This window comes from Streptomyces curacoi (genome assembly GCF_001513975.1).
Taxonomy (GTDB): Bacteria; Actinomycetota; Actinomycetes; order Streptomycetales; family Streptomycetaceae; genus Streptomyces; species Streptomyces curacoi.
Genome location: NZ_KQ947987.1, coordinates 358,543 through 416,213 on the forward strand (window position 1 = coordinate 358,543; position 57,671 = coordinate 416,213).

Below are 57,671 nucleotides of genomic sequence, written 5' to 3' on the forward strand. Positions count from 1 at the left end.
CGGTCTCGAAGGCGCCGCCCTCGGCGACCAGGATCAGGCCGGCCAGGGCGGGGGCCAGCCGGATCGCGACAGGGGCGGGGTGGCGGGCCGTCTCCTCCTCCAGGCCGGAGAGGACCCGCCGCTGTTCGTCGGGCCGGCACAGGGACAGGTGGAACAGCATCTGGCGCCAGGCGTACGCCGCGTCCTTGATGGTGGCCAGGGGACGCGGGTTGCCGTGGACACGGGCCGTCAGACGGCACACCGTGACGAAGCAGCGGTGGGCCAGGTCGGCCCAGCCGGGCCGCGGGGCGATGCCGGCCCGGTGGACCAGGGTGGCGAGGTTGTGCGTGGTCAGGATCTGCGCCTGCTCGATCACCTTGCCGTTGGCCGCCACCGACCAGGACCGGGACGCCGGTGCCGTCCCCGCCCGCTCGGCGCACAGCTTCGCGAAGCCGGGTGAGGTGCGGGCGCCGTACGAGCGGCTCAGGGCCGCGCCCGTCTCGGTGATCGCGAGGTTGCGGATCGCGGCGTAGTCGATGCCGTAGTAGCGCTCGTACAGCGTGCCGCCGAGCAGTTCGCCCGCGATCCGCGCCGCCGTGAGGAACTTCGGGCTGAACGTGCCCATGAAGATGTCGGCGGCCAGCTCCTCGACAAGGGGTGCCCCGAGGTCGGCCTGGCGGGCCAGCACGCCGAGTTCACGGACGAGCGGGTTGGGCAATATCGTGCCCGGGAAGGCCTGCACGGCCAGCTCGCCCAGCTGCCGCAGCACGGCGAGCGTGCCCTCGCCGTCCGCCTTGCCGACCACCGCGGCGCGCTGCCCTGCCACCGCCCGCACCCAGGGCAGTTCCTCGACGCGCACCTGCCGCTCCAGATCGAGCAGGAGCAGCGAACGGCGGTTTCGGAACGCCCGGTAGTTCGCGGCCATCAGCGCCCGCAGCGCGTCGTCGCGGTACGCCTGCGCGGTGGTGGCGGCGACCAGCTGCGGCACCAGCTCGGCCAGGACCTCGGCGGACGGGACGACGCCCCGCTCGACGAGCGTGCCGATCGGCGCGCTCAGCGCGGACTCGACGACCTGCCGGATCGCGGGCGGTACGGCCGCCCCGGCGGGCAGGCCGGTCTCCCGGCTCTCCTGCCGGGTCACCGGTGAGACGAGCGGGCCGACCTCGGCGATGCCCGTGTCCTGCGGGAGCCCGGCCAGCCGGCGCAGCACCAGCTGGGCCAGGGCGTGGTGGGAGGGCAGCGCCGCCTGCTCGGCCTGGCGGCGGCGCAGGGCCGTGTGCGATGCGGAGCCGGGCAGGCCGCGCCGCCGCACCATGGACGCCACCGCGTGCCGCAGCAGGCCGAGCCGGCGCGCGTCCAGCGGCCGTCCGGCGACGGTCTCCTCCAGCGCGCCGCGCAGCACGGCCAGGTTCTCCTTGGGGTTGCGGTGCTTGGTGCAGCGGGTGTGCGCCGCGGCCAGCAGCCGGTAGCGGTCCAGGAGGGCGGCGCCGCGTGTCAACCAGTCGGCGTCCGGGGTGAGTTCGAGCACCCGTCCGTCCCGCGCCGTCTCCAGCCAGTGGCCGAGCAGCTCGTCGCCGAACGGCTGCCATACGGCGAGTGCCTCGCGCTGGGTCTCCACGGCGGCGTTGGGCCGTCGGCGGATCAGGGTGTCGACGGTGTCGGAGACGGTCAGCCGATGGACCGGCCCGGTGGCATCCGGGGCGGCGGTGGCAGCGGCGGCCGTGGCGGGCTCGTCCGCCGGACGGGGCAGGAAGCGCAGCCGGTCGGCGAACGGTTCCAGCTCCGCCGCGAGGTCCAGCGCCCCGTCCGTCCTGCCGTGCCGCACCAGCCAGGCCACGGTCAGCAGCGCGGCCTCCTCGGGCACGGCGACGTCGTAGCGGCCGCTGTCCAGCAGCCCCCACAGCCAGGAGAGCCCGGACTCGGTGAGGCAGTGGGCGAACAGCGCCCGCCGCTCGGCCGGCACCCCGAAGTCCCGCGCGGCCCGCGTCTCGTACGGCTGCAACGGGCCGCCCGCGCCCGGGGTTCCGGTGGCGAAGCCGCCGCGCACCACCTCGGGGGTCACCCACGCCGGAAGCCCCGCCACCGGCGTGCGCGAACCGATCGTCAGCCGGCCGGCGGCCATTCCCGCGAGCACGGCCCGCCAGCGCTGCCCGCGCTCCTCGGCCCGGCGCCGGGTGTCGGCGTCCGCATGGGTGAGCGCCGTGGTGAAGGCCTTGGCCGACTGGGCCGCCGCATAGGACGGGGCCGCGGTGAGGGGCTGCTGCTCAGCGTTGTCGTTCATAAGCCGACGTGGCAGGTTCCGCCCCTGCGCCCTCCGGGTCCCGAGCCCGGTGCTCTGCTGCTGAGCTACACGTCGAGGCCGACGTGGCAGGTGCTGCCCCTGCGCCCTCCGGGTGTACAGCCCGGTGCTCTGCTGCTGAGCTACACGTCGACGACCGCCGACGGTATGAGGGGCACGGGCGGCCCTACAACCCGTTTTCCCGGGAGTGAATCGCTGATCCACCGGAAGGTTGACTTTCGGCTGATCGAGCCAGAGCATTGCCGGGGTGAGCCACTTCGAGCATGTGCCGCTCCCGTCGACCGCACTCCCCGTCGACCTGGACGAAGCCGCCCACCGCTGTCTGGTCGCCGGGTTCGACGGGGCCACGAGCGTGCCGGACACCCTCAAGCAGCTCATCGACCGCGGCCTCGGCGGGGTCATCCTGTTCACCCGCAACATCCGCGACGCGCGGCAGGTGCGCCGCCTCACCGACGAGCTGCGGGCCATACGCCCGGACCTCCTCGTCGCCATCGACAACGAAGGCGGCGGCATCGGCCACCTGGCCGGCGCCGGCGCACCCGACGTCCCCGGCTCCTACGCCCTCGGCGTCGCCGACGACCCCAACCTCACCGCCCGCTGCGCCGACGCGCTGGCCGGCCACCTGGCCACCCTCGGCATCACCGCCTCCTACGCCCCCGTCGCCGACCTCCAGCACCGGCCGGACAACCCCATCGTGCGCACCCGCTCCTTCGGCGCCGACCCCGAGCTCGCCGCCCGCCATCTGCGCGCCTGGATCACCGCCACCGAGGCCCGCTCCATCGCCTCCTGCGCCAAGCACTTCCCCGGCCACGGCGGCACGGTCACCGACAGCCACCACGAGACGGCCGTCGACCCACGGCCGTACGACGAACTGCGCACCGACCTCGAACCGTTCCGCGCCGCGATCGCCGCGGGCGTGCCGATGCTGATGAGCGCCCATGTCGTCTTCCCGGCCCTCGACCCCAACCGGCCCGCCACGCTCAGCCGCCGCATCCTGGGCGATCTGCTCCGCCACGACCTCGGCTTCGACGGCGTCCTCGTCAGCGACGCGCTGGAGATGAAGGCGATCGCCGACCGGTACGGCGAGGCGGCCGGGGCGCGCATCGCGCTCGCCGCGGGCGCGGACCAGGTCATCGTCGCCGTGGCAGACCTGGACGTCACCCTGGCCTGCCGGGACGCGGTGCTGGACGCGCTGCGGACCGGCGTCCTCGCCCAGGAACGCGTCGAGGAGGCCGCCGGGCGGGTGCGGCGGCTCGCCGAGCGCTATGCGACCCCGCCCGGCGAGGTCGCCGGCTGGGACGCGGAGGCCGGTCTCACGGCCGCGCGCCGGGCCGTACGCAGCCGGGGCGTGCCGTCCGCCGTGCGCGGCGCCCATGTCGTCGACCTGTCCCCGGCGCCGCATCCCGCGCTCAACTGGGGCGGCGAGGACCTGCTGACCGAGGTGCGCGCCGTCGACCCCACGGCGACGGGGACGGCGGTGACCGGGGAGTGCGCGGACCCGGACGCCCTCGTCGAGGGGATCGTGCGCCGGTGCGGGGACGCACCCCTGGTCGTCGCCACGTGCGACGCCGGACTGCATCCCTGGCAGGCGCGGCTGCGGGACGCCCTGTCGGCCCGGCGCCCGGACGCGCTGCGGCTGGACACGGGACTGCCGGAGGGCGGCGCGCTGTGCTCGTACGGGCGCGGACGGGCCAACCTGCGGGCGGTCGCCGAGGTGCTGGCGGGCGTCTGAGGAGCGGCGCGCTCCGTACGGTTGGGGAGCGGCGCTCAGGACGGCCGTACGACCTCCTTGATCCCCCGCGCCGCCAGATACCGCGCGTCCCCCGCCGCCGCGGCCAGGACCACCGCCGGGCGGACCCCTTCCGTCCGCATCCGCATCCACGCCTCGAAGAACGCGCCGCCCGGACCGGACACCGACCGCGTGCCCGGCGCGCAGTCCAGGACCAGGGCGGTCTCGCGCGGCGGGGCGCGGTGCGGTCCCTGACGCAGGTCGGCGACGGCCTCTGCGAGGGCGGCGGCGATCGGCTTGGGGCGGCCGGACGAGTCGAACAGGCCCAGCGTGTACTCCAGTTCCGGGAAGTCGGCCAGGGAGCGGTCCACATCGTGGGAGCACCACCAGGTCACGCCCCACAGCCCCGGGCAGTCGGCCGCGTTCCGTACGGTGGCCCGCGCGAAGTCCGGCGCGTCGGCGGCCGGAATGTGCGGTTCGGGCGCGCCCGTCTCCTGGACCCAGACCGGGCGCGCCGGGTCGGTGGCGTACGCCTTGGCCAGCTCGGTGCCGTACTCGGCGAGGTGCAGGACCTGCGGGGAGCGGGGGCCGTAGCGGCGGGCGCAGTCGCCGGAGAACACCCAGGGGTGGACGGTGGTCAGATCGCCCTTGCGGGCCGAGGCCTCGGGGGTGAAGGGGTGGTCGTCGCCGTACCAGGCGGCGTCGTACGCGGAGTGCGTGACCAGGCCGCCGCCCTCGCCGAGTCCGTCCCGGGCGGCGGCCAGCAGGGTGTCGAGGTAGTGGTCGACCTCGTCCGCCGTCACCGGGTTGTGCTCGACCAGGTTGTTGAGCTCGTTGCCGAGCTGGAGACCGATCAGGTGGGGGCGGCCCGCGAGGGCGCGGCCCAGTGTGCGCAGGAGGGTGGCCTGGGCGTCGATGGCCTCCGCGTCCGTGAAGACGTTGCGGTGGTGCCAGCTGCGGGTCCACTCCGGGTAGAAGTCGAAGCTCGACAGATGGCCCTGCACGCCGTCCACGAGGACGTCGAGACCGGCCTCGCCGGCCAGGTCGACCAGATGCGCCAGCTGGTCGACGGCGGCCGTGCGGACGACGGCGCGGTTCGGCTGGAGCAGCGGCCAGAGGTGGAAGACACGGACGTGGTCGAGGCCGAGACCGGCGATCTGGTCCAGGTCCGCACGCGCGCGTGCCGGGTCGAAGTCGTGCCAGGAGTGGAACCAGCCGTGGCGGGGCGTGTAGTTGACGCCGAAGCGGAGCGGGTGGATGGGATCCTCCTCGGGTCCGGCCCTGCTTTCGGTCAGGGCCTGGCTCTTGTCCACCGCGAATGTATCAACCACCATGGTCGCCAATGAATAGTGATTTGAACCAAGCTTTGGCTGGGCGGGAACCGGCGTACGTCGTCGGCCTGGACGCCGGCGGCACCCGCACCCGCGCCGTCCTGGCGCCGGTGCGCCCCGGAGAACCGGAGGGCGAAGGCGTCGGAGGGCCGGGCAACGCCCTGACCGTGCCCGGCCCCCAGCTCACCGAGCACCTCGTCGAGGCCCTCGCGCAGGCCGTGCCGGAAGGGCTGCGCAGCCGTGTCGCGTCCGTGGCCGGCGGGTTCGCGGGCGCCTCGCGGACCGCCCCGGACGAGCCGGGCCGGATCAAGGCACACGCCGCCCTCACCCTCGCCCTGCGGCGGCTCGGCATCGACGCCGCGTCGGTGGAGATCCACAGCGACATCGAGGCCGCGTTCGCCTCCGCGCCCGGCTGCCCCGCCGACGGACTCGCGCTGGTGGCCGGCACCGGCGCGGTCGCGGCGCGCATCACCGCCCGTGCCTGCACCGCCACCGCCGGCGGCGACGGCTGGCTGCTCGGCGACGACGGCGGCGGCTTCTGGATCGGGCGCGAGGCGGTACGGGTGGCGCTGCGCATGGCGGACGGACGGGGCGGGCCGACGGCGCTGGCCGCGTCGGTCGGGCAGGCGCTGGGCGTGCCGGAGGACGTACTGCCGGGAGACCTTCCGGGTACGTACGACGAGCAGTTGTGGACGCGGGCCCGGCGCGAGGCTTACCGCATGCACCTGCTCCCGGCCGTCATGGCCGCGCCGCCGGTCCGCCTGGCCCGGTTCGCGCCGCTCGTCGCCGAGGCCGCCCGGCGCCAGGACGCCGTCGCCGCGCGGATCCTCGCGTCGGCCGCCGACCACCTCGCCGGCACCGTCCGCGCCCTCGCACCCCGGCCCGGTGAGCGCGTGGTCGCGACCGGCGGCCTGCTCGGCCCCGACGGCCCGCTCACCGAGCCCCTCACCGCCCGGCTCCAGCCCCTCGGACTCACCCTCGACTGGGTGCCGGACGGCTCTTGGGGAGCGGTGGCGCTGGCCCGCCTCGCCCTCTGAACGCCGCACCAAGTGCTCACACGAAAGGGACCGGCCGTATGCCGACTCCGGAACCCGCGGCCACCGAGGCCGAGCCCCAGCTCCTCGCCGAGCGCGGCAGTCACGACGGCCGTCCCCACGACAACCACCCCCGCCACGACCGCCCCCACCACGGCCCCGACCCGCTCTACCGCGACCCCACCGCCCCCGTCGACGCCCGCGTCAGCGACCTGCTGCCCCGCATGACCCTGCGCGAGAAGATCGGCCAGCTCAACCAGCGGATGTACGGCTGGAACGCCTACCGCCGCACCCCCGACGGCGGCTTCCAACTCACCGAGGCCCTGTACGCCGAGACCGACCGCTTCGAGGGCCTCGGCGCCCTCTACGGCCTCCAGCGCGCCGACGCCTGGTCCGGCGTCGACCACACGAACGGACCCGGCGCGGAGGACGGCGCGGCCCTCGCCGAGCTGGTGCAGCGGCATGTCGTCGAGCGCAGCCGGCTCGGCATACCGGCGCTGTTCGTCGAGGAGGTGCCGCACGGCCACATGGCCCTGGACGGCACGGTCCTGCCCGTCAACCTGGCCGTCGGCGCGACCTGGGACCCGCAGCTGTACGAGTGCGCCGCCGCCACGGCCGCGGCCGAACTGCGGGCCCGCGGCGGCCATGTCGCCCTCGTCTCGGCGCTCGACATCGCCCGCGACCCCCGCTGGGGCCGCACCGAGGAGTGCTTCGGTGAGGACCCGTACCTGGCGGCCTGCTTCACGGAAGCCGTCGTACGGGGCATGCAGGGCGAGCCCGGCGAGTACTTCGCCGCCGACAAGGCCCCCGTCGTCCTCAAGCACTTCGCCGGACAGGCCGCCACCATCGGCGGCCGCAACTCCGCCGAGTCCGAGCTCGGACTCCGCGAACTCCACGAGATCCATCTGCCCGCCGCCCGGGCCGGCGTCCGGGCCGGGGCCGCCGCCGTCATGGCCGCCTACAACGAGGTCGACGGGATGCCCTGCGCCGGCAACAGGGCCCTGCTCACCGAACTGCTCAGGGACCGCTGGGGCTTCGAGGGGCTGGTCATGGCCGACGGCCTCGCCGTGGACCGGCTGGCCCGTATCACCGGCGACAAGGTGTCCGCGGGCGCTCTCGCGCTGAACGCCGGTGTCGATCTGAGCCTGTGGGACGAGGGCTTCACCCACCTGGAGGAGGCGGTCGAGCGGGGGCTGGTGGCCGAGGATGCTCTCGACACCGCCGTGGCCCGGGTCCTGCGGCTGAAGTTCCGGCTGGGGCTGTTCGACCGGCAGGGCCCGACACCGCCGCCCTTCCCGGCCGGGGGCAGGGAAGTGAGCACTCGCGTCGCCCGGGGCGCGGTCACCCTCCTCCACAACGACGGCGGGGTCCTGCCCGTGCCGGCGGCCGTCTTCCGGATCGCCGTCCTCGGGCCCCAGTCCGCCACCACCGCCCACCAGTCGGGCGACTACACGGCCCCGCAGCGCCCCGGCACGGGGACGAGCGTGCTCGACGGGCTGCGGCGCCTCGCCCCGCCCGGTGTCGACATCCGGCACGCCCCGGGCTGCGCGCTCACCGGCGACGACCTCTCCGGCATCCCCGAGGCGGTCGCCGCGGCCGCCGCCTCCGACCTGGCGGTGCTCGTGCTGGGCGGATCCAGCGCCCGTACGCCCGACACGGAGTTCGACGCCAACGGGGCCGCCCGCAGTGCCGTTTCGCACATGACCTGCGGCGAGGGCGCCGACCTGGCCGGACTGCGGCTCGGCAGGGCCCAGTACGCCCTGCTGGACGCCGTCACCGCGACCGGCACGCCCACGGCGGTCGTCGTGGTCCAGGGCCGCCCGCACGCCGTCCCCGAGGCGGCGGACCGCGCGGGCGCGCTGCTCACCGCCTGGTACCCGGGTCCATGGGGCGGCGAGGCGATCGCCGAGGTCCTCCTCGGGCACACCGACCCGACCGGCCGCCTGTCCGTCTCGGTCCCCCGCTCGGCGGACCGACTCCCCGTGTACTACAACCACAAGGAGACGGAGTACGGCGGCTATGTGGACGGCAGCGCCGAGCCGCTGTACGGATTCGGGCACGGGCTGTCGTACACGAGCTTCACGTACGGGCCGCCGCGGCTGGACGGGGACACCGTCCGTGTCGACGTCACCAACACCGGGCAGCGGTACGGCCGTACCGTCGCGCAGCTGTACATCCGGCGGCTGCGGACCCCCGTCTGGCCCCGCGCCCTCGAACTGCGGGGGTTCCGGGCCGTCGGGCTCGCGCCGGGCGAGACGCGCACGGTCGTCTTTTCCCGGCCCGCCACCGACGCCGGGACCACGGTGGAGGCCCGCGTCGCCGAGTCGGCGCGGGCCGCGCTGACCGCCGTACCGACTCAGAGCTTCACGGCACCGGACGAGACGCCCCTGTAGAACCACCGCTGTGTGATCACGAACAGCACCAGCACCGGAATCACCGAGATCACCGACCCCGCCATCACCAGCCGCTGGTCGTAGCCGAACGACGACGTCTGGAGGCGGGCCAGACCCAGCGTCAGCGTGAAGTGCTCCTCGGAGCGCAGCACGATCAGCGGCCAGAGGAAGTCGTCCCAGGCGCTGATGAAGGTGTTGATGGTGACGACCAGGATCGCGCCGTACGCGGAGGGCAGGTACAGATACCGGAACCGCTTCCACTCGCCCGCACCGTCCAGCATCGCCGCGTCCTCGACCTCGCGGGGCACGGCGAGGAACGCGGCCCGCATGATGAGGACGTTGATCGCGGCGACGAAGCCGGGCAGCCAGACGCCGACGAGGTGGTCGACCAGGCCCAGGTCCCGGATGCTGAGGAACAGCGACACCATGATCGACTCGAAGGGGAACATCATGGACGCCATCAGCAGCACCCACACCAGCTTGCGGCCCTTCCAGCCGGGCTTGGAGAGCATGTAGCCGGCCATGGTGGAGAAGGCGAGCTGGCTGGCGATCGAGATGACCGCGACGAACAGGCTGTTCCTGATGTACGTCCACACCGGGACCTGCTCGAACACCTCCCGGTAGGCCCGCAGGGTCGGGTGGTGCGGGATCAGGGAGGCGCCCGCGCCGAAGACGTCCTCGCCCGCGCCCTTGAGGGACGACAGCACCTGCCACAGCAGGGGGCCGACGGTGATGAACAGGACGAAGACCAACAGCGTGTAGCGGAGGACGAGTTCGCGGGGGCGGCCGTAGTCGCGCCAGCGGGGCAGCAGGCGGCGGCGTTTCATGGGGACCGGCGCGGTCGTCATGCCTCGTCCTCCTTCGTCAGGCGCTGGGCGAGCAGCGTGAGGCCCAGGGTGAGTGCGAACAGGGCGACGCTGACCGCCGCGCCGTAGCCGGCGTTGCCGGTGAGCGGGTCGAGGCCGACGTCCCGGATGTAGAAGGGGAGGGTGCGGTCGGCGCCGCCGGGGCCGCCGGTGGAGCCGCCGAGCATGTAGATCTCGGTGAAGACGCGCAGCGAGCCGATGCCCGTCAGGGTGCCGACCAGCATCATCGACTGGCGTACGCCGGGCACGGTGACGTGCCAGAAGCGGCGGACCGCGCCGGCGCCGTCCACCGCGGCCGCCTCGTGCAGTTCCCTGGGCACGTTCCCGAGCGCGGCCAGGTAGAAGATCATGTACCAGCCGAGGCCCTTCCACAGCGTCAGGCCCATCGCCGACAGCAGGATCAGCCACGAGTCGGACAGGAAGGGGATGGCGTCCCGGATGAGGTGCGCCTTCTGCAGCCAGGTGTTGACCAGGCCCTGGTCGCTCAGCAGCCACTGCCAGCTCAGGCCGACGACCACGCTGGAGGCGAGGACCGGGGTGTAGAAGGCGGAGCGGAAGAAGCCGATGCCCGGGAGGTTCTTCTCCACGAGGATGGCCAGCAGCAGGGGCAGCAGCACCATCAGCGGGACCACGATCAGCGCGTACAGCAGGCTGTTGCGGGTGGCCAGCCAGAAGTCGGAGTCGGAGAGCATCCGCCTGTAGTTGGCGAGGCCCACCACGTCGTACGCGCCGCCGAGCGGCTTGGCGTCGGTGAAGGACACCAGGATCGTGTTGAGGAACGGGAACACCCCGAAGACCGTCGTGCCGACGATCGCCGGGAGCATCCACAGCCAGGGCAGCCACCAGCGGCGGTAGAGCGCCGCGCCCCCCGCGTCCGCCGTCGGGCCGGGCGTGACGGCGCTCAGTGCGCGGCGCAGCGGCCCCTGCGGCGGTGGCGCGGGGGAGGCGCCGGGGCGCGGGGCGCCCGCCCCCGGGGGAGCGGGGACGGGCGCCTTGTCCAGTGCGGTGTGCTGGGTCATCGTCAGCCGGCCTGCTCGATCAGCGCGTTGGCCTTGGACTGGGCCTCGTCGAGGGCGGCCTGCGCGCTCTTCTTGCCCTGCATGGCCAGCTGGATCTGGGCCGAGATGGCGTTCAACTCGCCCGGTGTGAGGGCGATCTCGTCGGCCGTGGCGGTCTGCCGGTCACTCGCGACGATCTTGCGGGCCTCGGCGAACGGGTCGTTGCCCTCGACCTTCTGGAAGAACGGGTCCTTCAGCGACTCGGTCGTGGAGGGGAAGATCACGACGTTCGGGTCCTTCGCCCACTCCAACTGGTTCTTCGCGTTGGTCAGGAACCGCGCGAAGGCCAGCGCCGTCACCGCGTTCTTGCTGGTGGACGCGACGCCGATGTACTGCGGGGCGCCGACGGTGTGGCCGAGGTCGTCCAGCGGGTAGCGGGCGACGCCCGTCTTCTTGTAGATGGACGGGTTGTTCTGCTGGATGAAGCGCAGGAAGTTGGGGTTCGTCGAGCCGTAGACCAGCTTGCCCTGGCCGTAGACGTTGGACGGGTCCTGGTTGGAGGAGAGGGAGTCCCTCGGCATGGCTCCGGCCTTGTACAGCTTCGTCATGCCCTCGACCCACCGCACGGTCCTCGGGTCGTCGGCGAAGGTGAACTTCCTGCCGTCGTCCGACAGGACCTTGACGCCCATCTGCTGCCAGTCGGCCGGGATGCGCAGAGAGGGGTTGGCGAGGAAGGCGTAGTACTTGCCGCCGGAGGCCTTGGCGATCTTCTCGGCGTCGGCGAACAGACCGAGGATGGACGTCGGAGGTTCGGCCGGGTCCAGGCCCGCCTTCTTCAGCAGGTCGGTGTTGAAGGTCTGCACGATGCCGCCGGAGTACCAGGGCAGCACGCTGTGCACCTTCCTGCCGTCGGCCTCGGCGTAGGTGCTGGACTTCCACATCGCGGCGGTGAACGGCTTGCCGGCGTCCGGTGCCTTCTCGTCGAGGTTGAGGAGGTAGCCGTTCCTGGTCAGCGCGACCGCCGTGTTGACGTTGATGTTCACCACGTCCGGCAGCGTGCAGCCCTGCGCGTCGGCGACCAGGCGCTGGGTGAAGGTGGCGTCGCCCGGGTCGTCGATCCACTTGACCTTCGCGCCCGGGTGCTCCTTCTCGAAGGCCGCGATGACGCCGTTGAAGTAGTCGCCGAAGTCCTTCTTCAGGTTGGTCGTCTGGAAGGTGATGTCACCCTTGACGTCCCCGGAGAGCGCGCCCGACCCGACGTTCGCCTTGTCGACCTTGCAGCCGCCGGCGGTGGCGCCGCTGTCGTCGGAGCCGCCGGAGAGGCCGCAGCCGGTGGCCGCGAGCGCCAGGGCGAGGAAACATGCCAGGGATCCGGGAAGTCTGCTTGCGCGCATGGGTGCCCTCCTGCGGCCGGCCGAGACGGCTGGGATTCGCTGGTTCAAATCACCAACTTGGACTCTGATTGATGAAAAGGTGGACCAGAATTCATTGGAGGTCAATGGGTTGCCGTGTTGCTTTTACGTTCCTCCTGCGGATCAGTGCCGGTGCTCGTGGTCGGCGTGGGACGGATCGCCCGGGTGCTCGTACCCCGGGGCGTACTCCACCCCCGTCCGCGCCCGGTCCAGCCAGTCGAAGAAGGCCCGCCGCCCGGCCGCCCGCCGCAGCTCGCGCACGATGCCCTCGCGGGCCTGCTCGTACGGCAGGACGTCCGCCGCCTCGTGGAAGGGGTCGGCGCCCCGCCTGAGCGCCTCGGGGGTGAGGAAGCGGTCGCGGTTGCGGTCGTAGTAGTCGCGTACGGCCGTCTCCGGGACGTCCTGTTCTGTCTCCAGCTCACTGAGCAGGAGACGGGCGGCGGGGGAGTGGGCCAACGCCGCCGCGATGATGCTGCCGAGGTCGGCGACGTCCGGCTCGGCCACGGTGAGCAGGAGCGACGGGGAGACTTCTGCCGGTGGGTCCAGCCCGCGGTCGGCGCAGGCACGCCGGGCGAGTTCGTCGGTCACCACCACCTGGGTCGCCCAGCGCCGCCGCTGCCGTTCGGCGCGCGCGAGGGCCTCGGGACGGGACTCGCGATCACGGGGCGGCACGGTTTCCAGGAAGGCGTCCACGCGGCCCTTCGGGACCGCTTCACCCTGTACGACAGCGGCGTGTTCCGTCACGGCGTCACCTCCAGCGCGACCGCCTCCGTGTAGGCGACGCAGCCGTGCCGGCCCACCTTCGCCATCAGCCAGTACGAGCCCGGCGGCACCGCCCCGCCGTCCACCTCGATCACGCACTCCAGTTGCTCGCCGCCGGCCACGGTGAAGCCCTGGCAGCCGGGTGTCACGCCCGCCCAGGTTCCCCATGAGGACACGGCCCACAGCGTGCCGCTGATCGGCCCCCGGGTCGTGTTGCGCAGGGTCACCGGGATCCGGGCCTGTTCACCCCGGCGCACGCTGACCCGCGCCACTCCCAACTCGGTCACCAGCGTCGGCCCCGTGTGCCCGGGCGGCACATCCAGCGCCACGACGTCCTCGTACGTCTGCCCGCCGTACGACAGTCGGGCGGCGAGCCAGTGCCGCCCGGGCTCGGCGGCGGCCGGCGCGGACACCGTGACCTCCGCGACCGTGAACCCGCCGGGGCCCAGCGCGTACGGCAGCTCGGCCGGTTCGACGGACCAGCCCGGCGGGACGATCAGGCTCACCGAGCCCGACACCGGCGCGTCGGTCAGTTCCGAGCCGACTCGGACCGTCGCCGTGACCGGGCCGTCGGAGACGGTGAGCGCGGCAGGGGAGACGTACACCGCGACCGGCATGTTGCCGCGCGGGGCGGGGCCGGAGTTGTGGAGCCAGTAGCGGGTGGGGACGGGCTGGGCGGGTTCGTGGGCGGCGATACCGGGGCCGGGTGAGGTCTGCGCGTCGGCGCCGGCGAGGACGGTGGCGACCTCGAACCCGGTCAGGCCGAGCTCCAGGTCTCCCTGGTCACCGGGCGCCAGCGGCTCACTGCGCCGCTCCAGCACATCCGCCCGCGCACCGTCCGTCCACTCCCGCGGCCCGCGCACCCGCGCCCGCACCGGCCGTCCGTTCACCTCATGCATCCGCACGACGACCCCGCGCCCCGGGCCGGCCGCCGCCACGCTCCCCCGGGCGAGCGGCGACCCCGCCGGCTTGAGCGCGTCGAGCAGCACCTCCCCGGCCGGCTCAAGCCCCAACAGCACGGCCCTGCGGGGCAGTACGGCATCCTCGGCGGCCGTCTGCCTGAGCCGTGCCGTCAGCGGATGGTTGAAGGCGTGCCCGGCCTGCGGCAGCCGCAGCTCCCGCCAGTCGCCCGGGCCCGCGACCACGGCGTACTCGAACGTGTGCGACCAGCGCTGGAGCTGGAAGGCGGACCCGTCGGGCGCCGTACGCCGGGGCGGGTCGACCCAGATGCCGGACGGCCAGCCCGTGCAGGAGCGCATCAGGGACATGTAGAGGTCGCCGGAGGACGTCACCACACAGCCCGGCGTGCCCCGGTTCAGGACCGCGAAGCTGCGCCCGTCCCACGCGTCACCCGGCGGCAGGGCCTCTCCGCCGCCCGCCGCCGTGGCGCTCAGGACCGCGTCGTCCAGGTCGGCGATCAGCGCGTCGACGGCCTTGGCGTCGTCCTCGGGCCGGGCGCCCGCCACCACGAGCAGCGGCAGCCGCTCCAGGTCGCGCAGATCGGCGCCGGGCACCCACTCCTCCCGCAGCGAGGCGCGCGGCGCGACCCACACGGCCGCCACGCCCCGCTCGGCGAGCTGCCGCCGCAGCTCCCGCCCGGCCGCCGGGTCCCAGCCGAGGGCCTCGGCGACCACGGAGTTGCGCTCGGGCGCGCCGACCGCGATACGGATGTCGGGCAGGTTGGAGTCGACCTCCAGGTCGCCGTAGCGCGGGCCCCCGGCGATCGTCGAGGTCGCCGTCACGCCCACGCGCACCAGGGCCGCCGCGAGCGCGGTGCCCAGTTCACCGGCGTCGTCCCAGGAGGCGTACACCAACTCGGCGACCCCGATGGACCGTTCGCCGAGGGGCCGTCCGGAGCCGTCGGCCACCGCGACCCGCGCGGTGGACCCCAGCCCGAACCAGGTGTTGGCCGGGTTGTCCAGCGTCCACGGGAACCGCTCGCTGTCCACCTCCACGAACCCGAACCCGCGCCCGATCACCGCGTCGGCCACCTCGTGCACCGGGAGCCCGCCCCGTACGTCGGAGGGCCAGCGGACCCGGATGAGGCGGTCGGCGCCGTCATAGCCGTCGATGGTGGTGGTGACGTCGAGGCGGTCGACGCCCTGCCACAGCGTCAGGCGCTGCGTGTACCGGAAGAGGCCGAGGTCGGCGCGGACGGTGATCCGCGATCCGGCGGGGGAGTGCTCGACATCGATGTCGGCCGTGACGTCCCGGCTGCGGGCGGCCGTGGTGCCGGTCGGGGTGAGGTGCCAGGGGCCCTCGCCGAAGCGCGGATGCCTCGGGTACTCCTCCTGCACGACGAGTTCGTTGCCGATGTCGCCGGGGCGCAGCAGCTCCCGGCCGCCCTCGGAGAGCGATCGCAGACCGCTGACGGTGCCGCCGCGTGCGGGGTCGACCGTCACCTCGTAGAACTCGTTGCGGATGGTGGTGCCCTCGCCGCGCGTCCACTCGGGGACGGACCCCTCGGCGAGCGGGAGGGCCTTCAGCCCCATGCCCGGCACCTCCGGTACGACGACGCGGAGTTCGCCGTCCTCGCGTACGGCGGGCAGGGGCAGCCCGGTGTCGTCCAGCGGGACGAGCCCCGGGTCCTCGACCTTCAGTACGTCCCGCCGCTCCCAGGTCGCCGCGTTGAAGACGACCAAGTCCGGTGTGCCGCCCGGAAGTCGGGCGACCCTGCGGGCCAGGGCGTCGGTCGCGTCGGCGTGCACGGTCTCGGCGAGGTCGTACAGCTCCCGCCAGCCGGTGAGCAGGTCGATGTAGACCTGGTCCGACTCCGAGCCGGTGATGGCGTCGTGGTGGGCGCCGTAGACCAGCTGCCGCCAGGCCTTGTCGAGCGCCGCGTCCGGATAGGGGTGCCCGGTCACCAGCGAGGCGAGCGTCGCCCAGGCCTCGGCGTCGGCGAGCAGGGTCTCGCCGTGGCGCTGGGCCTGCTTGGTGTCGATGTAGGAGACGTCCTTGCCGGTGTAGATCGGGTTCATGTCCCGCGTCTGCGGGGACGCCTTGCGGCCCTGCGACTCCAGCTCCGCGCGTACGGCCGCGAAGAAGTCCCGGGGGATGCCGCTGATGAAGCGCGGCCAGACGTAGCGGGCGTTCCAGTCCCGGTGGATGTCCATCACCCAGCGGCACGGCGGCGCGTAGTCACCGCCGACGGGCAGGAGGACGTTGCGCGTGAGCGCGACCTGCTTCAGCCCCTTGAACAGCTTGAGCGCGGCGGCCTCCGCCGCGGGCAGGGTGGGCGCGTTGTCGATCGCCCAGCCGGCGCCGTAGTGGTTGACCATGTAGGCGGTGAGCAGGCCACGCCCGGACGGGGCGATCCAGCTGAACTCCGCCGGGAACTGCATCCGCTGCGGATCCCGGGGCTCCTCGCCGAAGACGGAGAGGGTCGGTCCCCACTGGTGGAAGGGCCCGCGCGCCCACGAGCTGGAGCTGACCCCGGCGTCCGCCATCAGTCCCGGGAACTGCGGATCGTGCCCGAACGCGTCCAGCTGCCAGGCCGTCTCCGGGGACGCCCCGATGATCCCGCGCTGGAAGCCGTCGCCGTACAGGGCGTTGCGTACGGTCGCCTCGGCTCCGGTGAGGTTGGTGTTCGGCTCGTTGTAGGTGCCGCCCATGATCTCGACGCGGCCCGTGCGGATCAGCTGGCGCAGGAAGGCGCGCTCCTCCGGGAAGGCGTCCCAGTAGGGCTTGAGGTAGTCGACCTCCGCGAGCACGAAGGTGTACGCCGGGTCGCGCCGGGCCAGGTCGCAGTGGGCGCGGACCAGGCTCATGCCGGACTGGCCGCGCGAGTCGAAGGTGCGGGCGGGCAGACCGGTGGTGGCGGGGTCGTCGGCGACGTCCCAGGTCTCGGTGTAGGCGGCCTGGGTGTTCCACCAGACGGGGTCGTAGTGGAAGTGGCTGACCATGAACATGGTCCAGCCGGGTTCGGCGGCGGTGAACTCGCCGGAAAGGCTCGCGACTTCGTCGCCGTCGGCCGCGGTGACCGTCATCGGGCCGCTGTCGCCCGTGACCGGTATCTCGGCGCGGACGGTGCCGTCCGCGCCGACGGTGCGGACCGTCTCCCCGACGCTGCGGACGCCCGGCCCTTCGACGGTGAGGCGGACCGGCCGGCCCGGGATGTGCTCGATCTCGGCCGCCACCACCTGATGCGGTTGCTCGGCGGTGCCGACGAACAGCTCGGTCGACTCGACAGAGGTGACGCGCATGGGGCTCCTACGAGTGCTCGGGGGGAGCCCCATCCTGGCATCGGCGAGATGATTCAAACAACCACCTCTGCATATCTCAGGTGGTTCATCCATACATTCCGGGCCGGGCCCGGCAGGCCCGGCGGTACCTCGATCCGCGGGCCGCGCGGTACCTCGCTCAGCGGGCCCGGCGGCTCTTCACCGCGTGCTGCGGGGTGATGTGGTCGGTCAGGGCGAGCGAGGCGCTGGCGCGCTGGTACGAGAGCTGACCGACACGGACGTAGAGGCAGTCCACGATCATCAGCACGGAGTGCCGGCCGCCGATGCTGCCGGTGCGGAAGCTGGTCTCCGAGGTGGACGAGATGAGCCGGATGTCGGCGGCCCTGGCCAGCGGTGAGCGCGGGTCGGTGGTGATGGCGACGGTGGTGGCGCCCCGTTCCCTGGCCATCTCGAACGGCTCCAGGGTCTCGCGGGTGGCCCCGGAGTGGGAGATGCCGATGGCCACGTCGGCCGGGGTGAGCAGGGCCGCGGAGGTGGCCGCCCCGTGCACCTCGGTCCAGCCGCGGACCTGGCAGCCGATGCGGAACAGCCGCGTCTCCGTCTCCTGGGCCACCGCGCCGCTGCCGCCGACGCCGTACACGTCGATGCGCCGGGCCTTGGCCAGGGCCTGGGCCGCGCGCTCCAGTGCGTCGAGGTCGATGCGGTCGATGGTCTGCTGGATCGCGCGCAGATCCGCGCTGCCGACGACCTGGACGACCCGTTCCAGGCTGTCGTCGGGCGAGATGTCGGGGCCGATCTCGGCCGAGCCCCAGTCGGATGCCTCGCCCCGGCCGCGCTCCTGGGCCAGCTCGATCAGCAGATGCTGATAGGAGTCGAGTCCGATGGCGCGGCAGAAGCGGGTCACCGTCGCCTGGGAGGTGCCGGTGCGGCGGCCCAGCTCGGCGGCCGAGCAGTGGGTGACGGCGGCCGGATCCTCCAGGATCAGCTCGCCGACCTTGCGCAGTGAACCGGCCAGCCGGGGCAGTTCGGTGCGGATCAGTGTGGTGACGTCCGTCGGGGGCATGGGGAGAAGGTACCAGCCACCGTTTGGCTCACAGATTGAATACCAGGACCGAAGCCGCGGCTCATTGCCCATGCCATCCGGTCTGTGATTTATTGATTCATCGATGATGGAGCATGAGGTGGTTCAATCCACCAGTGGGGAGTGACGTGTGTCCGACGACTCCGTGAGCGCCCGGCGCTTCGCACGCGAGAGCATGGCCGTCCTCGACCGCCTGGCCGATCTGGCCCGCGACGACGTGGCGCGCGCCGCCGAGCTGATCGCCGACTGCGTACGCGCGGACGGGGTGATCCAGGCCTTCGGCACCGGCCACTCCCAGGCCATCGTCCTCGAACTCGCCGGGCGTGCCGGGGGCTTGGTGCCGACGAACCGGCTGAGCATCGCCGACCTCGTGCTGTACGGCGGCGAGTCACCGAGCGTCCTCGACGACCCGCTCCTGGAACGCCGGGCCGGGGTCGCCGCCCGGATCTACGACCTCGCCGCCCCGCGCCCCCAGGACCTCTTCGTCGTGATCTCCAACTCCGGCGTCAACAACGTCATCGTGGAAATGGCCCTGCGGGCCAAGGAGCACGGCCACCGCGTCCTCGCCGTCACCTCCCTCACCCACACCCGGGCCGTCCCCGCCGGCCACCCGAGCGGCAGGAAGCTCGCCGACCTCGCCGACGTCGTCCTGGACAACGCCGCCCCACGCGGTGACGCGCTGCTGGAGCTCCCGGGCGGCGGCGCGGTGTGCGCCCTGTCCACGCTGACCGGCGTGATGCTGGTGCAGATGGCCGTGGCCGAGGCGTCCTCCCTGCTCCTCGCCGCCGGGGAGCGCCCGCCGGTGTACGTCTCGGCCAATGTGCCGGGCGGCTTCGAGGGCAACCTGGCGCTGGAGAAGCGGTACGCCGGACGGATCCGGCGCACCGCGAGCTGATCACTCCACGGGCACGGGCGTCAGCGCGACGGCCAGTGGATAGGCGCCGGTCGGCAGCGGTGGCCGAACGGTGCCCGTCGCCGTGTCCACCGGCACGAGGGTGTTCCCGTCGGCCGTGGTGACGTACGCCGTCCTGCCGTTCCAGTCCAGCGCCACGTCGAAGGCGGACCTGCCGACCGTGATCTTCGCGCCCGGGGCGCCGGTCACCGTGTCGACGGGCGTGACGTAGTCCCCGGTGCTGGGGCTGACCCACAGGGTCCGCCCGTCCGGGGACAGGCCGAGCCCGTAGGCCTGGCCGGTGACCAGGAGCGTCGGCTCGGTCTCGTTCGTCGCCGTGTCGATCGGAGTCACCGTCGAACCGCCCGAGTTGGACACGTACACCGTCTTCCCGTCGGGCGCGGCGACGACGTTGAAGGGGCGAGGGCCGACGGGAACGGCCTTGCCGGCGCTCCCGGTCGTCAGGTCGACGGGGCTGACCGTGTTGTCGTGGATGTTGGCCACGTACAGGGTCCGGCCGTCGGGTGTGACCGCCATGTTCTCCGGTCCGGCGCCGACCGGGACGGGTGCGCCCGGCGTCAGCGTGCCGGTGTCGATCGGCTGCACTGTGCCGTCCGTGTAGTTGGCGACCCACAGCGTACGGCCGTCCGGGGTGAGCGCGAGCCCGGCGGGGACCTTGCCCACGGGGACCGCGGCGGTGACGGTGCCCTTCGCCACGTCGATCACGCTGACCGTGTTCGAGCCCTGGTTGGCGGCGTACGCCGTCCGGCCGTCCGCGCCGACCACGACCTCGCCGGGGTTGTCGCCGACCGCGATCTTCTTGCTCGTACCGCTGGTGAGATCGAGGGAAGTCACCGACGCGCCGCTGAAGTTCGCGGTCAGCGCGCGGGGCGTGCCGGCGCCGTCGGTGACCTGGACGGGGAGCGCCCGGTCGAGGATCCCCTCGCCCGACACGACGACGGAGTGGACGCCTTCGGTGGCGGCGGTGAGGGTGACGGTGACCGAGGCCGGGGTGGTCACCGTGCCCTCGGCGGGCGTGGCGGTGACGCCGTCGGGCACCTTGAGCTTCCAGGTGACGGTCCTGGCCCGCGCGTCGGACAGGTCGAGGGTGACCGTGCCGGAGGCGCCGGGCCGCAGCGACAGCGAGGCGGGGGAGAAGGCGGCGTCGACGCCCGGGTCGGGGGCGTTCTCCAGCATCGTCGTGTAGAGGAACTGGTCCATCACACCCGGGGAGACCTGCTGGGGGATGGTGTCCAACTCCTTGCGCTGTGCCCGCAGGCGTGCCCAGTAGGCCGAGACCGCGTCCGTGTCACCGCGCTTGTTGGCCAGCAGCAGCCGTACGGCCGTCTCGCCCGCGGTGCCATAGCGGCCGAGCTTGTCGAGCCAGGCGGAGGTCTCGTCGAGGAACCCGGGGTTGTCGAGAAGGGCGCGCAACCGCTCCGGTGTGGCGGCCATGTCGGCGAAGTAGGAGGTGAGCCTGGCCGCCGCCCGGTCGAGTCCGCTGTCCTCCTCGTACGCCTTGCGGAAGGCCGAGATCAGCCCGGTGAGGGCCGGGGACTCCGTCGGGTCCAGCTGGGAGGAGTAGTTGTTCTCGGCGAAGATCCGCAGCCACTTGGCGGCGCCGGGACCCGCGAGATCGCGTACGGAGGCAAGGAAGGCGGCCCGTGGGTCGTAGGCGTCCGGGTTCCACAGGTACGCGGCCGAGGTGAACAGGGCGATCCGGCTCGCCTCGGCCTGCACCATCGGGTTGGCGGTCACACCCGCCGCGGCGCTCGCCACACCCGGTGCGCGGCCCGTGTAGGGGCCCAGCAGGAGGCGGCTGGTGACGTAGTCGTTGACCGGATAGTTGTCCCAGATCAGGATCGGGTGGCCGTACACCTCGCGGGCCTGTTTCACCTGCTCCGCGGTGATGGTGGGGGCGATCACGCCGACGCCGGTCCACTCGACGACCACGGACGGGTCGAGCTTCTCCCGCAGCGCCTTCTTGTACGGGGAGTCGGCGAGGTCGGAGTACTCGGTGGGCACCATCTCCAGGGGCTGGAGGCCGGCGTGCTCGGCGGTGAGGTGCTCCCGGACGGTGTTGAGCAGATGGGCCTGCGCGGCGCCCGCCGCACCCCCGCCCGTACCGAACTTCTCCTCGTCGGCGGCGCAGTTCCACTTGGTGTAGCTGATGTCGTCGAGCGGGATCGCGAAGGAGCGCACCCCTATGTCGTACAGGGAGTCGAACTTGGCGGTGAGCGCCTTGACGTCGGCGTCGGAGGAGTAGCAGACGGAGAGCCCGGGGGAGAGGGCGTAGGTGAAGCGGACGTGGTTGGCGGTGGCCCGGCCGATCAGTTCCCGCAGCTTGGCCAGCTCGGCGGGCGGGTACTTCTCGCGCCAGCGGGCGCGGAGGTAGTCGTCGTCCTTGGGGGAGTAGCCGTAGACGTTCTGTTTCGTACGGCCGTAGAAGTCGAGCTGGGCGAGGCGTTCGGCATGCGACCAGGGGGTCCCGTAGAAGCCCTCGATGACACCGCGCAGGGCGGTCGTGGGCCAGTCGCGGACGGTCGCCGTGGGCACGTGGTCCTGGCCGACGAGTTGGCGCAGGGTCTGGGCCGCGTAGAAGGTGCCGGCGGTGTCGACGCCGGAGAGGGCGACGAGGGCGCGGCCGTCGCGGCGTCCGGCGGCGAGCGCGTAGCCGCCGGCGGGCAGGCCGGACGGGGACTTGGCGCGCAGTTCCTTCAGGGCCGCCGCGGTGGCGGGGTTCTCGCCGGGGCCGCCGACGTACACCGTGAGGCCGGAGGCGGGTGGCTTCTCGTCCGCGTCCACCGTGACGATGCGTTCGGCGCCGGCCGCGCGCAGCACGGACCCGACGAGGCGCCGGGCGGAGGGGTCGGTGCCCGGTCCGACGACCTCGACGACCCGGTCCGGGACGGTGAGCCGGCCCGAGCCCACGTGCATGCTCTTCGGCGCCGGCCACACCTGCGGAGCCTCCTGGGTGCGGGGCTCGGGTGCGGCGGACGCGGCCGGTGCGGTGAGACCGAGGGTGAGCAACAGGGCGGCGGTGGCCGAGACGACCGGGCGCCGCGGACGTCCGAGTGGACGTCTGACACGAAGGGGTGGAAGCACGGGTCCTCCCAGGGTGAATGGATCCACCGAGAGATGCTAGGGATGCTGAATGCATCATTCAATGGCGCCTCGGGCCCGGCCGGCCTCGGGTGGGAGCACACTGGATATGTGCTGTCGGTGCTCAAGGGGGTGTCGGCATGGCTGCGTCAGGGTGCACGAGGGTGCGGCTGTGGCGGTGGCGGCGCAGTCCGCTGAGGCGGCGCAGTGACGTCATCGAGGCTTGGATCGTGCTCTGCGGATGGGTGTTCGCACTGGTCGGCGCCCTGTTCGCGGGCCGGGTGGCAGCGGACGCGGTCGTGCGCTCCGCGGAGGAGCAGCGGGCCGAGAGCCGCAGGGTGACGGCCGTCCTGGTGAAGGACGCGGAGGACCCGGGGCCCTCGCGGGTGACCACCGACCATCTGGTGTGGGCCGCGGTGCGCTGGACCGACCCGGACGGCGTGACCCGCACGGACGATGCCCGGGTGCCCCCCAGGACGCAGGCGGGCAGCAAGGTCGAGGTGTGGACGGACCGCACCGGGGCCATCGTCAACGAGCCCCTCTCCGAGGGCGAGGTCAGGCTGCACTCGGTCGCCGGGGGTGTCCTGGCCGCGGCGGGCACCGGCGGCTCGGTGCTGGGCACGGCCTGGGTGCTACGGCTGGGACTGGAGCGGCGGCGGCTGGAGCAGTGGGCCGCCGAGTGGGAGCGGATGGACACGCCGTGGGGGTGGAAGACGGGCTGATGCGGCGCCTCCCACCCCGGCACGGCGAGCACCCCGGTCAGCGGCGGCCCCCCGCCGGCGTCATTTGACGTCCGCGCTCGGCAGCGCCGTCGGGGACGCGGTGTTCAGGTCCTCCAGACCCTTGGGAATGGCGAGGGTGAGTACGGGCGCGCCCGGCTGGGGCGCGGGTGGCGTGAGCTGGTCCTTGGGGAGCTTCGGGGGCGTGGTCTGCTGGAAGTTGTTCTGGTCGAAGTTGACCAGGCCCGTCTTCTCCAGGACCGTGATGTGGTCCAGCACGGTGTCGTTCGCCAGGTCGGCCAGCTGGCGGACCATGGTGTTCTGCGTGTTGGCCCGGACCTTCGCGATGACCGGGAAGATCTGCCCGTGCGTCACCCGCATGATGGCGACACCGGTGGCGTCGAACTCCTTGCCCGTCTTGGAGTCCACGGTCGCCACGAACTGCTGCTGCTGCGGGCTGGCCTGGTTGGGCAGCGTGATGTTCAGCTCGGCCGCGATCTTGCGGCAGGCGAGGTCGAGCCGGGCGTGTCCGACGACCAGATGCTGCCCGGCCTCCTTCATCTCCGGGGTGGTGCCCCGCTCCATCGCCATCATGCCCAGCGGGTGCTCCCACAGCCCCGCCGCGCGGACCTTGACCACGAAGTCCCGGTCGGCCTCGGTCAGCGGGCCGTACTGGGTGTTGGCGATGACGCGGTCCTGGTTGGCAGTGGTGGTCTCCACGCCCAGCATTGCGGGGTAGGCGAGGGCGGAGAGGGTGAGGACGAGGGCGCCTCCCACGAAGACGGTGCCTACCATGCGGCGCGAGATCGGCATCGTGCCTCCTGAAGTGAACGGCTGGGTACTCCAGGAGGTACGGACGGGACGCGCGAAACAATCACCCCCGCGGGAAAAACTTTCGGCCCGCTGTGCGTCGTCCCTCACATTCCCCCGCGAACGGCGCGTCCGGCACCTGCCGTTCGGCTGCCGCGGTCAGCGGAGGTGGCGTTCGAAGAAGGCCAGGGTGGCGTCCATGGCGTTCGGCCACCGCGGTCCGAAGGTGTGCCCCTCGCCCGCGTACGTCCGCAGTTCCACGTCCTTGCCCGCCGCCTCGAACGCGGCGGCCGTCCGCCTCGACCAGGCAAGGGGGCAGGTGTCGTCGGCGGTGCCGTGATGGATCAGCAGGGGCTCGGTGACCCGGTCGACATAGGTGACCGGCGAGACCTGCCGCCAGAACTCCGGGTTCTCCTCGGGCGTGCCGTGCGCGGCCTCGATCTCCTCGACAACCGGGTCGCCCTCGGGCCGCTGGAAGCGGTCGATGTTCTCCTCCGGGCGGGAGCTGACCGGCGCGAAGACGACGGCGGCGGCCACCAGCCCGGGCGCCACGACCAGCGTGTTGTACACGACACCGCCGCCCATCGACCGGCCCAGCAGACCGATCCGGTCGTCGTCGATGTCCGGCCGGGCGGCCGAGCGCAGGGCCAGGACGGCGGCGATGACGTCCTCGGTGTAGCCGAGCCGCAGGTTGACGTCGTTGTCGGGGTCGTCGTCGGAGCCGGCGTGGTTGCGGTAGTCGGTGTGCAGGACGACGTAGCCGGCCCGGGCGAGGCGGTCCTGCTCCCGGGCGAGGCCCCGGCCGGTGGTGTAGACGTCCGGGTCGATGTACCCGTGCGCCAGGACCAGGGCTGGGAACGGGCCCTCGCCCCGTGGGACGTTCATGATCCCGGAGATCGTCAGCCCGTCGGACCGGTAGGTGACGGCGTACTGCGTGTAGGCGTCGGTACGGAGGCGTACGGCACCGAGGCGGAGACCGGAGCCGCGGTGCTCGCGCTGCATCAGGGCCGGGAGGGAGACCGGGTCGGCGGGTGTGGGGGAGGGGGCCGCGCTGGGGGTGCGGCTCTCCGGTCGGGTTGCCGTCGGTGGGCCGTCGGTGCGGCCTTCCGGCCGGGTCGCCGTCGGCGGGCCCTCGGTGCGGGCCGCGTCCTCGCCGTCGCCTCCGGTGCAGCCGACGGCGGCCACCAGCACCAGCACCAGCCCGGCGGCGAGTCGGGGCGCGCCCCGCAGTGACCGCATGCGGTCAAGTATCCCGCCGTCCGGAGCGGCCGGCCCGGCGCGCCCGCGCGGCAGCGTCCGGGTCCGCGCGGGGGCCGGGAGGAGGCCGTTGTGATGCAGGTCACAAAAGGGCTAGGGTGAAGAACGCCTGAAGAAGCCTGCCGGGACGCGGGCCGAGCGGCGGTGCGCGCGACCGGCCGGCTTCAGGTGAGGGAAGTGATCCCGTTGTCCGTCGCCTGGGACGACATCGGCGGGCTCGTCGATGCCCACGAACGTTTCCTCGCCGGCTCACTGGTCGAGTCGGACGTCCGGGACTCGGTGCTCGACTCCTGGAAGCGATGCCGCTCCGCCGGGATCGAACCCCACCGGCTGCTGGTCCGCTACACCGCGGATCTCGCACTGGACGACCGGTTCCTGCACGCCGCCGACCCGGTCCTGAAGGACCTCAGCGCGTCGCTCACCGGCGTGGGGATGACGATCGCGCTCTGCGACGGCCAGGGCCGCATGGTCCAGCGGCTCGGTGGCGGCCGGCAGCTGTGCGAGCGTCTCGACGAGGTGCAGTTCGCCCCCGGCTTCGACGCCTCGGAAGCGGTCGTGGGCACCAACGGCGTCGGCACCGCGCTCGCCGAGCGCGGCCCCGTCTACGTCGCCGGCCGTGAGCACTTCGCCGACTGCCTGCAGCCCTTCGCCTGCGCGGGCGCGCCCGTCCGCGACCCGCTCAGCGGGCGCATCGAAGCCGTCCTCGATCTCACCTGCCTGCGCGACCAGGGCGACCCGGCCATGGTGCGGATGGTCCGCGAAGCCGCCCGCAACATCGAGGCGCGGCTGCTGGAGCAGGCCACCCAGCGCGAGCGCGCGCTCCTCGCCGCGTACCGGCGGGCCGACGGCCATGCGCGGGACTGGCCGAAGCAGCCCGAGCAGCTGCCGTACGGCCGTGCCGACGGCGCGCTCGGCCGGATCGACCTGGCCGTGCTGCGGGAGAAGGCCGAAGAGCTCATCGCCTCACCCCAGGGCGCCTTCGACGAGGTCACGCTGCCCAGCGGCCGGACCGCCACCTTGTTGCGCCGTCAGGTCAGGGGAGCGGAGGGGGAGCTCGGCGTCGCCGTCGAGGCGCGGGTGCTCGGCGGCCCCCGCCTCCGTCATGTCGGCCCAGTCACGCCGGCCGCACAGGGCCTGGTCGCACCGGCCGCACAGGGCTTGGCCGCACCGGTTGCACAACCCGTACGGGTCCCGCCGCCCGCGGTCGGCGTGCCCTCCACGCCCTCCGCACCCGCCACGCCCTCCGCGCTGGTCACACGGTCCGCGCAGCCCGCGCCCGCACCGCCCACGGCCCTGCGCCCCCCGCTCCGGACCGCGCCGGAACCACCCACCGAAGCACCGCCCGCACCGGAATCCGCCCAAGCACCGCCCGCCCCCACGCGCACCGTCGTGACCCCGGCCCATCCGCCTACCCCGCCCACCCCGGACGGCGACGGGGCCGGCGCCGAAGGGTGGCTGCTCCTCGTCGGTGAGCCCGGCGTCGGACGGCTGGCCGTCCTGGCGCGGCGGCGGCTGGAACTGCTGCACGACGCGAGCGTCCGGATCGGCACCACCCTCGATGTCACCCGCACCGCGGAGGAACTCGCCGAGGTGACCGTCCCCCGGTTCGCCGACTTCGTCGCCGTCGACCTGCCCGACTCGGTGCTGCGCGGCGAGGAACCGGAGGCCCTCGGCGGGCAGACCGCGCTGCGCCGCGTCGCCATCCGCGCCGTACGCAAGCAGCCGCACAATCTGTACGGCGTCGGCGACCTGGTGGAGTACGTGCCGTCCACGCCGCAGGCCCGCTGCCTGGAGACCAGGCAGTCCGTCCTGGAGCCCGTCCTGGCCGAGGCGGGCGGCTGGATCGCGCAGGACCCGGAGCGGCTGTCGCGGGTGCTCGCGGCGGGCATCCACTCCCTGATCACCGTGCCGCTGCGGGCCCGCGGCACGACTCTCGGCGTGGTCAGCTTCTACCGCTCCGTGCAGCCCGCCTCCTTCGAGGACGACGACCTGTCCCTCGCGCAGGAGCTGGTCGGCCGGGCGGCGATCTGCATCGACAACGCCCGCCGCTACACCCGCGAACACAACACCGCGCTCACCCTGCAGCGCAGCCTGCTGCCCCGGGGCCGCCCCGAGCAGAGCGCCGTCGAGGTCGCCTACCGGTATCTGCCCGCGCAGGCCGGGGTCGGCGGCGACTGGTTCGACGTCATCCCGCTGTCCGGCGCCCGCGTGGCCCTGGTGGTCGGCGACGTCGTCGGCCACGGACTGCACGCCGCCGCCACGATGGGCCGGCTGCGCACCGCCGTCCACAACTTCTGCTCCCTGGACCTGCCGCCCGACGACCTGCTCACCCACCTGGACGACCTGGTGGGCCGGCTCGACCGCGGCGAGGGCTGGGCGGCGGAGAACACCCCCGACTCCGGCATCGTCGGCGCCACCTGCCTGTACGCCGTCTACGATCCGGTGTCCCAGCGCTGCACCCTCACCCGCGCCGGGCACCCCCTGCCCGCGGTCGTCGCCCCCGACGGCACGGTCGAGTTCGTCGACCTGCCCTCCGGCCCTCCCCTGGGCCTCGGCGGCATGCCCTTCGAGACGGTCGAGCTGGAGCTGGCCGAGGGCAGCCAGCTCGTGCTCTACACCGACGGGTTGGTCGAGGACCGGCACCGGGACATCGAAGCCGGCATGGACAAGCTGCGCACCGTCCTGAGCCGTGCCGACCGCCCGCCCGAGGAGACCTGCGAGGCCATCCTCGACGCCCTGCTCCCGGCCCGCCCCGGCGACGACGTCGCGCTGCTCGTCGCCCGCACCCACACCCTGGGCGCCGACCGGGTGGCCCAGTGGGAGCTGCCCAGCGATCCGGCGGTCGTCTCGCGGGCGCGGGTGGCGGTCACCGACCAGCTGACCGCCTGGGACCTGGACGACCTGGCCTTCACCACCGAACTCGTCGCCAGCGAACTGGTCACCAACGCCATCCGGCACGCCACCGGCCCCGTCCAGCTGCGGCTGCTCCGCGACCGCGCCCTGATCTGCGAGGTCTCCGACGGCAGCAGCACCTCGCCGCGCCTGCGCCGGGCCCGGAGCACGGACGAGGGCGGCCGCGGTCTGTTCCTCGTCGCGCAGCTCACCGAGCGGTGGGGGACGCGGTACACGCCCAACGGCAAGGTCATCTGGACGGAGCAGCTGCTGCCGTGACCGGCAGTCCCGGACCGGAGCAGCGCACGTCGGCCGCGGGCACCGTGCCGTCGACGAGATAGGCGGCCACCGCCCCGTCCACGCACGCGTTGCCACGGCTGGCGAACACGCCGTGGGAGTAGTCGTCGTCCAGGGTCACCAGACGGGAGCCGGGCAGTACCTGACGGAGCCGGCGGGCGCCCTCGATCGGGGTCACCGGGTCGTGGGCGGACGCGACCAGCAGGACGGGCGGGGCGTCCGGGCTGCCCAGCGGGGTACGGCGGACCGGCCGATGATGCCAGTACGCGCAGGCCGACGCCTCCAGGCCGGTCAGGACCGGCTGCGGATCGAGACGCCGTATGCGCCGGATGTCCGCCACGATCTGGCGCGGCGTCGGCCCAGGACCGTCCGCGCACTTCACGATCCGGTTCGCCGCCTCGTAGTTGCGGGACTCCGGGCTGTCGAAGGCGGACGCGGGGCGCAGTGCGTCGGGACTGCCGCCGGCCAGGTAGGCGCCCAGCCCGTCGGCCAGGCCCGCCCAGCGCTCGGTGCGGCCCAGGGCCCGGTAGACGGCGCGGTCGAACTCCGCCGGGCCGAAGCCGTGCACCGGGCGGGCGGCGAGTCCTTGCCGTACGCGCAGATACGACCGCCGTACGGCAGCCGCGTCCCCGCCCAGCCCGAAGCGCTCGGCGTGTGCGCCGGCCCAGGCGAAGAAGGTGTCGCGGGCGCGCAGCATCGCCCGGCTCTGGAGTACGTCGAAGTGGTACCAGTCCCAGGGCCCGACCACGCTGTCCAGCACCATGCGGCCGACCCGGTGCGGAAACCGCGCCGCGTAGGCCGCGCCCAGGTAACTCCCGTACGACACACCGAGGAAGCTCGTGCGCGGCTCGCCCAGCGCGGCACGGATCGCGTCCATGTCGTACGCCGTCTGCTCGGTGGACAGGTACGGCAGCACCCGCGTACCCGCGCCCGCCGCGCAGTCGTCGGCCAGGTGACGCAGTGACCCGAGGTACGACCGCTCGGCCCGCGGGCCCACCGGCACCGGGTCGGTTCCCGGGCTGTCGAACAGGCCGCCCATCGCGCCGCAGTCGACCGGCGCGCTGCGGCCGACACCGCGCGGGTCGAAGCCGATGACGTCGTACGAACGCCGCACGCTCGCGGGGAGTTTGGCGCGCTTGGTCACCGCGTAGGGGAGCCCGGAGCCGCCCGGGCCGCCCGGGTTCACCAGCAGGACACCGCGCCGCTCGGCAGGGGAGCCGGAGGCGGGGACGCGGGAGACGGCGATCTCCAGGCGCGGACCGGAGGGGTGCTTCCAGTCGAGCGGGACGGTCAGGCGCCCGCATTCCACGCGGTCCGGTGCGGGCGGCCTCGGCACGGAGTCGGGACAGGCGCCGAAGGCGAGGGAGGGCGCCGCGGCCTGCGCCGAGCCGCCTGTGGGCAGCAGGGCGGCCACGGCCGTCAGGGCGCACAGCAGGGCGGCGGGGCGGGACAGTGCGGACGCGGGGCGAGGCCGGGCGGACAGGGGGCGGGGCAGGACGGACAAGGTCTCTCCGGAAGCGAGGTGAGAAAGAGGTAGCAAATGAAAATGATTATCGATAACGTGTGCGCGTCAAGTCCGGAACCCCTCCGCCGAGGGGCGGTCCGGGCTGCCCTGACGTCTGAACCAGAGGCATGAAAAGGGGAGTTGTGGCTCATCTGCTGGTGGTAGAGAGCTGGGTCGGGTCGATGAGCAGGCTGCTGCCACGCGCGATCCGGGAGGGCGGACACGAGTTCACGTTCCTCACCCGGGACCTGCATCACTACCTGCGCTCGGCGCCCGAGGGGGCGGCACACCCGCTGCTCGGCTTCCGCAACGCGATCACCGCCGACACCAATGACATCGACGCCCTGCTGCCCGAGGTGGAGCGGCTGCACTCCGTCCTGGGCTTCGACGGAGTGCTCACCTCCTGCGACTACTACCTGCCGACGGTGGCCCGGATCGCCGGGCACCTCGGTCTGCCCGGCCCGGGCCCCGAGGCGGTGGAGAACGCCTGCCGCAAGGACGCCACCCGCCGCGTCCTCGCCGACGCCGGTCTGCCCGGACCGCGCTTCGCCGTGCACGAGGAGTGGGCCGACCTCGCGCGGGCCGCGCAGGAGATCGGCTACCCGCTGGTCGTCAAGCCCGTCGACCTGTGCGCGGGCATGTACGTGCGGCGCGTCGACGACGAGTCCCAACTCGCCGACGCCTTCCGGGCCCTGGCCGACTTCCCGGTCAACGCCCGGGGACAGCGGCGCACCTCCGCCGTACTCCTCGAAGAGCTCCTCGACGGACCCGAGGTCAGCGTCGAGACCGTGTCGCACGGGGGCGCGGTGCACATGGTCGGCGTCACCGACAAGAGCATCGGCGGAGCGCCCGCCTTCATCGAGACCGGCCACATGTTCCCCGCCGCCCTGCCGCTCGCCGACATCGACGCCGCCGAGCAGACCGCGCTCGGCGCGCTCAAGGCACTCGGGCTGACGGACGGCGTCGTGGCGCACACCGAGATCAAGCTGACCTCCGCCGGGCCGCGCGTCGTCGAGGTCAACCCAAGGCCCGCCGGCAACCGCATCACCGAGCTCGTCCGCCATGTCACCGGCATCGACCTCGCCGCCGTCTTCGTGGACGTCGCCCTCGGCCGCGAACCCGACCTGAGGCGCACGGACACCGGCCTGCGCAGCGCCGCCATCGGCTTCCTCGTCCCGGACCGCGCGGGCACGCTCGAAGCCCTCGACGGCCGCCGTCTGGCCGACCGGCCCGATGTGCTGGAGGTCCAGCTCGCCGAGCCCGGCAAGGCCGTGAAGGCGGCGGGCAGCAACAACGAGTACCTGGGCCACGTCATGGCCGGCGACCCCGACGGGCCGGGCGCCCGCGACCGCGTGGAGGGCCTGCTGGCCGGGCTGCGCGCGGGGACGGTGATCCGATGACCGCCGTCAGCGCCTCGCCGGCGGCGCCCTGCCGGACGTACGACGACCTGGTCGCCCGCGTCCTCGCGGGCGCCCTCGGCCCCGACCCCCGCACCCAGCGGATCGCCGTCGCCTTCACCACCCGGCAGGCCGTGCGGCACGCCGGACGCGGCACCGGCTACCGCAACGAGGTGCTGAGCCTGCGCCTCGCCGAGGCCGTCGGCTCCTGCGCGGTCGAACCCGGGGAACTGCCCGACAGCGCGCTCGACGACTGCGTCGGCGCCGACGTGGCCGGGCTGCTGGACCATCCGCTGCCGGCGGTGCGGGTGGCCGCCCTCGACGCCTATCTGATGCACGTCACCCCGCACACCCCGGACCACGGGGCGTTGCCCGTCACGCTGCCCGCCGGGTCGTCACTGGAGAAGTCCAAGGCCAGGGCGAGGGCCGTCGTCGAGCTGCTGGACCTGCCCGCCGGGAGCACGGTGCTGGTGGTCGGAGTCGTCAACTCCCTGCTGGAGGCGCTGCGTTCACGCGGGCTCGGCTATGTACCGTGCGATCTCAAGGGCGGTGAGACGGAGTGGGGCGAGCCGGTCGTCGCCGATGCGCTCGGCGCGGCCGACGGCTGTGACGCGCTGCTGGTGTCCGGGATGACCCTGGGCAACGGCACCTTCGAACCGCTGCGCGAGCACGCGCTGCGGCACGGCAAGCAGCTGGTGATGTTCGCCCAGACGGGAAGCGCCGTGCTGCCCCGGTTCCTCGGGCACGGCGTGAGCGCGGTGTGCGCGGAGCCGTACCCCTTCTTCTGGCTCGACGGCGGGCCCGGCGTCGTCCACCGGTACCGCTGTCCCGGGGGTGCGCGATGACCGCCACCGCCGTACTCCCCGCCGCGCGCCCGGAGTTGCTCGCCCTGCTCGGCCGTACCCCCGTCGTGCGCGTCACCACCGACCTGCCCCACGCCCACCCCGGTTTCTGGGCCAAGCTCGAAGGGCTCGCGGCGGGCGGCATGAAGGCACGGGCCGCCGTGTCGATGCTGCTCGGCGCCCGGGAGCGCGGCGAACTGCGGCCCGGCGCCCCGGTGGTGGAGTCCACCTCCGGCACGCTCGGCATCGGGCTCGCCTTCGCCGGACAGGCCCTCGGTCACCCGATCGTGCTCGTCGGCGACAGCGAACTGGAGCCGTCCATGCGGCAGTTGCTGCGCGCCCACGGCGTCCGGCTGGAACTCGTCGACCGCCCGGCACCCCAGGGCGGCTGGCAGGCCGCACGCCTCGCCCGGCTGCGCCAACTGCTCGCCGAACTCCCCGGCGCCTACTGGCCCGACCAGTACAACAACCCCGACAACACGGCCGGTTACGCCTCCCTCGCCGCCGAGCTCGGCGCCCAGCTGGACCACCTGGACGTCCTGGTGTGCAGCGTCGGCACCGGCGGCCACAGCGCCGGCGTCATCGGCCCGCTGCGCCGGCACTGGCCCGCGCTCCGGCTCATCGGCGTCGACGCCACCGGCTCCACGATCTTCGGCCAGCCCGCCCGGCCCCGTCTGATGCGCGGCCTCGGCAGCAGCATCCACCCGCGCAACGTCGCCTACGACGCCTTCGACGAGGTCCACTGGATCGGCCCCGCCGAGGCCGTGGACAGCTGTCGGCGGCTCGCCCGGGGCTCCTTCGTCAGCGGCGGCTGGAGCACCGGTGCCGTCGCGCGGGTCGCCGCCTGGGCGGCCTGCGTGCACCCGGGCGCGGTCGTCGCCACCGTGTTCCCGGACGGTCCGCACCGCTACCTCGGCACCGTCTACGACGACGACTTCCTCGCCGCCCACGGCCTCGACCCCGCCGCCGCCGCAACCCGGCCCGTGGAGATACCGCACCCGTACGCCGCCGAGGCGAGCGGGTGGGCGCGGTGCGCGCGGGTCGCCGATCCGCTCTCTCCCGGAAGGACACAGTGAAGGCCCACCTGCGCACCGTACGTCTCGAACTCGCCGAGCCGTTGCGCATCTCCCGCTCCACCATGACCGCCCGCGACGCCGTGTGGCTGGGCGTCGAGCACGACGGAGCGACCGGATACGGCGAGGCCGTCAGCAGCGTGTACTACGGGCTGGACGCCGACACGCTCGTACGGCTGATCCCGGCGGTCGGTCTGGAACGGTTCGCCGATCCCGAGAGCGCCCTGGAGGCCCTGCCCTCGGCCGCCGTACCGCCCGCCGTCATCGCCGCCGTCGAGTCGGCGCTGCTGGACCTCGTCGGCAAGCGGGACGGTGTGCCCGTCCACCGCCTGCTGGGGACCGAGACGTCGTCCGGCGTCGCCACCGCACGCACCATCGGCATCACCTCGCTCGCCCACGCGGCCGCCGAGGCGCGCCGCCTGGCCGCGAACGGCTTCCAGGTCATCAAGGTGAAGGCGGGCACCCCCGACCCCGAGGACGACGTGGAGCGCGTACGGGTCATCCGTGACGCGGCCCCTCAGGTGCGGCTGCTGCTGGACCCGAACGGGGCCTGGAGCGTGGCGGAAGCCGAGCGGTTGCTGCCCCGGTTCGCCGCGCTCGGCGTCGAGGCCGTCGAACAGCCTCTGCCTCCCGGTGACCCGGACGCGCTCGGCGCCCTCGCGGAGAGGTCACCGCTGCCTGTCATCGCCGACGAGGACGCGGTGAGCGTGGACGACGTACGGCGGCTGGCCGGGCGCGTCCAGGGCGTCAACGTCAAGCTCGCCAAGTGCGGGGGAGTCCGGGCGGCCCTGCGGATCGCGGAGCTGATCGAGGGCAGCGGCACCGAGCTGATGCTCGGCTGCCTCACCGCCAGCACTCTCGGTCTCGCGCCCGCCGTCCACCTCGCCGACCGGGCCCGCTGGGCCGACCTCGACGGGCATCTGCTGCTCGCCCGCGACCCGTGGACCGGCATCGGCGGCGCCGACGGCGTCGTACGCCCAAGTGACCGTCCCGGACTGGGCGTCGAGGAGGTGACGGCGTATGAAGACGTGGCGTGAGATGCGGGGCTTCCCGCTCGCCGTCCAGCTCCTCCTCGTCAACCAGCTCGGCGTCAACACCGGCTTCTACCTCCTCATCCCGTATCTCGCCACCCACCTCGGCGAGAACCTCGGCATGTCGGCGGCGGTCGTCGGGATCGTCCTCGGCGTGCGCAACCTCAGCCAGCAGGGCCTGTTCATCATCGGCGGCTCGGCCTCGGACCGGCTCGGGGCGCGGGGCGTGATCATCGCCGGGTGCGGGCTGCGGACCGTCGGGTTCGCGCTGTTCGCGCTCGGCGACGGGCTGGCGGTGCTGCTGGCGGCGTCCGTGCTCAGCGGGCTCGCGGGGGCGCTGTTCAATCCGGCCGTACGGGCGTATCTCGCGCAGGAGGCGGGGGAGCGCAAGGCGGAGGCGTTCGCGCTGTTCAACGTGTTCGCCACGACCGGCGCGCTCATCGGGCCGCTGCTGGGCAGCGCCCTGCTCCTCGTCGACTTCCGTACGTCCGCCCTGACCGCCGCCGGTATCTTCGCCCTGCTCACCGTGGCCCAGGCACTGGTCCTGCCCGCGCGGAAGGTCCAGCCGAGCGGCAACAACGGGGTCCTCGGAGACTGGCGGGAGGTGCTCGGCAACCGGGCCTTCCTGGCCTTCGCGCTCGCCATGGTCGGCATGTTCACCCTGGAGAACCAGCTGTACCTGCTGCTGCCCGACGGGGCCCGCGAGGCCACCGGCTGGGACGGGGCGGCGGGCATCGTCTTCCTCGTCGGCACGGTCGCCAACCTGGCACTCCAGCTGAGAATCACCACGGGCCTCAAGTCCCGTGGCGACAGGTCGCGTTGGATCGCCGTCGGGCTCGCGGTGATGGGGCTGGCCTTCCTGCCGCCGGCCTTGAGCGCGGGTGTGGTGCCCGTTCTGGCGGGCACGCTGCTGCTCTACCTCGGCATCATGATCGCCTCGCCGTTCGTGATGGAGCTGATCCCGCGGTTCGGGCGGGCCGAGCTGACCGGCACGTACTTCGGGATCTTCTACGTCGTCTCGGGTGTCGCCGCCGCCCTCGGCAACACGGCGGTCGGCTGGGCCATGGACGCCGGGGAGCGCGGCGGGCACGCATGGCTGCCGTGGGTGTGCTGTGCGCTGTTCGGGCTCACGTCGGCGGGCGGGGTCGCGTGGCTGCATCGCCGCGGGGCGCTGCCGACGCAAGCGGAGCCGGTGCGCGCGAGGAGCAACGCATGACGCCCACCCGGACCCGGACCGAGGAGAGCGCCAACCTCCTCACCGACAACCCCGCCCTGTACGAGGCCCGCTTCCCCGACCCCGACCGGCTCGCCGGACGCTGGGCCGAGGACTGCCTGCGCCGCCACGGTGCCGGGCCGCGCGTGCTGGACATGGGCTGCGGCACCGGCCGCGACGCCGCCCACCTGCACTCCGCCGGCCGTACGGTGACCGGCGCCGACCTCTCCGAGGCGATGCTGGCCCACGCCCGCGCCCACCACCCCGGGCCGGTGTACGTCCGGGCCGACCTGCACGGCTTCGACCTGCGGGACCCGGGCGGGGCCGCCTTCGACGCCGTCGTCTGCCTGGACAGCTCCCTGCTGTACTGCCACACCAACGACCAGCTCGACGGTTTCCTCGCCTCCTGCCGCCACGCCCTCGCGCCGGGCGGGCTGCTGGTCGCGGAGATGCGCAACGGGGCGTACTTCCTGGGCCGTACGGACCTCCTGGACGCCCCGACGGTCAACGCCTTCACCTGGCAGGGCACCGCCTACCGGTCGACCACCACCCTGGCCGTCGACCGCACCGCCCAACTCCTGCGCCGTACCCGCGTCTGGACCTCCGACGACGGCTCGCCGCCCGTCGAACAGCGCTCCGCCTGGCGGCTGTTGTTCCCGCAGGAGCTGCGGCACCTCCTCGCCACCCACGGCTTCGAGGTCCTCGAACTCCACGACGGCCCCGGACCGCGCACCGAACCCCTCTGGCGCGAGGGCGACCTTCCCGGCCACACGACCGACGCGGACCGGCTGCACGTCGTCGCGCGCCGCACCTCTTCCCACTGACACACCGAGATCTCAAGGACAGTCATGAACGAACGCTTCCCCGGCCTGCGCCGCCGCGGCTTCCTCGCCGCCACCTCGGGCGCCGCCGCCCTCGCCCTCGTCGGCTGCGGAGGCGGCACGGACGACAAGGCGGACAGCGCGTCCGGCACCCCCAAGCGCGGCGGCCGGCTGCGCGCCGCGTTCGCCGGGGGCGGCGCGAGCGAGACCCTCGACCCGCACCTGGCCAACCTCTTCGCCGACGTCGCCCGCGCCAAGGCGCTCTTCGACAAGCTCGCCGACTACGGCGCCGACCTCTCCGCCCAGCCCCGCCTCGCCGAGAAGTGGGAGTCCAACAAGACGCTGGACCGCTGGCAGGTGACCCTCCGCCAGGCCACCTTCCACAACGGAAAGCCGGTCACCGCCAAGGACGTCCTCTACAGCTACCGCCGGATCGCCGACCCGAAGCAGGCGTTCCGCGCCAAGGCGTCCCTGGAGCCCATCGACCTCGACGCCAGCCGCGCCACCGGCGAGCGGTCCATCGAGTTCGTCCTCAAGCGGCCCACCGCCGAGTTCCCCAACATCCTGGCCGCGTTCGGCGCGTACATCGTCCCCGAGAACGCCACCGGGTTCGACAAGAAGCCGGTCGGCTCCGGTCCCTTCCGGTTCGTCTCCTTCGCGCCCGGCCGCTCCGCCGTCTTCCGCCGCTACGACGAGTACTGGGACGGCGCCCCGCTCCTCGACGAGATCGAGTTCGTCGTCGCCAACGAGGAGTCCGCGCGCGTCAACGCCCTCCTCGGCGGCCAGGTCGAGTACGCCCACGAGCTCAACCCGACCACCGCCCGCGCCCACGAGGGCAAGGGCCAGATCGAGATCGTGCGGCTGCGCAACAGCGCCATGCAGGCCTTCTGCATGAAGACCGACCGGGCCCCCTTCGACGACAAGCGGGTCCGCGAGGCCTTCTTCCTCATCGCCGACCGGCAGGAACTCGTCGACGGCGCCCTGTCCGGCGCGGGCGAGGTCGGCAACGACCTGTTCGGCAAGGGCTACGAGTACTACGCCGCCGACCTGCCGCAGCGCGCGCAGGACCTCGAAAAGGCCCGCGCCCTGCTGAAGCAGGCCGGCGCCGAGAAGCTCAAGGTCACCCTGGACACCTCCGCCGTCGCCGCCGGGTTCACCGAGGCCGCCGGCATCTTCCGCGACCAGGCCGCGAAGGCGGGCGTCACGATCGACGTGAAGATGGGCAGCAAGGACTCCTACTGGAGCGACATCCTCGACGGCGGCACCCTGTGCTGCTACCGCTCCGGCGCCATGCCCATCGAGGCCCACATCTCCCAGCGCCTGCTCACCGACTCCACCACCAACGCCACCAAGTGGCAGCACAAGGACTTCGACGCCCTCTACCAGCAGGCCCAGTCCACCCGCGACAAGACCGAGCGGGCCGCCGTCTACGAGCGGATGCAGCGCCGTCTGTACGCCGAGGGCGGCTTCCTCGTCTGGGGCTTCGCCGACTGGATCATCGGAACCGCCCGCACGGTGAAGGGAGTGGAGACCAAGGCGCCCGCCAACACCCTCGACTGGGCCCGCTTCGACAAGGTGTGGCTCGCGTGAGCGGACTTCGCTCCTTCGTCGCCCGGCGGCTGCTCCTCGGCGCCCTGCAGACCGTGGCCGTGGTGCTGCTGGTCTTCGCGCTCACCGAGGCGCTGCCGGGCGACGCCGCGGTGGCCCTCGCGGGCGACCAGCCGGACCCCGCGCGCATCGCCGCCATCCGCGAGGCGATGGACCTGGACCGGCCCGCGTACGAGCGGCTGGCCGACTGGGCGGCCGGCCTGCCGCACGGCGACTTCGGCACCTCCCTGGCCTCCGGCCGCCCGGTCAGCCAGTACATCGCCGACGGCTTCGGCCCGACCCTGCTGCTCGCCGCGCTCACCGTGGCGCTGCTCGTCCCGCTGGGCTTCGGCCTCGGCGTGCTCGCCGCCCGCCACGAGGGAGGCCTCGTCGACCGGCTGGTCAGCTCGGTGACGCTGGCCGTGTACGCGGTCCCCGAGTTCGCCCTCGGGGTGCTGCTGGTGACGGTCCTCGCCCTGAAGCTGGCCTGGCTGCCGCCGACGGCGGTCGGCTACGGCACCGACCTGCTCGCCCACCCGGCGGCACTCGTCCTGCCGGTGCTGGTCCTTCTGTCCCGCCCGGTGTGCTCCCTGTCCCGCCTGGTGCGGGCCGGCATGGTCGACGCCCTCGCCTCCCCCTACGCGGCCCACGCCCGCCGCTACGGCATCCCCGGCGCCCGGGTCCGCTACGCCCACGCCCTGCCGAACGCCCTCGCCCCGGCCGCGCAGCAACTCGCCCGGACCGTCGACTGGCTGCTGTGCGGCGTGATCGTGGTGGAGGCCCTCTTCGTGATCCCGGGCCTGGGCACGGTCCTCCTCAACGCCGTGGCCGAACGTGACGTGCCGGTGGTGCAGGGGCTGGCCGTGGTGTTCGGTGTGCTGACGGTCGTGCTCAACCTCGGGGCCGACCTGGTGGCCCACCGGCTCACGCCCCGGGCGGGGGTGGCCGCATGACGCACCGCCGTTTCGCGCTCGGCGCCGCCGTCATCGCCGTCCCCCTCGCGCTGGCCCTCCTCGGACCGCTGTTCACCGGCGGCCCCGGCCCCCGCACCACGTCCTTCACCCTCGGCGACGGCCACTGGCTCGGCACCGACTTCGTGGGCCGCGACGTCTGGCAGCAGGTCCTGCTGGGCGGCCGTACGGTCGTGCTCACCGCCCTGGCCGCGACCGCGCTCGCCTATCTCGTCGCCGTCCCGGTCGGGCTCGTCAGCGCGCTCACCCATGTACGGCGGCTGGAGGAGCTGCTGATGCGGCCGCTGGACGTGCTGCTCGCCGTGCCGTCGCTGCTGCTGATCCTGCTGGTGGCCTCCGTGCTCTCGCCGGGCGCCACCGGGCTCGCGCTGCTGGTGGCGCTGGTGAACGTGCCCGACGCGGCCCGCATCGTCCGGGCGGCGGCGGGGGAGGCCGCCGCGCGCCCCGCCGTGGAGGCGCTGCGCATGCAGGGCGAGAGCTGGTGGCGGATCGCCGTCGGCTACGTCGGCCGGTCGACGCTGCGCACCCTCGCCGCCGACGCCGGCATCCGGCTGACCGGCGTGCTCTACCTGGTGTCGACGGCCGCGTTCCTCGGTGTCGGCGTCGCGCCGGACGCCGCCGACTGGGCGGTCATGGTCGACCGCAACCGCACCGGCCTGCTGGTGCAGCCCTGGGCCGTGGTGGTGCCCGCGCTGCTGATCGTGGCGCTGACGATGGGCACCAACCTGCTCTTCGACGCCGCGCTGGAGACGACACCGGAGAAGAAGCTGAACAAGAAACCGAACGGCAAGAGGGGGCGACGCCCGTGAGCGACGAGACGGATGCCGTCGCCGAGATCCGGGAGCTGCGCGTCGAGATCAACGGCCGTGCGATCGTCGACGGCGTGCGCCTGCGGGTGCTGCCCGGGACGGTGACCGCGCTGGTCGGCGCCTCCGGCAGCGGCAAGACCACGACGGGCCTGGCGCTGCTGGGGGAGTACCCGCCCGGTGCCCGGGTCACGGGCGAGGTGCGGCGGCCCGGGGACGGACCGGTGGGATACGTCCCCCAGCATCCCGCCGCCGTCCTCAACCCGGCCCGCCGCGTCGGCGCGCTCCTGCACGACATCGCCCGCCTCCAGGTCCGGCACCTGCCCCGCGCCGAACGCCGTGCGGCGGCCCGCGAACGCGTCCTGAACGCCCTGTCCGACGCCCAACTCCCCGACGCCGAAGCGCTGTTGCGCCGCCACCCGCACCAGCTCTCCGGCGGCCAGCAGCAACGCGTCGTCCTCGCCCAGGCCCTGCTGCTCGGTGCCCGCGTCATCGTCGCCGACGAACCCACCACCGGCCAGGACGCGTTGACGAAGAGCCGGATCGTCGAGCAACTGGCGGCGGTCGCGGCGCGCGGTATCGCGGTCGTCCTGCTCAGCCACGACCTGGACGTCGTGCGCGCCCTCGCCGACGAGGTGCTCGTCATGCGCGCGGGCCGGGTCGTGGAGTCGGGCCCGGCGCAGCGGCTGTGGACGGCCCCCCGTCACGAGTGGACCCGCCGTCTGCTGGACGAGCAGCGTGCGGCACCGAAGGGCGGGTCGAGTACCGAAGCCGGGCGACCCGTCCTGGAGGTACGGGACCTGACCGCCGTACACGAGCGCAGGACCGTGGTGCTGCGGGCCCCGCGCCTGGCGCTGCGCCCCGGCGAGTGCCTGGCCGTGGTCGGCCGCTCCGGCAGCGGCAAGACCACGCTCGCCCGCTGCCTCGCGGGCCTGCACCGCGACCACGACGGCGAGATCCTGCTCGACGGCACGCCGCTCCCGCGCAGCCTGCGCCATCGCAGCCGAGCCCAACTCGCCGCCGTGCAGTACGTCTTCCAGGACGCCCGCGCCGCCTTCGACGAGCACCGGCCCGTTCTGCACCAGGTGGCCCGTACGGCGGTACGGCTGCGCGGCCCCGACGAACGGACGGCGACGGAGGAGGCGGCGGCCACCCTGAACCGCCTCGGCCTGCCGGAGGACCTGGCTCACCGGCGGCCCGGCGAACTCTCCGGCGGCGAACTGCAGCGCGCCGCCCTCGCCCGCGCCCTGCTGGCCCGCCCCAGGGTGCTGATCTGCGACGAGGTCACCTCCGGCCTGGACACGGTCACCCGGCGGGGCATCCTCGACGTCCTCGCGGGGCTGGTCGGCGAGGGTGACGACCTGTCCCTCGTCCTCATCACCCATGACCTGGACACCGCGCGCCTGGCCCACCGCATCGCCGTACTGGACGCGGGCGAGCTGGTCGAACAGGGGACGGCGGAAAGGATTCTGACGGAACCTCAGCACCCGTTCACAGTCTCCCTCATGGAGACCACCGAGCGCCTGGAGGCGGGGGCCCGGCTGTGAGTGCCGGCCTCCGGGCGCCTGCGCGGAGGTGACGGGAAGGCCTCTGCGCGTGGCCCGGAGGCCGGCGGCACGAAGCGCCCTCGCTCAGGACCCGGTGGGCAGGCGGCGGGAGCGCGGGCGGGCGGTGGCCTCGGCGAGCAGGGCATGGATCTGGCGCACCGCCTCCCCGGGGTGGGTGGCCGGGGCGGCGAAGGGCAGGCGGGTGTCCTGGTGGGAGCCCGGCCTCTCCAGCCGGAGCACCAGGCCGTGCCGGTCGAGGCGCAGCGGCCGTACGGCGGTCGCGCGGAGTTGCTGCCGGGCGGGGAGCAGCCGGGCGAGCGGGGCCACGGTGTGGGCGTGGGCCGCGTCCAGCCGGGCCAGCATCTCCGCCTCGTGCGGGGCCAGCGGGTCGGGGGCGGCCAGGGTCAGTTCGTCGAGGCCGACGACGGCCGATCCCTCGTCGTCCGTGAGCACGGCACGGGCCGGGTTGAACACCAGGGCCTTGGGCCCGAGGGCGGTGAGCCGGCCGCCCAGCGCCAGCCGGGCGCGCACCCGCTCGCGTACGGCGACGGGGGCGATGTCGGTGAACTCCACAAGGGCCGCCAGGTCGCCGTGCGGTGCCACGGCCAGTTCGGCGGCGAGGTGGCCGTCCGGCGGGTTGTGCAGGAGCAGCCGTGCGGCGGCGTCGACGGTGTGCAGGCCGATCAGCTCGACGCGATGGCCCTGCGTGGTGAGGGTCAGCGAGCCGGCCGCCGAGAGCACCGAGCGGGCACGCTCGGCGGGCGTCGGCTCGGGGCAGGTGGCAGCAGACATGGAAACCTCTCGATAGCGGGTTAGGTAAGCCTAACCTATCTATCGGTGGCCGTGTCACCAGCCCGTCAACAGCAGGTGGTTGACGAGCAGTGCGAGTACGGCCTGCGCCGCGAGCCAGCCGCGCGGCCCGCTCAGGAACGCGCAGGCGGGCAGCAGCCACAGCGCGAACGGCAGCCAGATCCGCTCCGTCTCCGCCTTGCTCATCCCGGACAGATCGGCGACGAGCATCGCGACCAGCGCGCCGAGCACGAGCAGCGCCGGACGGGCCCGGGCGCTCTCCGCGCGCCGGACCAGCGCCACGCCCGCCCGGCGCAGCCCCACCACCGTCGCCGGGCCCACGACGACGACCGTGCACGCGAAGTTGGCCCACACCCAGTAGCCGTACGGCCGCACCCCGCCGACGCCCTGGTGGTAGCGGGTGACCAGCAGACGGTACGCCTCCCACCAGTCGAAGCCCACGGCGGCGAAGGCGACCGGGACGACCAGGAAACCGGCCGTCAGGAAGAGGAGGGGCCGGGCCCGCCGGGAGCCCAGCAGCAGCACGACCGCGCCGATCACGGCGAAGAGGGTCAAGCCGTATGACAGATGGACCGTCCAGCCGAAGAGGAGCCCCGAGGTCAGAGCCGTCACGGCCGGCCGATGCCCCGTCACCGCCAGCGCGAGCAGCGCGACCGCCCACGCGGCGACCGCCGCGAAGTACCCGTCGGCCGACGTACCCACCCACACCGCCGCAGGGGCGAGTGCGAGGAAGGGCGCGGCGCGGCGGGCGAGCCGCTCGTCGGCCAGAGCGCGTACGGCGACGAGGACCGCGACCGCCGCCGTCGTACCGACGGTGATGCACCACGTCCCCGCCCAGCCGCCACCGCCCAGGCCGATCCGGTCGAGGACGACGAAGGTGAGGGTGGCGCCCGGGGGGTGCCCGGCGACATGGGCGGGCCAGTTGTCCGGCGACTGCAACAGGATGTGGTCGGAGAAGTCCCGGAGCGTGGCGGGGATGTCCCGGAAACGGTCGACGGCACGCAGGTATTCGTGCGGGGTGGTCAACTGCACCGCGATACCCCGGTGCCAGCCGTCCACCAGGGCGAGGGACCAGGTCCAGGCCATGCCGGTGACCCAGGTGGCCAGGAGCAGCACGCGCCAGCCCAGTCGGGCCGCCGTCGAAGGGCCGTACGCCACGACCGCCGCCGCGACGGCGAGCGCGGCCGGGGTGCCGGGGCCGACATGCGGCGCCCAGTCGGCCAGCAGCGGCGGCCAGTCGACATGGAGGGTGCCGTCCCGGTCCTGGATCACGGTGCCGACGACAGCGGCGGTCACGACGAGGAGCGCGGCGGCCGCTGCGGCGGACAAGTCATGGCGGAGGTCGCGGTTCACGCCAGCACGCTAGGGCGGGCACCGTCCTCCGGACGGCTGACAGGCGCGGACGTCAGAGATTCGTCATCGTTCGCGCACCCCTCCACGGGGTGGGCCGCGCCTACCGTCGGGGCATGGCAAGGACTCCGCTCTCCCCCTCCTCCCCCTTCTCCCCCTTCTCTCCCGCCTTCTGGCGCAGCCCGCTGCGCGGCCCGTGGCTGACCTCGGTGCTCGGCGTCGTGCTGCTCGGCGGGATCACGGTGCTGTTCCTGACGGGTCTGGTGTCCTACGCCGCCTACAACCCGAACCTGTCGCCGGTGAACGACAAGACCCCGGACAAGGGGATCCTGGGCTTCTACCTCTTCTCCTGGCCCACCAGCCCGCACTGGCTGTACCGGCTCAACCAGGGCGTCCACGTCACGCTCGGCATCACACTGATCCCCGTGCTGCTGGCCAAGCTGTGGTCGGTCGTACCGAAACTCTTCACGCTGCCGCCCGCTCGCTCCCTCGCGCACGCGCTGGAGCGGATCTCGCTGCTGCTCCTGGTCGGGGGCGCGCTGTTCGAGTTCGTGACGGGTGTGCTCAACGTCCAACTGGACTACGTCTTCCCCGGCTCCTTCTACCCGCTGCACTTCTACGGGGCCTGGGTGTTCTTCGCCGCGTTCGTCGTGCACGCCGTGCTGAAGACACCCATGGCGCTGCGAAATCTGCGCCGACTGCGGGAGGAGAGCAGCGAGTTGGTCTCGCCGAACCCCGCCGAGCCCACCGTCTCCCGGCGTGGCGCCCTCTGGTTCGTCGGTGGCGGCTCGCTGCTGCTGTTCGGCACGACCGTCGGACAGAACTTCGACGGGCCCCTGCGCCGGACCGCCCTGCTCGCCCCGCACGGCGGCGCCGAGCCGGGCAGTGGGCCCGCCGCCTTCCAGATCAACAAGACGGCCGCGTACGCGGGGATCCGCGAGGCCGACACGAACGAGGAGGCGTGGCGGCTGGTCGTCGTGGGCCGGGACGGGCGGACGGCCCGCCTCAGCCGCGCCGACCTCCTCGCCATGCCGTTGCACAGCGCGGCGCTGCCCATCGCCTGCGTGGAGGGCTGGTCGACGTCCGACCAGTGGTGGCGCGGGGTACGGCTGCGGGACCTCGCGGCCCTCGTGGGTTACGACGCCGACCCACCCGACGTCCTCGTGGAGTCACTGCAGCGACGCGGCGCCTTCCGGCGGGCCGCCCTGCGCGCCAACCAGGTCGCCGACTCCCGTTCCCTGCTCGCCCTGTTCGTCAACGGCGAGGACCTCACCCCCGACCACGGCTACCCGGCGCGGATCATCGTGCCCGCCGCGCCCGGTGTGCTGAACACCAAGTGGGTGGCGCGGATGACGTTCGGAGACCTGTGATGCGACGACCCGTGCGACGGCCCGCGCTGCCCCTGGGCAGTCCTCTCCAACTCCTACTGCTCCTGAGCTCGTTCGCGCTCGCCGGATACGCGGGGGTCCGGCTGCTGGAAGGGGACTGGTTCGGCGTCGCGCTGTGGTTCGTCGGCGCGGCGATCCTCCACGACCTCGTTCTGCTGCCGCTGTACGGGAGCGCGGACCAGGCGCTCCTGCGAGGGTGCCAGGCGGCCGGACGCCGGAGGTGGGTGTCCTACGTCCGAGTCCCTGCCGCGTTCTCCCTGCTGCTCCTGCTGGTCTGGTTCCCGCTGATCGGCGGCCGGGTGGCGGACCGCTACGCCTTGGCCACCGGCCTGTCCGCGGACGGCTTTCTGGCCCGCTGGCTGCTGATCACCGCCGTGCTTTTCGGGGGCTCGGCGGTGGTCCTCGTGCTGCGGCTGCGACAATCGCGCAGGGCGTCGAAGGAACACGCCTGAGCACCTTCCCGTGCCGCTCGCGGATGAGCTCCCCAACTCCCGCACGAGGAAAGAACCAGGTCAGCTCGCGGTCCCGGCCGCGGTGGACAGGGCGCCGGCGCAGGTGGCGCGACCGAACGTGCCGGTGGCGGTGGCGGTTTGGACATGGCGGCCGCGGATGGCGAGGGTGCAGCGGGCCTGCCCGCCCTGCTCGGTCAGGACGATGCTGACGATCGGGTCCTGGCCGACGGGGACGTCGACGGTCTTGCGCCAGGGCAGGGCGGCGGCTTTGACGACGGTGGCCTTCCCGGTCTCGCTGCGCGCCTGGTAGGTGATGTCGGCGGCGCCGCGGCCGGTCACCTCGTAGGTCACGGAGGCGGTGGGCGTGCGGCGCTCCGGCCTGTCGTCGCTCGGTCCGGTGTCGAGGATGCCGTACGCGACGAGCCCCGCGCAGGCGGCCAGCGCGGCGCCGGCCACGATCAGGCCCGACCGGTCCGCACGCCGGAGCAGCGACGGTGGGGTCGCGACCGGTTCCGGATCGATCCGCGTCTTGGACTCCGCTGACTCCGGCCGGGGCTTTTCGGATTGCCGTGTCGTGCCGCCCATGAATTACCCCCTCCGAAACAAGACTGCTCAAAAAGTGAGCCGGGCCGGGTTATACCTGATGCCATCGCCCGTCGGCAACCGAGCGGAAATATCGGACACCGGGCGGTCTTTTCAGCGCCGATGGTCCGCATTGTCCGATCGCTTGACACTGTGTCACCGGAAAGATTAGAAACTCGGCGCCCCTGCTCATGGGCTCGAATTCCCGTGGGCGGGCGGATTTCCGGCGGCATTGTTTATGCCGCGACGCACGAGGAAAGGTTTGGCGTGAGACCCAGACTGGGCAGGCTGATAGCGTGCCTGGTGGTAGCCGCGGTGACGAGTACCGCGTTGCCCCAGGTCGCTTATGCGGCGCCCGCTGATGATGGTGACGACAAGGGCATTGTCGACACCATCAAGGGCTGGTTCGCGGATGACGACAACAGTGGAGGCCTGGACAAGCCTCCGTCGCATGATGAATTGGAGATGGCCGACCGGCAGAAGCTGCCGAAGGGCAAGGCTGATCCGAAGGCCAAGCGGGTCAAGGAGCTGACGGGCCGGCGCACGGCGAGTGCGCGGTTCTGGCAGCTGTCGGACGGGCGGGTCCAGGCGGAGCTGTCGGCGGTGCCGACGTCGTACCGTTCGGGCACGGGCAAGAAGGCGTCCTGGAAGTCCATCAGCACCACCGTGCGCGGCACGAAGGCCAAGGGCTTCGAGTTCGCCAACACCACGAACAACGGGCGGAGCTGGTTCGGTGAGGACACCGACCGCCTGGTGCGTTTCGCGTCGCCGAGCGGCCGTTCGGTCACCCTCGGCATCGAGGGCGCGGGCGGTTCGCTGAAGCCGAAGGCCAAGGGCTCCACCGTCACCTACGAGGACGTGGTGCACGGCGCGGACCTGGAGTACGTCGTCGGCCCGGGCCGGGTGAAGGAGAACATCACCCTCGCCGAACGCCCCGACGGCCCCGTGCGGTTCACCTTCACACTGGACACCGCCGGTCTGACCCCGAAGGCCCGCAAGGACGGCTCGATCGCGCTGTACGGCGAGCTGCCGCACACGCCGGAGCTGGTGATTCCGGCGCCGTACATGACGGATGCGAAGAAGGCGGAGAAGTCCGTCTTCGGCAGGACCTACAGCACCAAGGTCACCCAGAAGCTCACCAAGGACGGCGACTCCTGGAAGCTGACCGTCACGCCGGACGCGAAGTGGCTGGCGTCCAAGGAGCGGCAGTACCCGGTGGTGATCGACCCGACGATCACGATCGCGCCGTCGCCGTCCACCGCGCAGGACGTCATGGTCCTGTCGGACCAGCCGTCGACGAACTTCGACTCGACCTGGAAGCTGTCGGCGGGCAAGACCGACACGGGCATCGCCCGCTCCCTGATCAAGTTCCCGCTCGGTGAGATCCCGGCGGGTACGCAGATCGACACCGCGCGCCTGGAGATGTACTTCGACCAGGCGCACACCACCAACGCCAACGATGTCACCATCGGCGCCTACCGGGCGACCGGCGCCTGGGACGAGTCGTCGACCTGGTCGAACACCAGCACCCTGGTGGGTGAGCTGTCCGGCACGAGCGTCCAGGTCGATGACGGGGATGCCGGGACGACGGCGGCGGTCGGCACGTGGAAGCCCGGGTCGCAGACGTACGGGATCGACGGCGACTACCTGTACAACAAGGACTCGATCACCACAGACACCTACACCTGGCAGCCGAAGCTGCCGGAGACGGCCTCCTACCGGGTGGACGCGCACTACGTGCAGTACACCGACCGGTCCACGGCCGCCCCGTACACGGTGACCGGGCAGGACGGCACGGCCACCTACACGGTGGACCAGACGGCCGGTTCGGGCGGGGTGTGGGCCTCCCTCAACGGCGGCTCGCAGATCGACTTCGTCAAGGGCACTGCGGGCAAGGTCGTTCTGGGCGACACCGACAGCTCGACCGCGGTGATCGCGGACGCGGTGCGCTGGGTGAACCCGGCGTCGATCGTGAAGAACACCGGTGAGTACAACCAGTGGCACAAGTTCCCGGTCACGGACACCGTGCAGAAGTGGCTGGACGGCACGGCCAACCACGGCTTCGTGCTGAAGGCCACGAACGAGTCCTCGACCGCCCCGACCGGCGGCCCGCGCTACGAGGCCGGTGACCACGTCGACACGGTCTACGGCGGTGAGACCTCCACGATCCCGCGGCTGACGGTCACCTACGGCAAGGTCGGCACGACCCTGGACTCGCCGACGGTGATCCACGGCACGGGTCCTGAGCTGTCGTGGAAGGCGTACTCCAACACCACCGGTGACAGCGGTCTGGACATCGTCGAGTACCAGCTGCACCGCTCCACGCAGCAGGCCTTCACGCCGTCCGCGGCCACCCTGGTGGCGCCGATCGACAAGGCGGCGACCAGCTACACGGACACCACCGCGACCCCGACGCCTGACTCCTCGGCGAACGAGATCGGCCGGTCGTACTACTACCAGCTGGCCGTGAAGACCCAGAGCGGCGAGCTGCTGGGCTCACCGACCCGCATCGTCGGCGTGCCGAAGGCGGGCCGCACGATGCGGCTGATCCAGGGCACATCCGGGGTGACGGACACGACCCTGTCGTCCGCGCAGCCCACCACCAACCAGGACACCATCCAGTCCTTCGGTGTCGGTCAGAAGTGGCTGAGCGTCGGCAACAACTCCTCCACCTACGGCAAGACCCGTGCGGTGATGAAGTTCTCCACCAGCGCCATCCCGACCACGGCCACGGTGCTGGAGTCCCGCCTGTTCATGTGGGGCGCGGAGACCACCACCGGCAGCAACGGCGCCATCTACGAACTGCGCGGCCTGAACCGGGACTTCGCGGAGACGTCGGCCACCTGGAACAACGCGACCTCGACGACGGCGTGGACGACGCCGGGCGGTGACCACTCCGCCACCGTCTCGGACACGGTCGCCTCCGTCTCCGAGGTGGGCCGGCACTGGTGGGACGCCACGTCCCTCACCCAGGGCTGGACCAAGACGCCGTCCTCCAACAAGGGCGCGATGGTCAGGCTGAAGGACGAGACGAGCACCGGCCCGCAGGAGCGCACCCTGTTCCTGGCTTCGGAGGCCGCCGACTACCAGCTCGGCCCACTGCTGCGCGTGATCTACGTCGACTCCACCACGGAGGACACGTACTACGCGCCGCAGACCCCGGCCCGTATGACCCCCAACTCCACCTACACGGTGGACTTCACGGTCACCAACACCACCTCCAGTGCGTGGGCGAGCGGTGAGCGGGTGCTGTCGTACACCTGGAAGCTCCCGGACGGCACGGATGTGACGAACGGCGGCAACCAGGCCTCGACGGCGATACCGGCCCTGTCGCCCGGCTCGTCGGCGACGATCAAGGCGCAGGTCAAGACGCCGATCAACTCCGACTCCGGCAACAAGCGCACCGAGTACGTGCTCGGCTGGGACGTCAAGAAGGTCTCCGACGGCAGCTGGCTGTCCGCCGGGACCGGCGGCATCCCCCCGCTGAAGCAGAACGTGGCGGTCGAGGACCCCACCTCCAACATGCTGGGCCTGGAGAAGTTCTACTCCTACACCGGCAAGAACACCGGTGCCGGCTCGACGGTGATGAACAACCTCGCGTCCGGCAACAGCGTGTGGCAGTACAACGCGTTCAGCAACCCGGGGCGCGGCCTGACGACGTTCGCGCGGTTCGCCTACAACTCGCTGGACACCTCCGACACCGTGACGGGTGCGGGCTGGTCGGCGCAGCTGGCGGGCCCGATCCGGCTGGGTGCGGCGCTGGACTTCCACCCCAACCCCAACGCCAACGCCACCGAGATCCGGCTGCCGGACGGTGACGGCACCACGCACGTCTTCCGCAAGCAGGCCGACGGCACCTGGAAGGCCCCGGCGGGCGTCCATTTCCGTATCACCATGAAGGCGGGCCTGGACTGCACCCCGAACAAGGACCCGGTCCCGGACGCCTGGACGATGCTGCGCCCGGACGGCACCCGCTTCCTGTTCGGCTGCGACGGCTACCTGACGTCGGTCGTCGACAAGAACGGCAACACGCAGACGTACACCTATGAGGAGCGCAGGTCGCGCCACAAGCCGACCAAGTTCCTCAAGTACATCACCGACCCGGCCGGCCGTCGGTCCCTGACCGTCGACTACTACAACAGGGGCGACGCCACCTACGACTACATCGACGCCACCGGCGCCAAGGTCGGCGGCACCGGCCTGACCGACCCGGACATCTACGACCACCTGAAGTCCGTCACGGACATCTCGGGTCGCAAGATCTCCTTCCACTACACGGTGGAGGGGCTGCTGGGCCGGATCACCGACGGTGACGGCTCCTCCCAGCCCAAGGTCTTCAAGTTCACCTACGACGCCGTCCAGGGCAACAAGAACGTCAAGCTGGTCAAGGCCACCGACCCACGCGGCAACGGCACCCAGCTCGCGTACTACGCCCCGCAGGCGGGTGACGACCCCAAGTACCACTGGTGGACCAAGACCATCACCGACCGTCTCGGTTACGGCACGGGCTTCGCGTACGCGGTGAACGCCACGAACACGAAGTTCACCGACACCACCGTCACCGACGCCGAGTCGCACGCCACGAAGTACGTCGCGGACGACTTCGGCCGCCCGGTCCAGACGACCAATGCCAAGTCCCAGATCACGAAGATGAGCTGGGACGCCGACAACAACGTCACCTACCTGGAGGAGGACAACGGCGCCAAGACGGCATACTGCTACGACCAGAAGACCGGCTACCGGCTCTGGCAGCGCGACGCGGAGAACAACAAGGCGGGCGTGCCGGACCAGACGACCGCCTGCGTGACGGACACCACCAAGTGGCCGGCCAACGCGGTGAAGTACGAGTACCAGACGCGTGCCGACGGCTACTCGGCGGACCTGTTCCGCAAGACCTCCCCGGAGGGCCGCAAGTGGCAGTTCGGCTACGACTCCTTCGGCAACCTGAAGACGGTCACCGACCCCAAGGGCGTCGCGACCACGACGGCGGGTGACTACACCACGTCGTACGAGTACGACTCCTACGGGCAGCTGACCAAGGCGACCGACGCCAACGGCAACCCGACGACCAACAGCAACTTCGGGCCGACCGGTTACCCCAGGACGATCACGGACGCGCTGCAGCACTCGACGCTGTACGAGTACGACGAGCGGGGTCAGGTCACCAAGGTCACCGACGCCAAGGAGAAGGTGACCACGCAGACGTACGACACGTTCGGGCGTCCGCTGGTCAGCAAGGTGCCGAAGGACCAGGCGAAGGGTGAGCTGATCACCACGTCGGCGCCGGAGTACGACGCCAACGACAACGTCATCACGGCCACGGCTCCCAACGGGTCGGTGTCCACCGCCGTCTACGACGCCGCGGACCAGATCACCTCGGCGACCGCTCCGAAGGACTCGCCGACGGGTCCCGAGAAGAAGACGACCTACACCTACGACAAGACCGGTCATCTGCGGACGACCACGGAGCCCAAGGGCACCGCGACCACCGCGGACCCGAACGACTACGTCACGACCAACAACTACAACGCGATCTACCAGCTCACCTCAGTGGTCAACTCCGCGGGTGACAAGCTCTCGTACGAGTACGACAACGTCGGCAACGTCACCACGGTCGTCGACCCGAAGAAGAACGCGACGGCTGACACGACCGACTACACGGTCAAGACCGACTACGACCTGAACCACCGGGTCACGGTCAGCACGGATGCGCTCGGCAAGACCACCAAGCGGGGCTATGACAAGGACTCGCTGGTCACCTCGACGACGGATGCCGAGAACAGCACCACACTCATCACCTACGACGAGCGCGGCAAGCAGACCGAGGTCAAGGTTCCGCACGACGGCACCACGACCATCACGTACCGCACGACCAAGTACGAGTACGACCAGGTCGGCAACACCACCAAGGTGACCACCCCCCGCGGCACCGCGACGGCGACGGCCGACGACTTCACCGCGCGTACCGAGTACGACGCGCTGAACCGCCCGGTCAAGCAGTACCAGCCGTACGACCCGAGCGACACCCGTTACAACAGCCCGAACGTCTACACCCAGACGACGTACGACGAGGTGGGCCGGGTGGCGAAGACCTCGCTGCCGGCGTCCGAGGGCCAGACGGTCCGCAACGACACCACCTACAGCTACTTCGACAACGGGTGGGTCAGGTCGTCGACGGACCCGTGGGACATCGTCACCACCTACGACTACAACGAGCTGGGTCAGCAGACGGCCCGGACCCTGACGTCCGCGGGCGGCTCCTTGAACCGCACGATGGGCTGGACGTACTACCCGAACGGCAAGCTGAAGTCCAAGACGGACGACGGTGTGCCGGTGGGCGCCGCGGTCCCGCTCGTCGACAACTCCGACACCCAGAACACCAGCTCCACAGGTACCTGGACCAAGGGCAGCCTCGCCGGACAGCAGGGCTATGACCACCAGGTCCATGCCGCGGGAACCGGGACCGACGCGTTCACCTGGACGCTGAACATCCCCAAGGGCGGCACCTACACCGCCTACGTGAAGTTCCCGCAGGTCAGCGGCGCTGCGACGACAGCCAAGTACACGGTCACGCACGCCAGTGGAACCACGGACAAGACCATCAGCCAGGCCACCGGGGCCGGCACCTGGGTCCCGCTGGGGACGTACACCTTCACGCAGGGCAATGCGTCCAAGCTTCAGCTGTTCCAGAACAGCGGCGGCGCGGTCGTGGCCGACGGCGTCAAGCTGGTGCGCGACAACTCCGGCGAAACGGACACTGAGAAGCACACCTTCACCTATGCCTACGACGTCAACGGCAACCTGACGTCCATCGACGACACGTCGTCCGGCGCGAAGGTCGACGCCTACACCATCGCCTACACCGGCCTGAACCAGGTCCAGAAGATCACCGAGGCGTTGGCGGGACAGGAGAAGAAGTCCACCACCTACACCTACGACGCCAACAGTCAGCCGGAAACGGTCACGCATCCCGACCAGTTCTCGAAGTACACGTACGACCTGCGTGAGCTGGTCAAGACGGTCTCGGTCGGTAAGACCGCCACGGACACGTCTCCCAAGGTGTCGTCGTTCACGTACACCGATCGTGGCCAGATGCTGAAGGAGACGAAGGCCAACGGCAACACCGTCGACTTCACCTACTTCCTCGACGGTGCGCAGAAGACCCAGACCGAGAAGAAGGCGAACGGCACTCTCGTCTCCTCGCACACCTACACGTACGACGCCAACGGCAACAAGGCGCGGGACGTGGCGAAGAAGATGAACGCCGACAACAACACGGCGTACCTCGACTCGACCACGGACTTCACCTACGACCCGGTCGACAGGCTTGCCAAGTCGGTCAAGACCGGCAATGGCGCGGGTACGGAGACGTACGTTCACGACGACAACGCCAACGTCGTCAGCCAGACCGTCAAGGGCACGTCCACGACGTTCACCTACGACCGCAACCGGCTGCTGACCTCGACCACGTCGGGGGTCGCGTCCACCTTCAACTACGACCCGTTCGGGCGTCAGGAGTCGGTGACGAGCGGTGGGCAGATCATCTCGCGGAACGTGTACGACGGCTTCGACCATGTCGTCGAGTCCCAGCAGCGGGACGGCTCCGGCGCGATGAAGTCCACCACCTACACCTTCGACCCGCTCGACAGGACGGTGTCCAAGACCGCCGACGGCAAGACGACCTCCTTCAACTACCTCGGTCTGTCCGGGGAGGTCCTGAACGAGGAAGTCGCCGGCCGGCTGACCAAGTCCTACCAGTACAGCCCGTGGGGAGAGCGCCTCTCCCAGGTCAAGCACAACAGTGACGGGACGACCGAGGACGGCTACTACGGCTACAACAGCCACACCGACGTCGAAACACTCACCGACAAGGCGGGAAACACCAAGGCCACCTACGGCTACACCGCCTACGGCAGTGACGACACGTCGGAGTTCACCGGCATCGACAAGCCCGATGCCGCCGACCCCACCAAGGAGCAGTACAACTCCTACCGCTACAACGCCAAGCGCTGGGACGCCCAGTCCGGCACGTACGACATGGGCTTCCGCGACTACAGCCCGGGGCTGAACCGCTTCACCAGCCGGGACATGTACAACGGCGCCCTCGCCGACATGGGACTCGGTACCGATCCCTTCACCGGTAACCGCTACGCGTTCACCGGCGGCAACCCCATCAACAACGTCGAACTCGACGGGCATCTCTTCTTCCTGCTGGCCGCGGTACCGGTGGCCGAAGCCGCCGTGGCCCTGGTCTCGGCGACGGTCATCACGGCGGCCGCGGTCGGTGTCGCCCATGAGGTGGCGGAGAGGGACGACGAGGAATCGTCCGACGAACCGGCGCCGGCACCCAAGCCCGAGTCCAAGCCCAAGCCCCAGCCGCGAGGCGGCGACGGCAACAGCAGCAGCAAGTGCGGCTGGGTCGAATACGGGCCGCTGGACAAGAACAACGGCAACCGGGCCACCAACATGACGGCCTGCCTCAACAAGAAGACGCTGAAGAAGGGTACGGAAACCAACACCAGCGTTTTCACCCCTCCGGGATACCGGTGGGCGCAGAGGGTCGCCGGTCACCTTGGGGCGTATCCGGTGGAACAGAACATCAATGCCTGCCACCTCCTCGCAAACCAGCTGGGTGGATCCGGTACGGATCCGCACAACCTGGCAACCTGCGCTCGGGGAGCCAATGCAAAGCAGAATGGCTCCCGACAGGGTGAAAAGAACATGGCCTACTACGAGCAGAAAGTCATGGACGCCGTCAATGCGGGTCTGGACGTCTACTACACGGTGAGGCCGAGGTACAGTGGTCGCAGGACGGTGCCCACGGGGTTCTATATGAGCGCTTACGGCATGGACCCCGAAACGGGGGCCCTGCAGCGTGTGGTCGACCCCACGTTCGTGTCGAACGACCTCATGGGACGAAACCTCGGTTCGTTCGTGGACCACAGGACAGGTCAACAGGTCCCTGTCGGGGCGACGCCATGAGGCGCATCCTGAGGAGGAAGACGTGACTGGCGTGGACGCATTGGAGGAGCTTCGGCAGCTGATGCCGCCCGGGGCCTCCAGCAACGCATCGGTCGACTGGGCTCGGATGCGTGAGTCGTGGGGCAAGGATTTCCCCTCCGACTACCGGCAGTTCCTCGACCTGTACGGGTTCGGAGGGATCCAGAACTACCTCTCGGTGCTGCAACCCGAGCCAAAAGGGGTGGAGTCGAAAACCTCCGACATGCGCAATGAGACCGAGATGGCCGAGGACGCCTGGTCATTGGTGCGGAAATCTCCTGAACTGGCGGAAGCCAGCCCTGTGCTGATCGCCTGGGGAGGAGACGCGAGCGCCGACCTTCTGTGCTGGGACGCCTCGGATGAGGACCCGGACAGATGGCCCGTCCTGGTGTACAAAAGGGGCGAAGGCCTGTGGCGTCGTTACGACTGTGGAATGGTGCAGTTCCTTGTGCGCGTTCTGCGGGCGGAATTCGACGAATGCCCCCTCGGTGATCTCTCCCTCTGGGGACGGGGGTCAGCGACTTTCCTGAACCGGCGTGAGCAACAGCGCCTGTGGAAAGAGGGCATCGACCCGTGGACGGGCGAGCCGGACCCGTTCGCTGGAATGTTCGGCGACTGACAGAGAGGAAAGTCCCTGCCCACCTCGCGTTCACATGAGTGACAGCGACAGGTGAGCCGGGACCATCACGCGGCGAGGCTCCTGGCCGACGTGCCCGTGTTCATCACACGGTGCCACGGCTCAGGAGCCTCGTCTGCGTTCTCGCTCCATGCCGCCACTCCGCAGGGCCGGCAGAGACTGCAGGACGCCGGCGCGGCGATCGGCGACCTGATGCCGTCCGCGGAGGACACGGCCTCGTCCGGCTCGTCGATCGGTCACCGGAGCAGCGGTCTCCCTGTTCGTCCGGCGCTTCCAGGGCCTGACGGCGGCACAGGGGTCGGAGGACAACTCTCGGCAGCGCAAGCTGATCGACGGCGTGGGGGGGAGGAGCCGCCCGCAGAACGCGCAGGAGGAACTGCACCTGATTGCCCGTGAGCGCTCACGCCGCCCGCGCCTGCGCGCGCGCCGTCGGGAACCCCTCCGTGCGGACGACCCGCCGCTCGGCGTCCACCGCGAAGACCTCGCAGCCCTCCCGCGCGGCGGCCCACTCGACGCCCTCCGCGCCCATGGCGAAGGCGGCGGTCGCCACGGTGTCCGCCAGGGTCAGCGAGGACGCCACCACCGTGAGGGACAGCAGACCCGTCGCCGGACGCCCGGTGCGGCCGTCGATGATGTGGTCGCCGCGCTCGTAGCGGGCGGACGTCGCGATCGCCCCGTCGGTGAGCTCGGCCACCGTGCACACTTTGTCGGCCTGCTCGGGGTGCCGTACCCCCACCCGCCAGGGCCCGCCGGAGGCGACCACGTCGCCCCCGGCGTTGAGCACGAAGCGCCGCGCTCCCGCCGCCGTCAGCAGCTCGGCGGCCCGCTGCACGGACCAGCCCTTCACCACCGCGCACGGATCGAGCGCCCGCCCCGGCAGCCGTACGTCGAAGGCGCCGCCGGTGGCGAGCCGGTACTCCTCGCACAGCCCCAGCACCTCGTCGAGGTCCGCGCTGACGTCCGCCCGCGCGATCTCGCCCCGGTCCAGCCGGCAGACCTCGCTGTCGGCCCTGAAGGGGCTGAACCGGGTGTCGACCTCGCGCAGCCATGCGAACACCGCGTCGGCGGTCTCCTCGCCGATGTGCTCGTCGTCGACCCGCAGCGAGACCGGGAACCCCATCACCTGCTCGACGCGGTGCACGTCAGGCGCCCTTCGCGTCGATGGCGGCCTGGAGGGACTCCTTGTAGCCCGCACTGGTGATTGTCGCGCCCGACACCGAGTCGATGTCCGCGCTCTGCGCCTGCAGGGTTTCCGTGATCAGCTTCGGTACCGCCGCCGTGGTCTGCGGGTGGTTCGGCTGCTGGAGCATCTTCACGGCCGTGATCTTGTCGCCCTCGAAGGACACCTGGACCTGCACGGGGCCCTTGTCGGTGGTGACCGTCGAGCCGTCGACCGTCCGCGTCTGTGCGGCGGCGGACGCCGAGGGCGAGGGCGCGGCGGCGGACGAGGACGCCGACTTGGCGTTCGCGTCGATGGCGGCCTGGAGGGACTCCTTGTAGCCCGCACTGGTGATCGTCGCGCCCGACACCGAGTCGATGTCCGCGCTCTGCGCCTGCAGGGTCTCCGTGATCAGCTTCGGTACCGCCGCCGTGGTCTGCGGGTGGTTCGGCTGCTGGAGCATCTTCACCGCGGTGATCCTGGTGCCCTGGAAGGTCACCTGGACCTGCACGGGACCCTTGTCGGTCTGCACGGTCGAGCCCTTGACGACCGTGCTGCCCGACCCCTGCGCGGCGGAGGACGACGCCGAGGGCGTCGAGGCCGGCGCGGCGGCCTCCGTGGTGGCGGTGCCGAGGGACGGCTCGTAGCGCCAGACCGGGATCAGGCCCGCGACGCTCAGGACCAGGACAGGTATTGCTCGCTTCACGATGTCTTCCTCGTCCTTCTCATCCCGCCAGGCTGAAACGCTCGAAGTGGACCTGCTGCTTGGGCACGCCCAGCTCGCGCAGGCTGCCGATGACCGCGTTCATCATGGGCGGCGGACCGCACAGGAAGACGTCCCGGTCGGTGATGTCCGGCACCAGCCTCGACAGCTCGGCCGGGGCCAGCCGGTCGGGCACCGGCGGGCCGGTCACCAGGTGCAGCTCGGCGCCCTTGGCGTGGGCGAGTTCCACCAGCTCGCCGTAGAGGACCGCGTCCCGGTCCGTGGCCACCCGGTAGATCACGACCGCGTGGCCGTGCAGCTCCTCCAGCAGCGCCCGGATGGGGGTGACGCCGACGCCGCCGGCGATGAGCACGGCCTCCGGCCGGGTGCGGTGCATCGTGGTGAAGGCACCGTAGGGGCCCTCGGCGAAGACACGCGTGCCGACCTTCATGTGCCGCAGGGCAGCCGAGCCGTCACCGGCCGCCTTGGCGGTGAGCCGCAGGGTGCGGCCGTCGGGGGCGGCGGACAGCGAGAAGGGGTTGGCCTGCCACCAGCGGTCCTTCGTGAGGAACCGCCACAGGAAGAACTGGCCGGCCCGCGCGGGCAGCCTGTCCAGGTCGCGGCCGGTGACGTAGACCGACACCACGTTGTCGGACTCGGGGACGACCGCCGAGACGCGCAGCTGATGGCGCCAGTTCCGCCACAGCGGCAGGACCAGGCGGCCGACGAGCACCGCGCCGAGGGCCACGCCCCAGACGGCCGAC

The 57,671-nt window shown here is 72.0% G+C and carries 38 protein-coding genes and 2 tRNA genes (2 of these 40 only partly in view); 20 read left to right on the forward strand and 20 right to left on the reverse strand.

What is annotated here, in order from left to right; translation table 11 throughout:
- From AQI70_RS15085 to AQI70_RS39150, 3 genes are all read right to left on the reverse strand, one after another.
- Window positions 1-2,260, reverse strand: partial view of a serine/threonine-protein kinase gene (locus AQI70_RS15085; RefSeq protein WP_062149144.1) — the 5' portion only. Its footprint begins 104 nt before the window's first position; only the first 2,260 of its 2,364 coding nucleotides appear in the window; it begins with the start codon at window positions 2,258-2,260; its stop codon lies off the left edge, out of view.
- Between the two features lie 3 nt (window positions 2,261-2,263).
- Window positions 2,264-2,335: transfer RNA gene (locus tag AQI70_RS15090), tRNA-Pro, on the reverse strand.
- Between the two features lie 3 nt (window positions 2,336-2,338).
- Window positions 2,339-2,410, reverse strand: a tRNA-Tyr gene (locus tag AQI70_RS39150).
- A 115-nt stretch (window positions 2,411-2,525) separates the two neighbouring features.
- On the opposite strand from AQI70_RS39150, the gene AQI70_RS15095 reads away from it, so the two are divergent.
- Window positions 2,526-4,010 (forward strand): glycoside hydrolase family 3 N-terminal domain-containing protein, encoded by a 1,485-nt coding sequence (locus AQI70_RS15095; RefSeq protein ID WP_062149147.1) that lies wholly within the window; start codon window positions 2,526-2,528, stop codon window positions 4,008-4,010.
- Window positions 4,011-4,045: 35 nt separating this feature from the next.
- Here AQI70_RS15095 and AQI70_RS15100 read toward each other — a convergent pair whose 3' ends face one another.
- Window positions 4,046-5,341, reverse strand: a complete 1,296-nt coding sequence (locus AQI70_RS15100) for a glycoside hydrolase 5 family protein (RefSeq protein WP_062149150.1) — start codon at window positions 5,339-5,341, stop codon at window positions 4,046-4,048.
- 8 nt (window positions 5,342-5,349) lie between these two features.
- On the opposite strand from AQI70_RS15100, the gene AQI70_RS15105 reads away from it, so the two are divergent.
- Both AQI70_RS15105 and AQI70_RS15110 read left to right on the forward strand, forming a co-directional pair.
- A complete protein-coding gene (locus tag AQI70_RS15105; protein WP_062149153.1) occupies window positions 5,350-6,375 on the forward strand; it encodes an N-acetylglucosamine kinase in 1,026 nt (341 codons plus the stop codon).
- A gap of 221 nt (window positions 6,376-6,596) precedes the next feature.
- Complete coding sequence (locus tag AQI70_RS15110) at window positions 6,597-8,765, forward strand: glycoside hydrolase family 3 N-terminal domain-containing protein (RefSeq protein ID WP_062150057.1); 2,169 nt, start codon at window positions 6,597-6,599, stop codon at window positions 8,763-8,765.
- Here the strand turns inward: AQI70_RS15110 and AQI70_RS15115 are convergent.
- The 6 genes from AQI70_RS15115 to AQI70_RS15140 form a co-directional block, all read right to left on the reverse strand.
- Window positions 8,729-9,613 carry a carbohydrate ABC transporter permease gene (locus tag AQI70_RS15115; RefSeq protein WP_062149156.1) on the reverse strand — a complete coding sequence of 295 codons (885 nt, stop codon included), beginning with the start codon at window positions 9,611-9,613 and terminating at the stop codon, window positions 8,729-8,731. The genes AQI70_RS15110 and AQI70_RS15115 overlap by 37 nt on opposite strands.
- Complete coding sequence (locus AQI70_RS15120; protein WP_107116992.1) at window positions 9,610-10,650, reverse strand: carbohydrate ABC transporter permease; 1,041 nt, start codon at window positions 10,648-10,650, stop codon at window positions 9,610-9,612. Before AQI70_RS15120 ends, AQI70_RS15115 begins: the two co-directional genes overlap by 4 nt.
- A 2-nt stretch (window positions 10,651-10,652) precedes the next feature.
- Entirely contained in the window at window positions 10,653-12,023 is a 1,371-nt protein-coding gene (locus tag AQI70_RS15125; RefSeq protein WP_062149159.1) for an extracellular solute-binding protein, read from the reverse strand.
- Window positions 12,024-12,164: 141 nt separating this feature from the next.
- Window positions 12,165-12,785, reverse strand: coding sequence for a hypothetical protein (locus tag AQI70_RS15130; protein WP_062149162.1), 621 nt, complete (start codon window positions 12,783-12,785; stop codon window positions 12,165-12,167).
- On the reverse strand, window positions 12,782-17,005 hold the full coding sequence (locus AQI70_RS15135) for a glycoside hydrolase family 38 N-terminal domain-containing protein (RefSeq protein WP_062149165.1): 4,224 nt from the start codon (window positions 17,003-17,005) through the stop codon (window positions 12,782-12,784). Before AQI70_RS15135 ends, AQI70_RS15130 begins: the two co-directional genes overlap by 4 nt.
- Window positions 17,006-17,162: 157 nt before the next feature.
- Entirely contained in the window at window positions 17,163-18,047 is an 885-nt protein-coding gene (locus tag AQI70_RS15140; RefSeq protein WP_003996998.1) for a MurR/RpiR family transcriptional regulator, read from the reverse strand.
- A 148-nt stretch (window positions 18,048-18,195) separates the two neighbouring features.
- Here AQI70_RS15140 and AQI70_RS15145 point away from each other — a divergent pair, with 148 nt between their 5' ends.
- Window positions 18,196-18,960: a sugar isomerase domain-containing protein gene (locus AQI70_RS15145; protein WP_062149168.1), complete on the forward strand. Its 765-nt coding sequence runs from the start codon at window positions 18,196-18,198 to the stop codon at window positions 18,958-18,960.
- On the opposite strand, the gene AQI70_RS15150 is transcribed toward AQI70_RS15145, so the two are convergent.
- Entirely contained in the window at window positions 18,961-21,987 is a 3,027-nt protein-coding gene (locus tag AQI70_RS15150; RefSeq protein WP_062149171.1) for a beta-N-acetylglucosaminidase domain-containing protein, read from the reverse strand.
- Window positions 21,988-22,199: 212 nt separating this feature from the next.
- Here AQI70_RS15150 and AQI70_RS15155 point away from each other — a divergent pair, with 212 nt between their 5' ends.
- Window positions 22,200-22,781, forward strand: a complete 582-nt coding sequence (locus AQI70_RS15155; protein WP_062149174.1) for an Rv1733c family protein — start codon at window positions 22,200-22,202, stop codon at window positions 22,779-22,781.
- Window positions 22,782-22,841: 60 nt separating this feature from the next.
- Here the strand turns inward: AQI70_RS15155 and AQI70_RS15160 are convergent, their stop codons facing one another.
- Window positions 22,842-23,591, reverse strand: coding sequence for a DUF4142 domain-containing protein (locus AQI70_RS15160; RefSeq protein WP_062149177.1), 750 nt, complete (start codon window positions 23,589-23,591; stop codon window positions 22,842-22,844).
- Between the two features lie 156 nt (window positions 23,592-23,747).
- Entirely contained in the window at window positions 23,748-24,827 is a 1,080-nt protein-coding gene (locus tag AQI70_RS15165) for an alpha/beta hydrolase family protein (RefSeq protein WP_244181636.1), read from the reverse strand.
- A 195-nt stretch (window positions 24,828-25,022) separates the two neighbouring features.
- Between AQI70_RS15165 and AQI70_RS15170 the strand changes: the two genes are divergently transcribed.
- Window positions 25,023-28,016, forward strand: a complete 2,994-nt coding sequence (locus AQI70_RS15170) for a SpoIIE family protein phosphatase (protein WP_079051311.1) — start codon at window positions 25,023-25,025, stop codon at window positions 28,014-28,016.
- Here AQI70_RS15170 and AQI70_RS15175 read toward each other — a convergent pair.
- A complete protein-coding gene (locus AQI70_RS15175; protein ID WP_244181638.1) occupies window positions 27,988-29,538 on the reverse strand; it encodes an alpha/beta hydrolase in 1,551 nt (516 codons plus the stop codon). The genes AQI70_RS15170 and AQI70_RS15175 overlap by 29 nt on opposite strands.
- A 143-nt stretch (window positions 29,539-29,681) precedes the next feature.
- On the opposite strand from AQI70_RS15175, the gene AQI70_RS15180 reads away from it, so the two are divergent.
- Genes AQI70_RS15180 through AQI70_RS15225 form a run of 10 tightly spaced genes read left to right on the forward strand, consistent with a single transcriptional unit; the run spans window position 29,682 to window position 40,826 of the window.
- On the forward strand, window positions 29,682-30,938 hold the full coding sequence (locus AQI70_RS15180) for an ATP-grasp domain-containing protein (protein ID WP_208607367.1): 1,257 nt from the start codon (window positions 29,682-29,684) through the stop codon (window positions 30,936-30,938).
- Window positions 30,935-31,780: a Rossmann-like domain-containing protein gene (locus tag AQI70_RS15185; protein ID WP_062149183.1), complete on the forward strand. Its 846-nt coding sequence runs from the start codon at window positions 30,935-30,937 to the stop codon at window positions 31,778-31,780. Before AQI70_RS15180 ends, AQI70_RS15185 begins: the two co-directional genes overlap by 4 nt.
- A complete protein-coding gene (locus AQI70_RS15190; protein ID WP_062149186.1) occupies window positions 31,777-32,853 on the forward strand; it encodes a PLP-dependent cysteine synthase family protein in 1,077 nt (358 codons plus the stop codon). Before AQI70_RS15185 ends, AQI70_RS15190 begins: the two co-directional genes overlap by 4 nt.
- Window positions 32,850-33,887, forward strand: a complete 1,038-nt coding sequence (locus AQI70_RS15195) for a dipeptide epimerase (protein ID WP_062149189.1) — start codon at window positions 32,850-32,852, stop codon at window positions 33,885-33,887. Before AQI70_RS15190 ends, AQI70_RS15195 begins: the two co-directional genes overlap by 4 nt.
- Window positions 33,871-35,097, forward strand: a complete 1,227-nt coding sequence (locus AQI70_RS15200) for an MFS transporter (protein ID WP_062149192.1) — start codon at window positions 33,871-33,873, stop codon at window positions 35,095-35,097. Before AQI70_RS15195 ends, AQI70_RS15200 begins: the two co-directional genes overlap by 17 nt.
- The gene (locus AQI70_RS15205) at window positions 35,094-35,918 is read left to right on the forward strand and encodes a class I SAM-dependent DNA methyltransferase (RefSeq protein WP_062149195.1); all 825 of its coding nucleotides are present in this window, start codon (window positions 35,094-35,096) and stop codon (window positions 35,916-35,918) included. Before AQI70_RS15200 ends, AQI70_RS15205 begins: the two co-directional genes overlap by 4 nt.
- A 24-nt stretch (window positions 35,919-35,942) precedes the next feature.
- Window positions 35,943-37,505, forward strand: a complete 1,563-nt coding sequence (locus AQI70_RS15210) for an ABC transporter substrate-binding protein (protein ID WP_062149198.1) — start codon at window positions 35,943-35,945, stop codon at window positions 37,503-37,505.
- A complete protein-coding gene (locus tag AQI70_RS15215) occupies window positions 37,502-38,455 on the forward strand; it encodes an ABC transporter permease (RefSeq protein ID WP_062149201.1) in 954 nt (317 codons plus the stop codon). The genes AQI70_RS15210 and AQI70_RS15215 overlap by 4 nt, the downstream gene beginning before the upstream one ends.
- The gene (locus AQI70_RS15220) at window positions 38,452-39,282 is read left to right on the forward strand and encodes an ABC transporter permease (protein ID WP_062149205.1); all 831 of its coding nucleotides are present in this window, start codon (window positions 38,452-38,454) and stop codon (window positions 39,280-39,282) included. Before AQI70_RS15215 ends, AQI70_RS15220 begins: the two co-directional genes overlap by 4 nt.
- Window positions 39,279-40,826 (forward strand): ABC transporter ATP-binding protein, encoded by a 1,548-nt coding sequence (locus AQI70_RS15225; protein ID WP_062149208.1) that lies wholly within the window; start codon window positions 39,279-39,281, stop codon window positions 40,824-40,826. Before AQI70_RS15220 ends, AQI70_RS15225 begins: the two co-directional genes overlap by 4 nt.
- An 84-nt stretch (window positions 40,827-40,910) precedes the next feature.
- On the opposite strand, the gene AQI70_RS15230 is transcribed toward AQI70_RS15225, so the two are convergent.
- Both AQI70_RS15230 and AQI70_RS15235 read right to left on the reverse strand, forming a co-directional pair.
- Window positions 40,911-41,618: a DUF2470 domain-containing protein gene (locus AQI70_RS15230; RefSeq protein ID WP_063801591.1), complete on the reverse strand. Its 708-nt coding sequence runs from the start codon at window positions 41,616-41,618 to the stop codon at window positions 40,911-40,913.
- Window positions 41,619-41,672: 54 nt separating this feature from the next.
- Window positions 41,673-42,989, reverse strand: coding sequence for a hypothetical protein (locus tag AQI70_RS15235; protein WP_062149214.1), 1,317 nt, complete (start codon window positions 42,987-42,989; stop codon window positions 41,673-41,675).
- Between the two features lie 113 nt (window positions 42,990-43,102).
- Between AQI70_RS15235 and AQI70_RS15240 the strand changes: the two genes are divergently transcribed.
- A complete protein-coding gene (locus AQI70_RS15240; protein WP_062149217.1) occupies window positions 43,103-44,356 on the forward strand; it encodes a molybdopterin-dependent oxidoreductase in 1,254 nt (417 codons plus the stop codon).
- Entirely contained in the window at window positions 44,356-44,826 is a 471-nt protein-coding gene (locus AQI70_RS39800; protein ID WP_062149220.1) for a hypothetical protein, read from the forward strand. Before AQI70_RS15240 ends, AQI70_RS39800 begins: the two co-directional genes overlap by 1 nt.
- Before the next feature lie 60 nt (window positions 44,827-44,886).
- Here AQI70_RS39800 and AQI70_RS15250 read toward each other — a convergent pair whose 3' ends face one another.
- Entirely contained in the window at window positions 44,887-45,411 is a 525-nt protein-coding gene (locus tag AQI70_RS15250) for a hypothetical protein (protein WP_244181639.1), read from the reverse strand.
- 1,269 nt (window positions 45,412-46,680) lie between these two features.
- On the opposite strand from AQI70_RS15250, the gene AQI70_RS15255 reads away from it, so the two are divergent.
- Together AQI70_RS15255 and AQI70_RS15260 are read left to right on the forward strand one after the other, a co-directional pair.
- Complete coding sequence (locus AQI70_RS15255; protein WP_244181674.1) at window positions 46,681-54,390, forward strand: golvesin C-terminal-like domain-containing protein; 7,710 nt, start codon at window positions 46,681-46,683, stop codon at window positions 54,388-54,390.
- Window positions 54,391-54,412: 22 nt separating this feature from the next.
- A complete protein-coding gene (locus AQI70_RS15260; RefSeq protein WP_062149223.1) occupies window positions 54,413-55,027 on the forward strand; it encodes an SMI1/KNR4 family protein in 615 nt (204 codons plus the stop codon).
- Between the two features lie 418 nt (window positions 55,028-55,445).
- Here AQI70_RS15260 and AQI70_RS15265 read toward each other — a convergent pair whose 3' ends face one another.
- The 3 genes in view from AQI70_RS15265 to AQI70_RS15275 are tightly spaced (at most 22 nt apart) and all read right to left on the reverse strand, a layout consistent with a single transcriptional unit that may run on beyond the window.
- Window positions 55,446-56,165, reverse strand: a complete 720-nt coding sequence (locus tag AQI70_RS15265; RefSeq protein ID WP_062150070.1) for an FAD:protein FMN transferase — start codon at window positions 56,163-56,165, stop codon at window positions 55,446-55,448.
- 22 nt (window positions 56,166-56,187) lie between these two features.
- A complete protein-coding gene (locus tag AQI70_RS15270; RefSeq protein WP_062149227.1) occupies window positions 56,188-56,910 on the reverse strand; it encodes an FMN-binding protein in 723 nt (240 codons plus the stop codon).
- A 19-nt stretch (window positions 56,911-56,929) separates the two neighbouring features.
- A protein-coding gene (locus tag AQI70_RS15275; protein WP_062149230.1) for a ferredoxin reductase family protein crosses the window boundary here: on the reverse strand, window positions 56,930-57,671 show its 3' portion. 545 nt of this gene lie beyond the right edge of the window; 742 of the gene's 1,287 nt are visible here — the last part of the coding sequence; the start codon falls outside the window, past its right edge; it ends in the stop codon at window positions 56,930-56,932.

What these genes read in the sequence shown, in the direction of transcription:
- AQI70_RS15100 (WP_062149150.1), bottom strand. Translation starts at nt 5,341, where the DNA reads ATGGTGGTTGATACATTCGCGGTGGACAAGAGCCAGGCCCTGACCGAA.
- AQI70_RS15105 (WP_062149153.1), top strand. Translation starts at nt 5,350, where the DNA reads ATGAATAGTGATTTGAACCAAGCTTTGGCTGGGCGGGAACCGGCGTAC.
- AQI70_RS15110 (WP_062150057.1), top strand. Translation starts at nt 6,597, where the DNA reads ATGACCCTGCGCGAGAAGATCGGCCAGCTCAACCAGCGGATGTACGGC.
- AQI70_RS15115 (WP_062149156.1), bottom strand. Translation starts at nt 9,613, where the DNA reads ATGACGACCGCGCCGGTCCCCATGAAACGCCGCCGCCTGCTGCCCCGC.
- AQI70_RS15120 (WP_107116992.1), bottom strand. Translation starts at nt 10,650, where the DNA reads ATGACCCAGCACACCGCACTGGACAAGGCGCCCGTCCCCGCTCCCCCG.
- AQI70_RS15125 (WP_062149159.1), bottom strand. Translation starts at nt 12,023, where the DNA reads ATGCGCGCAAGCAGACTTCCCGGATCCCTGGCATGTTTCCTCGCCCTG.
- AQI70_RS15135 (WP_062149165.1), bottom strand. Translation starts at nt 17,005, where the DNA reads ATGCGCGTCACCTCTGTCGAGTCGACCGAGCTGTTCGTCGGCACCGCC.
- AQI70_RS15140 (WP_003996998.1), bottom strand. Translation starts at nt 18,047, where the DNA reads ATGCCCCCGACGGACGTCACCACACTGATCCGCACCGAACTGCCCCGG.
- AQI70_RS15155 (WP_062149174.1), top strand. Translation starts at nt 22,200, where the DNA reads ATGGCTGCGTCAGGGTGCACGAGGGTGCGGCTGTGGCGGTGGCGGCGC.
- AQI70_RS15160 (WP_062149177.1), bottom strand. Translation starts at nt 23,591, where the DNA reads ATGCCGATCTCGCGCCGCATGGTAGGCACCGTCTTCGTGGGAGGCGCC.
- AQI70_RS15165 (WP_244181636.1), bottom strand. Translation starts at nt 24,827, where the DNA reads ATGCGGTCACTGCGGGGCGCGCCCCGACTCGCCGCCGGGCTGGTGCTG.
- AQI70_RS15185 (WP_062149183.1), top strand. Translation starts at nt 30,935, where the DNA reads ATGACCGCCGTCAGCGCCTCGCCGGCGGCGCCCTGCCGGACGTACGAC.
- AQI70_RS15190 (WP_062149186.1), top strand. Translation starts at nt 31,777, where the DNA reads ATGACCGCCACCGCCGTACTCCCCGCCGCGCGCCCGGAGTTGCTCGCC.
- AQI70_RS15200 (WP_062149192.1), top strand. Translation starts at nt 33,871, where the DNA reads ATGAAGACGTGGCGTGAGATGCGGGGCTTCCCGCTCGCCGTCCAGCTC.
- AQI70_RS15205 (WP_062149195.1), top strand. Translation starts at nt 35,094, where the DNA reads ATGACGCCCACCCGGACCCGGACCGAGGAGAGCGCCAACCTCCTCACC.
- AQI70_RS15210 (WP_062149198.1), top strand. Translation starts at nt 35,943, where the DNA reads ATGAACGAACGCTTCCCCGGCCTGCGCCGCCGCGGCTTCCTCGCCGCC.
- AQI70_RS15220 (WP_062149205.1), top strand. Translation starts at nt 38,452, where the DNA reads ATGACGCACCGCCGTTTCGCGCTCGGCGCCGCCGTCATCGCCGTCCCC.
- AQI70_RS15230 (WP_063801591.1), bottom strand. Translation starts at nt 41,618, where the DNA reads ATGTCTGCTGCCACCTGCCCCGAGCCGACGCCCGCCGAGCGTGCCCGC.
- AQI70_RS15240 (WP_062149217.1), top strand. Translation starts at nt 43,103, where the DNA reads ATGGCAAGGACTCCGCTCTCCCCCTCCTCCCCCTTCTCCCCCTTCTCT.
- AQI70_RS39800 (WP_062149220.1), top strand. Translation starts at nt 44,356, where the DNA reads ATGCGACGACCCGTGCGACGGCCCGCGCTGCCCCTGGGCAGTCCTCTC.
- AQI70_RS15250 (WP_244181639.1), bottom strand. Translation starts at nt 45,411, where the DNA reads ATGGGCGGCACGACACGGCAATCCGAAAAGCCCCGGCCGGAGTCAGCG.
- AQI70_RS15255 (WP_244181674.1), top strand. Translation starts at nt 46,681, where the DNA reads ATGGTCCTGTCGGACCAGCCGTCGACGAACTTCGACTCGACCTGGAAG.
- AQI70_RS15265 (WP_062150070.1), bottom strand. Translation starts at nt 56,165, where the DNA reads ATGGGGTTCCCGGTCTCGCTGCGGGTCGACGACGAGCACATCGGCGAG.